The sequence below is a fragment of the Janthinobacterium sp. NKUCC06_STL genome (assembly GCF_019345455.1).
GTDB lineage: Bacteria > Pseudomonadota > Gammaproteobacteria > Burkholderiales > Burkholderiaceae_D > Janthinobacterium > Janthinobacterium rivuli.
The window spans coordinates 57,672-110,116 of sequence record NZ_JAHKQY010000015.1 but is presented as its reverse complement, the minus strand read 5'-3'; the positions used below and the strand labels follow the sequence as shown (position 1 = coordinate 110,116).

Below are 52,445 nucleotides of genomic sequence, written 5' to 3'. Positions count from 1 at the left end.
CCCCCCCCCCCCCCCCCCCCCCCCCCCCCCCCCCCCCCCCCCCCCCCCCCCCCCCCCCCCACGCCTGGCGGGTGTTTTTGTTATTACTCTCGAAGGATATTGCTATGCCGCTGGTTGTTTACATTTTGGGGTTGACGATCTTTTCGTTAACCACCTCCGAATTCATGGTGGCGGGCATGATGCCGTCGCTGGCCCTGGCCATGGACGAACCGGTGACACGCATCGGCTACCTGATCTCGCTCTACGCCATGGGCATGGTCATCGGCGGCCCGCTGAGCACCATCGTCCTGCTCAAGCTGCGCGTGCCGAACAAGCAGGGCCTGCTGTGGCTGCTGGGCTTTTATGTGCTGGCCCAATCCGTCGCCGCGTCCGCTACCAGCTATGACATCCTGGCCATCGCGCGGGTGGTCACGGGCGTGGCCGCCGCCACCTGCTTTGGCCTGTCCCTGGCGATCTGCGCCGACATCGTCGCGCCCGACGCGCGCGGACGCGCCGCCGCCGTCGTGATTGGCGGTCTCATGCTCGCTTCCGTGGTGGGCGTGCCGGTCGCCACGCTCATCGACCAGCACCTGGGATGGCGCGCCAGCTTCTGGCTGGTGGTGCTGCTGGCGCTGATGTGCCTGGCGCTCATCAGCGTACTGGTGCCGCCCTCCAAACCGTCCGAAGTCGTCAGCCTCGGCAAGGAACTGGGGGAATTCCGCAACCGCCACCTGTGGGCGGCGTACGCCAGCAGCGGCCTCATCATCGGAGCGATTTTCGCGGCCTTCAGCTACTTCGCGGCCATCCTGACGCAAATTACAGGATTTCAAGCTTCCGACATCCCCTGGCTGCTGGGCGTCTACGGCGTCGCCAACGTGGTGGGCAATGGCGTGGTCGGCCGCTATGCGGACCGCTACACCACCGTCATCATGGTCTGGGGCATGGTCATCCTGAGCATCAGCCTGGCGCTGTTCGCCGTCTTTGCGCACGACAAGACCATCAGCGTCACCTTGCTGGTCGTCACGGGCCTGGTCGGCATGTCGATGAATCCCGCCATCATCGCCCGCGTGATGAAAACGGCCCATCCGGGGCCGCTGGTCAACACGGTGCACACGTCCGTCATCAACATCGGCCTGGGCGCCGGTTCCTGGCTCGGCGGCCTCGGCATCGCCGCCGGCTACGGCCTGCGCTCCCCGCTGTGGGTCGGCGTCGCGCTGGCCGTGCTTGGCCTCATCAGTTTGCTGCCTTACCTCGGGCACAAGTCGCGCGATTCGGTGCTGTCGCACTAGCGGCTGGCGGCGCGGTGTTAGGTGCTGACTGGCTTGATGCGTCGTGCGCGCGTCGCCAGCCAGCACAGGATGGCGCCGCCGCACACCATCGCCGAACCTTGCCAGAAGGCCAGCGACAGCGGCGTGCGCAGCAGCAGCGACGACAGCGCGGCGGACAGCACGGGGATGAAATACGAGGCGCCGGCCAGGATCGTGACGTTGCCGTGCAAAATGCCCACGTTCCAGGCGCTGTAGCCAAAGCCCATGGCGCCGGCCGCCAGCAGCAGGTACATGACGGCCTCGACAGTAAACACCATGGGGCCGCCGCCTTGCAGCAGGTATTTGATCCACAAGCTGACGGAAACGAGGATGAAGAACAGGGTCACGCCATTCTTGCCCTGCGCGATGCGCGCCGTCACGGTGCAATACGCGGCCCAGATCAGCGCGCCGGCAAAGGCCAGGCCATAGCTGAGCGGGTTGCCGCGCACGTTGGCCACGCTGCCGGTCAGATCAAAACCCTGTTCGCCGCCCAGCACCCAGCTGATGCCGGCGACGGACAGCAGGAAACCCGGCACGATGAGGAAATTGCTCTTCTGCCCATTGAACACGATGGCCGCGACGATGGTGAAGGTTGGCCACAGATAGTTCACCATGCCCACCTCAATGGCCTGGCGCGCCGTGCTGGCATAGCCTATCGACAGCGCCAGGTACAGCTCATAAGTGACGAACAGCAGGCTGCCCCAGAGCAGATAGCGGCGTGGAAATTCGCTCGGCCTCGTGCAACCCACGGACAGCAGCAGGAACACCGACGCCACGCTGTACATCATCGCCGCCCCGCCCGTGGGTCCCAGCAGGTCGGTGACATTGCGGATCAGTCCGATAATCGAGCTCCACAGCAGAATGGCGCCCAGCCCGGTCAGGGTGGCCTTGTTGGTATTTTTCATGTTTATGTCATTCAGGTGATGCAGTTACACGCCCGGTGTCGTTCTCCAGAGCAATCAGCGGCGAAAATTATTAAAATTACATCAATTATTTGCGGATACTATATTCCAGTAGCCAAACTTACACCCTTCTGTGTCAGGATCCTTGTCGCGTCACCTGATTTACCGTGGCATCGGCGAATTTCTCCTTCCCGCCCATACATAAAAATTATAAAAGGAAGTATCCTCAAGGCCAGCCTACCCGAATTACGCGCAGCATACTGATAGCGCGTGATCGCGATTGCTTACCAGCCGAGCAGGACATCCTGCTTCCCAATACACCGCGACTGAAATCGCCAGCCAGAACACAATTTATGCGAAAAATAATGCAAAAACCTCGTTCCATGATTATTTTTACCATGCTGGCCAGCTTGGCCATGCCTGTCTTGTCAGCGGATAAGCCGCTATCGTTGCCAGACCGCCTGGCCACCCTACGCACGACTATCACAATCGATCATGGAAAGATGGCTGGTTCCGGCGCTACGACATTGCTAAACGCGGGCCTGGAAAGCCAATTCGTACTCATCGGCGAAGACCATGGCATTGCAGAAATTGCGAATTTTTCGGCGGCGTATTTTGAAGAATTGGCAAAGCAAGGATTTACGACGCTGATTATCGAAAATGGGCCGGCGGTCGCTGATGCTTTGGAAAAAACGTTGAAATCCGATACCGGCGTCGCTGGCATAGCGGCATTTAATAAGGCATATCCGGTCGCGACTGCGTTTTACAAATGGCAAGCTGAGGCCCAATTCCTGGCGCGTATCGCGAAAGCTGCCGGACCATCGTTCCATTTAGTGGGAATGGATCAGGAACTCATGGGCGCTTCGAAATATTTGCTCGATCAAATGGCCGAGCAACCGCTTGGTCCTTTGGCGAAATCAAAAATCGAGGCCTTCCGCAAGCTTGAAAGCGACGATTATCGCCGAGCGTCGGAGAGCGGAGATCCGCGAGAGCTTTTCATGGTAAAAATCAAGGAAGAAGAATTAGTCGCGTTACAGAAGCTGCTCACGACACCCAAGGAAATGCCCGCCCTGGCGATGTTGAATTCCTTGATTGATAGCCGCAGCATTTATGCCAAAAACATGACGCCGGGACAAGGGTATTCGTCCAATACACAGCGTGCCAGGCTAATGAAGCAGTATGTGGCCAGCCATTTGACGCTTGCGCCGGCACAGCGCATGTTGCTGAAAGCCGGTGCAGTGCATGTATTCCGGGGCTATAACCCGCTTGGCGCCGGTAGCCGGGAGATCGGCAATTATTTGGCTGAATATGCGGAAGGCCGCGGACAAAAATCGCTGCATGTGCTGGTGCTGGCGTCCAAAGGCCAGCAGTCGCAATTTGCCGGCATTGGGCGCGCGTCTGCCACGACAGAAATCGAAAAAGTCGATACCAAGTCAGCCATGGCTGGCGTATTGCCCTTCTTTGCCGCGGCGAGTGAACATAAGGAATGGTCATTGTTCGACGTGCGCCCCTTGCTGGGATCGGCCAAATCCCTGGCGAATGGAGACAGCAGTGTCCAGGGCATGATTCAGGGCTACGATTTTGTACTGGTCATTCCCAATGGCAACGCAACGTCGGACCTGTGACAATATCGCCATCATGGTTCGGCCTGAACCAGGCCGGTCTCACCAAGGGCGATCCAGGTAACTTGTGCCAGTGTGAAAGACAAGAGGGCCTGGCCTGTTTTTGGGCAGGTCCGAGCGCCTGTATTTGGGCGCACCTGGACTATCTGCCTTCGGCATACGGGCGCACGGCTGACGCAATGGCCCCTCAACGTCGGCGCGCCAATCCCTAGCATGCCCAGTGCTATCGCAGTTATAACGGACGTGAGCTACACTACGGCATGCTGCTGACCGGCCTCGGCCTACTGGGCTTCATGACACGCCGGCATAATAAGCAAGCTTGGAAATGGAAGGTCACCTATGAGGTGGCTTAAGGCGCATCAACTTGCGTATGAGACTGGGAGGCATTCCCGATGCGGTTTGAAATGCCCTGGTCATGTGGGCCAAATCAGAAAAACCTTCGTCAAAGGCAATCATCGTAAGGCTGTCGAAGGATGAGAGGCGATGCGATACGCGAATCAAGCGCGACGCTTGTCTAAGGGCTTCGGCCGTTATATTTGACTCCCGCAACCGGCGCTCCAACGTGCGCAGGTGGCAGCCCAGCTTGCGGGCGACACTGGCGATGGGAAGGTGTCCCTCGCTTTCAAACACCAGAGCCACTTCTCCGGCAGCGGACGCCTCCACACCCAGGATATTGGCAATGGTGGTCAAGCTGCGCTTTTCTGCTCCGTTCGGCAACTGCGCATTGCGCCGCGTGGTCGCCATCATGGTTTCCACAATCGCCAGGGTGCCTTGGCGGCAGCTATCAGGATCGTCGCCATCGGCCGCAAGCGTTCCATCTGCGCCATTGCGGGAGGCGCTGCTGGGCCGGCGCGCGTAACCACTGGCGCCAAGGCTAGTCTGCACGCCGAGTTTGGCTGACTGGTTATAGACGTTGAACGCGATCAACACATCGGCTTCGCGCTGGAATGACGATAGAAGCAGATAGCCAGGGTTGATGTCGGTGGCGAGGAAGTCGTTGACCATGCGCTCGACCACACCGGCCCCAGCTCCCTCAGCCATTCTGGCGCGGCCAGCGGCATGGTAGCGCTGATATGGCAAGTGGCCACTGATGGCGTGCGACACCGCTGAGACGAACCTGCTCATCGGCGTCCAGCCAGCCTTGCCCTCGAGCGCATTTACGACAACATGATAGGCAAGCGAGTTCGGCATTCCTGATCCCCAGTTTGATATTTTGACGATGCCTCGGCAAGCGCCCGATCGATGCAAAGCAAGCCAGGATTGCCCGCATACGAAAATGGCCGCAAAGGTCCCAGCCATGGAATCATGCTTACAAAAGGGACATCCCCTGAGTGCCTCAATCGCCAAACCCCAGTCACTAATTGCCATACTACAACACCGCTGGCAAAAAAATGGCGTTTATATAACATTATTATGTTCTATATCTTAAGAAAATCAGTAGCCGAGGCTGTACAGCGTCAATCGCCGTCTGGCTCACTGCCGCCGGGGCCGGGTGGGACGGTGCAGGTATTGCAAGCCATGTTTTTGCCGGCCTCCGGACTCGACACCGGATTGCGTACGCGAGACCAGGAGTGGCAGATTTTGAACCCCAGAGCCCAGACCCAAGTCGGCGGCGTGATCAGCTTCAGTTCGCGCATCGGCGCCCCCTCGGGATCGTCACCTTCGATGCACGCGTTGATGCTGCCGTCAGTCAGTACCTTGGCCGAAGACGATCCGTACATCCTGAGCCGGAATCGGGACGATCGCACGGCAGCCGGATCGATGATTTTTCCGCTCAAGGAAAGGATCAAGAGCGCTATCGCATCAGCAGATAACATCCCCCGATAGCTGGAAAGCGTACTTCTGCTCAGTTGGAACGGGACACCACTGATACATATCAACGATATTTTCAAAAAATTAATATTATTACATTTGAATAGTTTTTCTTTAGTCGAAACATGTAGGATTTGTATTGCTTACATCCTGGAGCTAGTCGCCAGACCTCAATTTGAGATAGCAGACTCAACCATTCAACCAAGTCGAAAGGAACAAGATGAAACCCCAGATGCGTCATGCCGCAATGATCGTTTCGCTGTTGTCCGCCTCCTCCTGTGCTTTGGCGCAGATTCCAAATCGATGCCCATCGCTGGCGTTTTATGGCAATGCCGCCACCAGCGGCCTCTGCAAAAGCCTCAGCCCTGCTACACAAAACCTGCAAGTGTGTGAATTGACGGCCGCACAACCCGACGTTCACTTGACCTTCGGCCTCCAGCCAAATGGCGTGAACCCGCCCGTCCCTCTCCACCTGACAGTGCGCACTCAGGCCAACAACTGCGAACAAGCGACCAATATCGTCCAGAACGCTGCCGGAGCGTTTGTCGCGCAAAGCAACGCCCTGCTCTGTGGCGTCGACCCCGTCACCTATGTTCAACGCATGAACGCTCAAACGATTGTCCCGGGGAGCAACGGTCAAAGCGCTTGTCGCACAGCATTCATCAACGCACAGACGGGCGGTAAATTGACGCCAGCAGTGGCTCAAGGCTACCTCAATGCTTGCAACACCGGAGGCCTGGCGAATGCCGCATGTCCGTGATGTGAAGCGGCAAGCACCAAAGGCGACAATAAATGAACTGCATTCCGAGTGCGAGCGAAGGAATTTTGAAAGGCTAGCGAGTGTCCAGCAGACTCCTGGCGATTCACAGTGATCCGGAAAGGAGATAAAAATGAGCAAAGGTAGCGGTAATAACGGAGGCCGTAGTGCTGGCTCCCAGGGCGGTGGCAATAAAGGTGGCGCAGCAGTTGGCGGTGGCCGTGGCCAAGGAAATGGGGGAGGATGGCCAAGTGCAACGGGCAAGCCATCCGGCGGAGGGCGCAGCAACGCACCCGCTGGCGCTGGCAACAAATAGGTCTGGCGCTGGTTAGCTTAATAATTCCGTCGAGAGGAACCGCCCGCAAGCTAAACTTGTGGACTCCCTTGACGTGAAAACGGCCGCAGGAAGCGGCCGTATCGTTTGGGGCTGGACAGCGGGTTAACAACCTATTGCCCCAGATTTGCCCCAAGTTCCTATTTGTAGACAAAATCAATATCGGAGTTGTGGCATGCTATCGCGATGTGGGAGGAGCATGCCACGGCAACGAAATATCCACTCAACGGCACGGAGCCGTCAAGCAGAGCCGGCGGCAGACCACCTGCGTTGAAGCCTGAGCATATCGCAGTTTTACACGATATCGTAATGGAGCGCGCGCAGGCCAGCTTGCAGGAAATCGCCGACGAACTTCATCACCGCTGTGCTTTACGCGTGTGCGCAGCAACGATTCGCCGCGCGCTAGGTGCCGTACGGCTCAAGCCGGTACAATCTGACATCCGCAAAGATGGTCTTGAGGACAATTTTTCACTCCTCTTTCTAGGTAATTTTGTTATCTAAGTGATATTTGGTGATAATTTTTTCAATTTTCGCCATTAGTATGACAAGACACTAGGGAGAAAAATCATGCGTATACATGCTTTTACTATGTTCGTCATAGTTGGGATCAGCTTGCTCAGTGGTTGTGCAGCCCAGATGTCCAAATCGATTGGTCAACGGGTTGACGTATCGGAACAATGCCGACAAGTGCAAGAAGATCCCCTGCCGAACGCTGCTCCCAGCAATATACTCACCGCGCATCTTGGCAACTTCGGCGACTGTGATGTATGGCTAAATCAAAGCAAGAAACACTACGAATTCCTGCCCTTGTGCGCATTTGCACAAATCCAGACCAAGTATGACTACGAGTTCTCAACCGGCGAGGCCGAGATGCTCAGGAAAGCGGAGCTAGACAAGTTTGAGAAGGTCGTCACGCAACTGAATGAGTTGAGAGACCTTGTCAATCAGAAAAAAGATGCACTCGAAAACAGCCTGCAAAGCCCAGAGCAAAACCGGCTGGTTGCCGTAGCAAATGCAGTGAATCAAATCGATCCGGCAGCGATACGCCAAAAGCTCGCTGATCTGCGCACCAGCATCAACGTACTACGGCAGACGCTGTATAATGACCGTCAGCTGTTCAGCCAGCAAATGGCCATCGAGTTGGCCGCCTGGGATACCAACTTCCGAGCCACCCTTGACCAGTTTGAACGACTTCTGTCCGGCGACTACCGGCTTGTCATCAGCGACACGCTGCGCAACCAAGTTATCGTCCATGTCGCTCGGCGCAGTCTCGACATGCTGCACAGCGCGTTGCGGCCAGCCGACGCCATCATCAACAAACTGGACCAGCAAGGCTACGGCGTCATCAGCGTCAGCTACATGGCTTTCGGTCCCGATATCCAGAAAAGCGTCAACAAGGCCAAGCTAAAGATCGAAGGCATTTACCAGGAACGGCTGAAAAAAACCGGATCGGATAACCCGAAATACCTGCAGCAATTCATGCGGGAGATGCGGCGCGCTGCCTGCAGCAATCTGCAGCAGGGCACGCAATTTTCCATGCTGACCGAGATCGTCGACACGCTGTTCATCACGGACATCAAGGACGATGCAGCGAACAAAACCATCATCGAAGACAAGCTGGTAGAGTACGATGCGACAGGATCGGCTCACGGTGCCCATGAATTGTTCGGCAGCATTAGCGCATCTTATGCAGCGATGGTGGACGGGCAAAAAGCGCCGCCAGCACCGCCCGTCGCACTGCACGTTTCCCTTGCTAACGAGTGGGCCGCACGCCAGATGCTGCTGGTCGAAAAGATGGAAACAAGGGTCAAGGCCGGCGCGCGCGTGCCCGAAAAAGACAAGTATGGGAAAATCCCGCCGCCAGAAATTATCTTCCCAACACTGGAACAAGTCGATGAGGCCTCCGTAACGCGGATTGCGGACGCCGCCAGTGCCAAGGTCATCGACGACGCCGCACGCAGCGCACCGGCCTTGCTTGTCAGCCAGACCGGTGTGGCAGGCAGCGACCTGCAGGTGGCGATAGCCAACAACATCAACGTATCCGCCGCCGCGTATGCCGTCAGCCAGGCTTCGGCGACGCTGAACGCCAACTTCAACATCAATAACAGCAATACCTTCAACCCCACCAATACCGTCGCGCCGGTGATCAATGTGGCCCCGTATCCCGCTGGCGGCGGCAGCGGCGGCGGCACTGCCGCCACGCCGGACGCTGGCGCGTCGTTCTGTGCCAGCGGCTATTTTGCCGCCCACAACACAGCATGCGTGCGCGACGGGCGCGACTACGTGGTGACTTTCGCCCCCAGCAAATCCTTCGCCAGCAATGCCTGCAGCAGCCAGACGATCGACATTGAACTGAAACTGTTGGCCGCTGCTGCGGTCCACCATGCTGAAAGCACCGGCGGCCGCTTCAACGCGTCGATTACCGGCCTTGCCTCACCGCCCGCTGCCTCAGCGTCAAACTGCGGCGCCAGGGTCGCGCCCCGCTGCACCTACGTCAATCAGATTCGGGATGCGGTCAAGATCGATGGCTGTCCGGCAGCCGGCACCAAAGACAGCGGCAATCGCATGCTGTCTGCCGCACGGGCAGCCGCTGCCGCCAAAACGCTGGAGGACGCCGCGCCCGGCCTGATCCTGGTGAATGGGCTGTCGGCACAGGGCGCCGACAGCGCCTACGGGGTCGCAAACGAAAATCTCGATATCGATCGGACCGTCGTCGTTCGTCTGCAAACCGTCCGTTAAGCAAGCGGTTTGCACGTAGGTTTTTTCCACAATCCGTATAGAAAATTTGCGTCGACCTATAAGATGTCGGCATACGGCAAAGCAGCACTGTGTCACGCTTCCTTGGTCACTAAACTAAATACGCGGGCTTCACGTATTTTGCCCTCACGTATTAGCAAACAGTCCGTTGATATTCTTTCCGGTAATCACATCCGGTCCAAAATAGCAGCTATAGCTACCTGAATCGCCACCTATAGCTTAGGCTCTCCTGATCCATGGCTCTTGAAAGATGAAGAGCCAATGATCGTGTTGAGACCTGGGTGTCCTGCCAGACTCCTGGTGCGCGATCTCACAGCTGCCGGATCTAACGACGAGATCGGGGCCGACCTGCCTATCCCCTGCCCTGCAGAGACTCCTACTGCGCGCTAGCAAATGCCGCTTGAGCTTCGGCAGGCTCAGACAGGATATCTTCCATGGCTAAACACCCTGCGACTTTATAGCTCAGGTTTTTGCAGGGCTCCGACTTTGGCTTGACGTGTAGGCGGTGCCCGCGGTTTGGGGCTGGCTGCCGCAGCCGGTGCTGACGTTTGAATGTCGATCGGTACTGCAACGCATCGTGCTGGTCGCGATGCATTAGAGCGTACGCTCACGCTGCCCGCCTCAGCTGATTGGTACACATCGATATGGATCGGGTTATATTGACCACAGAGACAATTACGCTTCGCCCAGGCTTCGCCGCGGAAGCCTAGCTGAGTTTATAGCATCTACATCTCAAGCATCTTGCTTCGAAGCTTTTTCTGCATGCCAAAACCTCAGAGTGCCGTCAACGCCTCTAAGGCCCACAAGGACAAGTTTGACCCCGTTTGAGGTATCGTAGTCTTGTGACGATCGGTATTTCTGGAGCCTGATTGTATACACCAGTTGCTGATTCAGCGCGGACATGTTGCGGTAAGCCAATCAAGTGTCGCCCACAATACCTCACCATCATTATGACGGCGATATCGGTGACTGTCTGGATCCGCCTGCCAATTACCCCAAACCTGACTTCTAAGCGCGGCATGCCCGGCAGTGGTAAGCCAGTCGCCGCTATTCGGCGCATTTTCCAATTGCAGGCTCTGGGTGAGCTCGATTCCTAAACGCGGTCTCGCAGCCGCCCCCTGAGCAGCGATCTCGTCGCCCTCGTCTATACCTATTCCATAAATCTCCGGCTGCCACACTAGTGGGAATGCGCACGCCAGTTGATCAAGCTCGCCGATTAGCCGGTGCTGCCTTCCTTGAAGAAGCCCTTGGCGGCGCTGGCCATGTCTCCATAAGACTTGATCTGCGCTTGCGCGCCCTGCTGGGCTGCTGTGGCTTGAGCCTTGGCGATCTTAGTCGGATCACCGCCGGCGTCCTTCATTGAGGCCGCCAGTTGCGCTGCGACACCAGCCTGCGTGCGTTCGTAGCCAGTCAGCGCTGTGGTCAGGCCGCCGATCGCTTTCCCCACAGCACCGAACGATTCGGCCATGCCGGTGGCATCAGCCTGCGCCACCGTGTCGACGGCCGTCAAAATATCCAGCAGTTCCTTGGCCTTGGCGACGTCGGTGCCAGCCTCCTGGGCCTGGGCGACACCTTGCGCGGCGCGCAAGCGGCTCAAGCTGTCGATCTTACGATTATTCAGTTCGATGGTCTTCTCGCTATTCGCGAAGCCAGCCAAGGCCGCGTTCTGCTCCTCCAGGTCGGCAATGGCCAGTGCCGTCTTGGCTGCTGGCAGCAAGCCGTAAGTGCGGATCTGTGTGGGTGATGCGGGTTACAGGTTGCAGAACCAGCGAATCTTGACAGGGACCATCCAGCGGTCGCCGTCCTCGCGGCCGTCTGCGATTTCAGGCGTGCGCTCGATCTGCACGGTCACATCGCCCTTCGTGAAGCTTGCGCCGCGCCGAAACAGCTCCCTGATCATTTCAGCGCGCGCGCCGGCAACGGCAGTGCCCTGCCCTGACGGATACATCAGGCTGACCTGGAAGATGCCGCGCTCCTGGCGCGAGCCGTCGCCCATGGAGTGATTGGCAGGTTCCGCCGGCAGCAGGTAGGCGGCCTGATACGGCCGGCCAGTAACCGGCGTGTAGGGCACGTTCTGCCATGCGGTGTCGATGGATGGCGCGAGTCTGGTCAGTGCCGTCTCCAGTGCCGCGCGTATTGTTGCTTGGCTCATAATTTATAGCTCGAATAGCCTTGAGCGAACTCGCTTGCGGTGGTGCCGTCGCGCACGCCGTTCACAGCATTGTCCACAATGGTGCGGAATTCCACGACCGTCAGCATCACCACGCCGACGGGCGCCTGGCGGGACCAGCCCTCTTCGATGCGTTTCGCATAAGGCAGGTTGTTCACGAGATAGATCACGTCGCCCGCCTTCGCCGCACTGATCGTGCTGCCGTGGGCGGCAATCGTGGCACTGCCGTCCTTGTCGATCAGGTCGCGCACGCCAGCAGACGGTGAGCCGATGGAGAGCTGCCAGTTGGCGCGGAAGCGGCCATCGGTATAACCAGGTGGCGGCTTGTGCTTCCAGAACTTGGCATCACCTACCGGCGAGCGATGCATCACCTTGTTGTCGATCTTCATGGTGATGGCGCGCACCACCAAGTCCTGATTGGCCTTGGTCTTGGCGATGAATTCGGCGATCTGCATGGAAAACGACATACTGGCCATCAAATCCCCCTGAGTTGCAGCGTGTGCAGCACTGCCACGTCGACCGGCGCGGTGGTTTCGACGGCCTTGACCGTGTAGTTGGCGCCGCCGAACAGCACCAGGTCGGCGGCGGTAGGCTGCGGCATCGGCCCGCCATTGCGCTGCAGTGGTGACAGCAGCAGCTTCTGGTCGCCTGCCTGGATCAGCGTGCCGTCGATGTTCTCGGCCTCGTAGGCGATTTTCACGCCCGTGCCTTCGTAGTCTGTGGTGATGGTGGGCGCGGTGCCCAGGCCCGGATCGTAATCACCGGTCACTACCTGGCGCAGCACCACGATGCCGCCCTTGCGGCGCAGGGACTGGTCGGCGCGCGCGGCGGTTTTGCTGTAATCGGTCATAGCCTATGGCGCTTTCAAGTAGTCATACGGCGGCGTCTCCACGAAGCGCACCGCCTTGATCGTGGTCTTGCCGTCGATCAGGGCACGCAGCACCCGGTGCCAGCCGTCCATGATGAAGCCCTGCTGGCACAGAATGATCGGATACTCGGTGTTGACGTCCAGCGCGCGGCGCACGTGGTGCGCGATGCCGTAGGCCGAACCGACAGGGGTCCAGACCTCGCTGCCGGAGTAAATCGCCGCCAGCGGCAGGTCGAACGGCACCAAGTCCTTAGCGCGTGCGATCAGGCTGGTGACGATCCATACCTTGCCGTCGTCGCAGTAGGTGTTATCGGCGACGAAACAGCCGTCGATCTTCACTGCCGGGTAGGTGCTCATGCCCGTGTCACCTTCATCGAATTGCCGCCGCCGGCCGCACCGAAGTACGGCGCCAGGAGCGCGTCCACGGCCACGAAGCGCTCGCGCGCGTCCGTGGTGTTCTGGAAGTACTCCGTTTCCAGCGGGCCGGTCTTGTCCTTCTTGATGGCGTTCGAGCCGGTGTCGAGGTCGGGAAGCAGGTCTTCGCCGTTGCCAGCGCGCACGGCCAGGTCAATGCAAGCATTCACCACGTCCACCGGCACGATGATGCTGGGCACAATAAAGCTGTCGACCACGACATTGTAGCGTGGCCAATCCAACGCCTGATGCTGATACACCCGGCGGCCGGCCCAGCGCGTGCGGTAGGAGGCCATGAACTGAACCGCCTTGCGCAAGGCGATCTCCTTGGATGCCTCGGCCAGCGCCGCCCAAACGGTCAGGCCCAGGCTGGCACAACGCGCATCAGCCGCGGCGACGCTGGCATATGAGTCTGCGTCTGCCAGGCCGGCACCTGTTTCGATGATGATCATAATTTATTCCTGTTACTTTGATAATAAAAATATATCCAGCAAATATCGCATAAAATTGTCGTATAATTAATTTCAGTACTTTTTTAACATCAAAACACAGGGATGAAATGAACTCAAAAACTGTTGCCAAAATTACGCTCAGCGCTCTCATTTTCTGCGCCTGCATCCACGCACAAGCCATAACCTTTTCCAACGTCGCGTTACTTGGCAGTGGAATCTCTTCTCTGGGTGCTCCTGACACGACCAGCTACGGCGAAACCTTAACGACATCATTCGAAGGAGTACTTCAGGATTTCAGCTTTTATGCGACTGCAGGTAACAATGGCAACGTGGGGTTGATAATTGCGACTTGGGATGGCAGCAAAGCCATCGGGCCGGCCTTGTACACAAGTTCACCAATCGCGTATAGCGGTGGCGTCCAGACACTCGTAGCGAATGAAATCAATTTGACATTGCTAGTCGGTGTAAAGTACATCGCATTTTTAACAACTGCAGGCATCGACAATCCAATTTCAAGCGTGACGATGCAAGGTTCGACCGCCGACGCTGGCTTGGGAGGCAAATTTGCGTATCTGAATTCCGATGGCGCCAATCCCCTTGATTTGAATGGCGCATGGAACCACCATTCTGTAAGTAACATGGCCTATACAGCGAATATCACCCCAGTAGTACCAGAGCCGGAAACCTACGGCATGATGTTGGCAGGCCTGGGCCTCATCGGCTTCATGGCTCGTCGCAAAGCCAAGTCGTCTTAATTGAAATTGGCGCCTTGCACGATGGCGCCGTTTTTTTGCCAGCAACCACTACCTCATTCAAGCACCCAGCAGCGCTTGAAGTTCAGCCTTGTTTGCCGCCGCAGGGTATTTGATGCCCTTACTATCTAGCGCACCCTGCAGTTGCTCCTTACTCATCCCGGTGGCTTGCGTACTGGCGACCGCACCACTAGCCAAGGATCCGGCCTCGCCACGCAGGCGCTGAGCTTCGGCTTCATTCGCGGCGGTCTGGTCCGCGATGCGAATGGCAGCAATCCCGTTTTCACGCGCCTGCTCGGCAACGCGATCCTTCTCAGCCGCCAGTTCGCGCTCGCGCTCGCGCTGCTGCAAATCGTCGTGCGCGGCCAGCAGATCAGTGCGAGCAGCTGTCAACTCGGCCACGGTCGGCATGCGCTCGCCGGCGCCCAGGTCAATGTATTCGGACTTGATCGTGACTTCCGGCACCTCTGCAGCGGCATGGGAGCGGTCGACCGGCACATTTGCATCGATGATTTTGAGGCCAGCCTGGCGTGCAAGCGCCTTGACATCCTCGTTGTATTGGAACATCGGCACTGGCAGATATCAGATGTTTGCCGGTACATTTTCCATTTGGAACTCCGTTTTTTGTGCTTGATGAAGAAGCCGCGCCCCGTTGAGATGCGCGGCGCGGGCTTACTTGGTCGCGTCACCGAGGGGGATCACGCCAGCCGTGTGCTTGTCGCTGGTGGCCACCTTGTCCCAGTTGGAGCCGGTGCCCAGCGCAGCATCGGATGGCGATTTGCCGCCTGAAGCTTCGTCCCAGGTGTAGCCCTTCAAGCCAAGGCCGAAGGTGTAGTCGACCTGCATCGTCGTTTCGATGCGATCTTTGCCGTTGGTCGTGTCGATGTTGCTGATGATGTCGGAACCATCGGTAACCGTCGCGGCACCTTCGGCCAAGGACAGTACGCGCAGCTTGGCTGGTGCGGCTGGTCCAGGTGCCGGACCGACGGCTGCCGAATACAGTGCTGGCGCATCGGTAACTACCACCGGCTTGCCCAGCACATCCACCACTCGCACGTTTTGGGCCTGGAACAGCTGGGTTGCATTGGCCAGGTTAGCGCCGATCAGCTTGTGGAAGGTCGTGCCGTTCATGATTTGCGCCACCAGATTCCCGCTGTGGTCACTGAACTTGCCGTGGGCTTCGTTCATGGCGATATAGTCCACACCACGCGTCGCGCTCACATCGTTGACCGTGTTGGCGTTGTTGCTGATGGCCGCTACCAGAGCCAGGATGGCCGTGTTCAGCTGATCCGCCAGCATCGCTTCAGCGAAATTGCGCGAGGCAACTTCGATGCCTTCTGCCGTCGGCTTGTGCAACCAGGTCATCTGCGATGGCTCGAAGCGGATCGGACCGAAGCCGCCCGCGATCTTCACCGAGTTGTGCTTCAGTTGGGTCAGGTCAGTCGACGCCGCCACGCCGTTGGCGCCGTAGCGATTTGCACGGCGCTGGGCGGAATGGATAGCCGCAAAAAAGGATTCCTGCAGGAAGTCGCCTTCGAAGCCTTCGGTGGTGAGGCGGATGGCACCATTGCTGGCGGCGTTGAACTTGTCCACCATCTGCGCCAGCGTTTCGATGGTCGCCGGCATGATGTACTTGTTGAAGACTTGCATTTGGGAGAGAGACATTTTTACCCTTTCGCTAATTCGGGATATTGAGCAGCAAAAGCAGCGGCACGCTCTTCGCGCGTACCACCGAGATTGCCCGTTTGTTTTTGGCCGCCACCGCCGCCATTTGGTTGTTGCGTACCACCGCCAGAGGCACCCGAGCCTTTGAGGATCTGATCCTTGTAGGGATACTGATCCACGAGCGTTTCAAGCGCCTCGTCGAAGTCGGCCAGATCGCCCGGGCGCGTGCGCGAGAAAATCTTGTTGCCCGCGCCGTCGTAGGCCACGATCTTGCCGGCCTCGACCTTGAACGCTTGACCGAAGCGCGCCTGAACCAGGTCCACCGGAATGGCAAACTTGTCGGTGATGAGTTTCGAACGATTAAAGCTTCCGCCGATCATTTCCGAATACAGGTTGCCGGTGATGGCGTCCAGTTCGGTCTTGGTGCGGGCCAGTTCGTCGGCGTGGGCCTTGTTGGCAGCGGCGACCTGCTCTTCCGCTGCCTTCTTCGCTGCTAGCTTGATTTCTTCAACCTTGCCGGCCGCGACCAATTTGCCTTCGTCGACGTTCTTCATCAGTTCGATCGCCTTCGCTGCAGCGGCAGGGTCGTCAATGCCAGCGAACGCTTGCAGCTTTGCCTCGGCAGCTTCCTTTGCTTCACGGTGAGACTTTGCCTCACCATTCAGCCCTTGGATCTTCTGCACGGCGGCAGCCGCATCAAACGGGACTTCCTTCCCGTCGTCATGTACGTAGACTGGCTTACCATCCTGGACATTGCCATTTGCATCGAGTTTGAGTTTCATGTGGTGGCTTTCTGGGCATCCGCCCTTGTGAATGGCCTTCTGGCCGTGCGCCGCGTTGCGTCCGCTTGCGGCATAAAAAAAGCCGCCTACTTACGTGGCGGCCATCTAATATTTAAGTAAGAAATTCTAAATATTATTAAATATTTACATATCGAAAAATAAATGATATTACCAAGAAAATAAATCCAATTGCAAAAATGCTTCCTTTGTGACAAAACGAAACAAATGAAGCCAAGCTCCAGACTGTCCCGCCTAACACTACGGGAGTAAATAGCCTCAGCGCGCTTGAAAGTATGGTAGAGAAACTTCCGACAAGAGCAATCATCAAAATAATAACGCCGACAAGAATGAACCATTGGTTAAGCTCGTCTTTTAAATAATGAAGCGCAGAACTTCCAACGAGTAAAACAAAAAGAAAAATCATTGAGGTAAGAACACGCGAGAAATTCTCAACAAATACCTCATCTGTCGCCTCTTTGATTGACTTTTCTGTTCTCTTCTTCAAGGCTTCAGCGTACTCCTTTACATATTTATTTACCACTTCACGCTGGCCGGAACTTAAAAAATAGTCTGCCGCCATAAATGTTGAGGCGATACATTGCATAAGGAGAATTGTCGAATCGGATATTGTAGACATGGCATTATTTTTTAGTTAAGGAGGCGAAACTATACCAAAATAATTTCCACAATGGAATATTTCTCCTCGCTTTGACATTCCGTGTTTCTAAGTACTCGATTTCTTTCGAAGTTCCTCCAGCGTCAGCTTCCGACCCTTGAGGTTCATCAGATCGTTAAGCGTAATCTTGCCTGCCTCGTACATCTCGGCGCGGCCCGGGCCCAAGTACTCAGCCCGCCAGGCCTTGTCCTTGCTTGCCAGGAAGTCCTTGAAGTTCATCTTGCTGCTGACCGCGCCGCCGTCGCTGGGGCGCGTGCTTTCGCCCGGCTCGTCCAGCTCGATACCCAGGTCTTTGAACGACTTGGTGCGCGTGCTGAGCACACAGCGGCAACTAAAATGAATGGCGCCAGGGCCGCCTACCCATTCGTGGGTATGGTTAATCGGCTCTTGACCGTCCAGCGTGTACTCCTGCAGGTCGCGCATGGCGCACAGCAAGCAGGTATGCGAATCGAGCGTCGACAGCCATACCAGGCACTCGATCAGGTCCGCATTCTGCTGGAACGAGGCCAGGCACGCGGCATTGGCCACGGCTTGCACTGAGCTGTGCACCAGCGCGCGCGCGTTTGCGGCTGACGTTTTCAAGATGCCCTGCTCGCCCGGCGCAACAGGATCCGGTGCGGCCCCGGGAGGCTTGGCGGCCGGATCAGCTGGCGGCACACCTGGCTTCGTTGCCGGCCCGGCGGGCGGCGCCTTCGCATCGGGCATTGGAGGCGTGGCAGGCAATGCCGGCTTGTTGGCCAGCGAATCGGCCACCTTCGAGCTCTTGCCCAGCACGCGCGACACGATCTGCGACGTCGTTTCGCCCTGCGCTGCGCCGAGCCGCACCTGGCTGCCGAAGCGGAATTGCGTATCGAGCGCTTGGCGCTTCCACCAATCAGCGGACGACGCGCCTTTGATCAGTGTGTCGCCGACGAGCTTTTCAAGGTAGGTGGCCGGAGGCAGCTTGGCGCCCAGCTCAATCTTGAGGCCCTGCGTCAGCACCTTGGCCGTGTAATCGGCCTCGATGCGCACCATGCCGGTCAAGTTGCGGGTCATTTCCCCCTGCATGCCGGTGTAATGCGAAGAAATCAACGCATTCGACTCACGCAACAGCGCGCCCAGGCGCTGCTTGCCGTAGGTCGAAATCTCGCCCTCGTGCAACTTGGCAGTCAACTCCTTCGACATGGTGGCCATCAGAACCAGGATTTTGTCTTGCGTGCCAGCCGAAAAGCGCAGCAGGTTCAGGGAGTGCGTAAGGAACATCTCGGCGATCCACTCTTCGAGCGCGCCCATTTATTCCCCCGCCAGGTCAGGTGGCGCGGACTGGATGCGCTCCTGCTCATCCTCCCACTTCAAATCTGGCGATACGATGCCGCGGCGTTGCAGCTCATTGAAGTAGGTTTCGCCGGAAATCCGGTTATTGGCCACGCTCTTGAACAGCAATTCCGCACTGGCCTCGGCCAGCGACGCTGCGCCGAAGTCCTTGAAAATGGTGATGTGGCCGCCTTCCGGCTCATTCACCCACTCGGGCATCAGTTGCAGTGCCTGATCGCCTGCGTCTTCGACGTTGCCCGCAATCTTCTGCAGCGCGCACGCGCCCTGCTCGTTATCGGCCAGTGTCTGCGATTCGGTCACGTTGCCCGGCTTGATCACCAGCAGCTCGGCGCCAGCCTGGCGCATGCGGTCTTCCAGGTCGAGGATGGACAGACGGCCGGCCTCGATGGCCTTGCCACCGTGCTCCACGAATTTCAGATCGCCCTCTGGCGAGTCCGACTTCACTGCGGTCCCGGCGCCGACCGTGATGCCGCCCTCGCCCAACATCTTGGCAAACAGGATCGGCACGCGTGCGACGTGCAAAATATTCTGCTGGTCACTCTTGCTTTGCCAGTGCTCGATGTTGCTGTGCGCCAGCTCAAGCAGTGGCGGCGTGGCCTGCATGTAGCCCAGGCGCTTGCCGTAGACGGGCACGAACGCGATGCGCTTCAGTGTGGTGACGCCCTCCTCATGCAGCACCCAATCCTTTTTGCCAGCCGTTTCGCGCTGGCGCCAGGTCTGCCAGCTGCCGCGCCCGAGGACGCGCACCTGCTCGACTTCCTTGGTATCGAAGTCGCCATCCGGCTCGGACACGCTTTCCAGCAGCCGCAGCTGGGTCAAGCCTTCCAGGCTGGTGGCATTCTTCGGCAGCCAGCCCAGGATGTTTTGCACGTGCACCTGAACGAAGTACGGGCGCACGCCAGCGGCTTGTTCGTCGGCCTTCGTGACCAGATTGCCAGCCTTGGGGAAGTCGACCAGGATCCCCGAGAAGCCGTAGCCCATGGCCTCCTGGGTGATCTCAGACAGGAAGCTATGCAAGTCGCGGCCCGACAGATCGACGTTTTGCAGCCAAGGCTTGAGCCGTTCCGGCACGTCCTCGCCCAGCGTCACCGGCTTGCTGAACGGCTTGGCCGACAGCACGTCGATAGTGCGCGCATAGGCCGGGAACAGCGTGGCGACGGCCAGGCGCAGATCGTAGCTTTCGCTGTCCTCGCCCGGCCACTGCGGCAAATACTTCTTGCCAGCCGCCCGCATGGTCTTCGTGCCGCCCAGCAGCGCGGCGATCAGCGCGCAATCCTCGTTCAGCTTGGCGGCTTCGGCTGATTGTTTGCGTACGGCGTCGGTCATGGAAATCCTTGTTGTTACATGCGCAGCGGCGCCGTGGTCGTCGTACTCTTTACGATTGGATAGCGTTTCACGAGGAAGTAGCCGTTCGCATCGTTCGGGTGGTCATGGCCGGACTTCTTGTCCGGCTGGCCGTCGGTGCCCCACACCTGCTGCTCCAGCGCCTCGGTGGTCGTCGGGCACTGGTCGGTGTTGATTTTCCAGCGCCGCTCGCCCTGGGCGTTCAGGATCATGCCGTTGTAGGCGTTGACCCGGTCCTTAACCGCAGGGTTTGAGTGGTTCACCTCGAGCAGGAAGCCCGCCTGGCGCAAAATGGACAGGTCGGACTCGCTGGCATTCTTGCTGCTGGTGTTCTGGCCGGACGCATCCGGGAAAATCTTCACTTGGTGGCCTTTGTCCTTGAAGTCTTCCTTCAGGATCCAGGCCATGGCCGGGGTGTCACGCACTTGCACGCGCTCGGCCAGCGTGCGCGGGAGGCCTTCGCGCACCACGTTGACGCAAGCGGTCATGTTCTGGACGTTGAAGTCCAAGCCCACCATCAGCGGCTCGCCGGGCAAGATGATCTCGTTCGTGTGGTTCAGCGCGCGGTCGAAGTCGGCGTACACGCTGCCACTTGTCAGGTTGGTGAACTTGCCACGCAGGTAGGCATCGATCAGTGCCGGCGGGTAACTAGCCATCAGCGACGGGATATAGTCGTCTGGCAGGTTCAGCTCGTTGTCGAACGTGCTCGCCTGGATCAGGCCGTACAGGCTGGCCAGCTCTGGCTTGTCCCGGATAGCCTTCACGAACTGCTGATAAACGAACTTGAAGCCCTCGGGCGTCGTCGTCACGTCGATACCGTTCATCAGGCCCGGCACGTTGTAGCGCATACGGGCAATGATCTTGCGCCAGGCCATCTGCGCCTTCTTCAGCGGCATCACGTCCAGCTCATCGATCAGCGCATGGCCGATCTTGAAGCCGACGATGGTTTCCGGCTTCTCCATCGAGCGGCAGATGACAGTGCCCCGGTAGCGCCGCCCCTCGTACACCTCGACTTCGTGGTCGCCCTGCTTCACCTTGATGCGCAGGCCCATCGCATAGGCCACCTCCTCCATCGTGGGATAGAAGATGTCGCGGATTTGCGGATAGGTCGGCGCGAAGTAGCCCTGGTTGATGCCTGGCCATTGCCAGAAGTGGGCGCAGATGCCCGCGCAGCCCACAAACGTCTTGCCCGAGCCGAACCCGGCCACGTAGGCCTTGAACTTGTGCGGCAGCTGCAGGAAGCTCGATTGCGGGACGTTCAGGTCAAACTGGATTGTCGTCATGGCGCTTGGCATCTTTCACGCCGAAGGTAATGGCGACCGGTGTTGGAGCGTCGTCGTCCGGCTTCACGTCCTTACTAGCTTTCAGCAGGTTCATGCCGATCTCGGCGGCGCCGTTCGCCATCCTCGTCAGCACTGCGATATCGCCCAAGGCCAGGCGGCTCTGGTCGTCCAGCGGCTCGGCGTCATCGATCTCGCCAGCCTTGTTGTGCGCGATGCCAGACAGCCGGTGCGCGGTGGAAGCGCCATATCGTGCGGCGCCAGCCAGGTGCATCGAGATTTCTTTCAGCTCGTCGGCCAAAGTACGCGCACTTATCTGCGCACCAATCGGAAGCGCACTAAATGCTGACTCTGCCGCAACCAATTGATTTGCAACATCTTTTATTTGTTTCGTCTGCGCACCAAAGCGTTTTCTGATCGCGGCTTCGGACACGCCGAATGCCCGTGCAAGCGCTCGGGCTGCCTCACCTTTTAAAAGGCGCCTACCAATCTCCGACCATTATTTTTCTGTCAGCGATGATTTACGCCCCATACGTTTCTCTCTGATAATATTGGCGTAGTGAAATTTCAGCCTTTATGAGACCCAAACATGCCCTACTACGTTCAGATGCAGCAGACAGACTTTTTCTCCTTTGCCCACAGTTTTAGTGATGCTGAAGCAAGAGCAATCCGCGATGCAGTGATTGACGAAGAATTTGAGTTATCGAATGGTTTTGGCCGCCTCGATAAGGATGGCGATGTGACTCTAACTTTCATCAAGAGCGACGGGTCGCGCATGTACGATCTAAACCATATCGAGATTTGCCGTCAGTTTGCGCAAGGGGATCGTGATGGTCTTGAAGAAGAGATTGAAGATTAATCTGAACACCGCCCGCTTCCAGCAGGCGCCGCAGTGCATCGCGGCTGGAGTCCTCTGGATCATTGCTACGTCGGTGAGCTGCGCCCGTTTTTCAAAGCCCTGCCACTGGAGCGCGCTGGCAGGTCGCAGTTATCAGGTCGAGCCGGCTATTGCGAGCCACGCTGCTGGCGTGCAATAGCGCTCAATACTTGGTGATTGGTGGCGACGCCTCCCGCGAAATACTGCCGCGAAAGTTGCGACGGGCAACCAAGACGGTCGTCGCGCACCACATGTTCTGTCATGGCCCGCAAATAGATTCGCCGGCCGCGCCCCTTGGCGGATGAATAAAGTGATTGCAGGGTCTCGATCATGGGCGTTCGTAGCCCTTACCGCCGTGACGGACGTGCTTCATCATGGCCTGGTGTGCGGCCTCGGTGCGCTCGCGCATCCAGGCATCGAAGCCGTCATCGGGGCGGCATTGAGCGACGAATACCGACACGCTTCCGTGCGCGGTCTCAGCCAACGCATCGCCGGTTGCCTCGTTTATGAGAATGCGCCCGGCACGGTCAGTCGCGTAGACGATGACCTCACCTCGCTCCTCGTCAGCCATGGTGCACATACTCAGGGAAGCGCCGTTGAAAAATACTTTTGCCCGGAATGCGTCCGGGTCGCCTACCGTGATTCGCATATCGATTCTTTCAAGCGGTAAAGGCGTGAAGCGCCGGCTTGGCCATCGCCGCAACCGGGGCTAGGCCAGCAGCACGTGCGCAACGACGGCGCCACCAATCACCGCGCCCAGCAATATGAGGGTGATCATCAACTGGCGGAAGTCGATATCAAGCATGCGGCGCCTCAATACGGGCAATGCTTCGTGGTATTGTTGCAATCCCCACAACTGCAAGAATGGAACTAAATATGGCGCATTTCATTGTTAGCTTTCGCATTAAAAGCGATTCCGGTTACCAGAGCAGATACGATTCTTTTAGAAAAAGGGTCGAGGAAATTGCTGGAGGCATTGGGAAGGTTTGGGAAGAAACATCGTCTTTTTATGCATTCGAGACAACAAATACCGCTCAAGGCCTGTGCAGCGACCTTTACCTGAGTACTGAATTTGATTCATCGAAAGACATGATGCTTGTCGTCGATATAAAAAATCAGCAAAAGGCAACAAAAGGCGAGATAAAGTATCCCAATACCCTAGATTCAGCCCTTGGGTTCTGAGCCAAAAATTGAAGCTTCAATCTCGCGAAGCCTATGTTCGCTCACTTCGAGGCTGGCAGTATTGAATTCCACATAACCGATTGCCTGCATCAAGGCTTGCTCAGCGTCGCGCTTCATTGCGACTGCCGTAGCAAGCTTTTTCTTCTTCTCGATGATTGATTCGACGAGTTCACGGTATTGCTGCTTCATGGTCAACCTCAAATAAAAAAGCCGCCAGCGCAGTGATGCGGCCGGCGGCGAAACCCGGAGTGCCGGGCAAGGAGAACTGGAGCGGGTGAAGGAATCGAACCCTCGTGGAAAGCTTGGAAGGCTTCCGCTCTACCATTGAGCTACACCCGCGAAATCTGGTGCCGGGTTACAGCGTCCCGGCGTCGGTTTGGCGCGCAGCCTCGCGGCGGCGCCCGACTGATTGACTTGCTTGGTTGCTGGATCGCTACTTCACGGCGCACCTCCTTTTCAGGCCTGCGGCGGCATGAGCGCGCGCACATCCGGCCGTTCAAATTCTTGGGATTGCTTATTCAGCCTCGACGTCGAGCATGCGTTGGAACTGGCGCACCACGGCGATATCCAGCTGGTCGAGCACTTCTTGCTGCGTCGGTGGCTCGACCGGCGCCGGGTCGGTGATGATGGCGATCATTTCATGCGGCGTGTGGCGCCATCGGATACGGCGGAACAACTCGGCTACTGCCATCATCGCCTCTCAACATGGCCAAAAAACAAAAAAGCCCGAATCGCGTAAGCGTCGGGCTTGGGGTGTTGCTCCTACGGCTATAGTGCGTGATGAGCGGTACGTACGAGCGAAAGCATCAATTGAATGGGTGCTAGCCTCGAATCCCGACTATCGTTGAGGCTCGAAGCCTGCATTACGAGTGCCGAGAGTATGTGGAATTGGAAGTTAACGTACTTCACCCAGGATGTCAACTAATCCTATTGTGATTCCATATGGAAATTATGATAAGATCAAAGCAACCACGACTTACTGGAGAAGTTATGATTAAAGGCTATGCAATCGCACTGTGTTTAGACGACGTTTTTGATGTATTTGGCGGACGGAAGCCCACTATCGCGGATGATCCTGAAGTTTTGGAGCAAGCCTCATATTACGTGAATGGCGGAACGCAATCTCTTTTTATAGCGGTTCTAAAAACAATCTGTACCGACGAGAATGAGTTCCTAGCTTATGAGGGCGGTCTGGCATTCTACGGCAGTCCCCTACACGGCACGAAGTTCACATATTCTTCACACCGTCACATTGCTGAAGAGAATGCTATTTTAAAAGAGCTGCTCCCCAAGTACGAGGATAGGATCATCGCAAAACGTGCCGATATTCGGAAAAAAGCTATCGAGTACTACCAGGCAAATAGCAAATACAGCTCTTCGAAAGAAGAGCTCTCGAAGAGTTACGAACTGTTCGATCCAAACAGCTAACACCATCTAAAACTGGCCTAGACGTCCTGCTGCACGCCCATGATGGGCCTGCAGCAGGCCTTCCAAATCGCTAACCATGTCTAGCGTGCGCTCGCGCTCAAACCCGCCCCCATTGATCTCGGCCCGACCAATTCCTTTGCACGGAGCACAGATTTGGCGGCTGGAGGAAATACCGGTGCCACTGCAGTTAGTGCATTTCCCGTCGAGCCAGTAGGCCAGCGATCGCTCAGCGACGCGACGGTACAACGCTTGGGCCGCATGGGCATCCCATGCAGCACCCTCTTCCACCCATTTGCGCTCGCGCCCTTTCTGAATTACGCGCGCAGTCCAGATTCGCAGCAACTGCGTCAAATTCCCCGAGTTGCCCTCGAAGAGCTTGTTGATTGTGCCATCCGCATATTTGACCCGGCACAGCAACGAGCCTAGATCGCCGGCCAGCGCCGCTGCCGCGATCGCATCCAGGTCGTGATGAAACGCATCATCCCGAAGATTTGAAGATTGCAACGATGCTACAAATTTTTCTGCGAAGCCCATGAATTCCCTTTCATTCCGTACGTCAACGTTAACACCTTTTTTGTCCTGTGCTAGTCAAGCCAATCTCTGGCGCTGATCAGGCCCAAAGCTGCGCGAAAGCCTTGGCCTGCGCCGACGTCAGCACGCCCAGCTCCAGCATAGGTAAAGCCCGCACGTAGTAGCTGACGGCCCTACGAATCGCTGCATACTCTCCGGTCGTCAGGTCGAGCAGCGCCGTCGGCCGCGCGCATGCTTTGCGAAGCGCATCCCATGCCTTGACGCTGACCAGGTACTGCTGCCTATTCCCCAGTTGCGACCAGATCGCCACACTGGTCAGCAGATGCTCGGTCAGCGTGTTGGCCATTCCGGCAGGCGCTGCGCCGCGCTTTGCCGCATCCAGGGTGATCAGCGCGGCCATGGCCAGTTGATCGACTATTTCCGGCTCGATCCGCTGTTTGACGGCGATCAGGTCGAACATGTCGGTGATGCCGGTGTATCGCGCGCCCATCAGAATTCCTCCACTTTCCAGCCGCCCGCCTTCTTCGACAGCACCTGCACGGCGACGAAGCGCAGCGGATACATGTCGGCGGCGATCTTGATCTTCACATTTGCATCCTCCATCATGTAGCCTTTCACTTCGTGCGCCTCCAGCGCACCGTCGGCCAGCTGCACGGCGAAGTCGGGCGTGTAAAACGTGTTGTCGGCCAGGCGGAATTTCAGGCCTTCGAACTTGTACCAGGCCACCTCGCCGGCGGCCTTGCGCAACTCCAGCGTCCTGGCGTAGGCCGCCTCCGTCTGGTTCATGGCACCGACCTTGAGGCGGCCCAGCGCCTGCAAGCCACGGGCCATCATTGCGCACTCGCCAGCTTGTGCATCACGGCCATGGCAATGGCAAAAGTGATGGCTGCGTTTTTTGAGGCGTGCAGGTAGTGGTGGACCATGTACCCACCGGCGCTTGATGCTCTAATGCCAGGTTTGATCGCGATATCGTAAGCGACTGCCAGCGGCCCGGCCGCCGCCCAGTCGCCGGCCCAGTTCGGCACCATCTCCTGGCCACGGCTGTCTGCCGCACCATCCGGCGGCGTGCCGACCAGGGCGCCACCCACCTCGATGATGCTGGACCAGCCCAGCAGCTCGGCCAGGCGTTTGTTTGCTGCGATTTTGTTTTCTTGATTTTTCATTTGAAGCCTTTTAAGCCGTTTTTTCTGATGGGTACGTCACTTCGTAGCGGCCATGGCCCTTGCGCAGTGCGGCGGTGCCTCTGGCAAATCCTGAGTGGCATTCGCAGCCTGGACACTCGGGCGTTTCCCCCTGTGCGACTCCCAATCGAAGACCACCAGCCTGCCGCCGCCCTCGCGCAATCGGTCAAACGCCCGCGCACCCAGGAACTGCTCCAGGCCGGCCGCGTCCAGGTTGCTGATGACGATGGTCGGGCGCGCCGCCTCATAGCGGCCGTTGATAATCTCGAACAGGATCAGCTTCTCGGTGTCGCTGCCGTGCTGCACGCCCACCTCGTCCAGAATCAGCAGATCCGGCTCGACCAGGTCGCGGATGGCCTGCGCCTCGGTGCGGCCAGCGCCCTTAGCGTAGGTTTCCTTGACGGAGCGCACCGCGCGCATCACCGACGTGAACACAGCCTGGCGCCCTTGCGCCATGATGTGGTGGGCAATGCCCGCGGCCAAGTGCGTCTTGCCGGTACCGACATCCCCAGCGAAGATCAGGCAGGCGCCAGTGGCCCGTGCATCTTCGAAGTTCTCGGCGTACCGGGTGGCCACGGCCAGCGCGCGCTCGGCGCCAGGGCAATCCGGCCGGTACGATTCGAGGCTGCGATCAGCGAAGCGCTCGGGAATGGCGGCACGGCCGAGCTTTGCGCTCCATTCGCGCGCCTTGAGCTCCTGGCGCCAGGCGGCGCGCTGCTCGGCCTCGCGCACCTGGTCCTCGACGTTCATGCAGTCTGGGCAGCCAGACCAGACGCCGCGAATCAGCATTGCCGTGTACTCGCCGTGCATAGGGCAGCGTTCGATCTGCGCGCTGGCGTAGCGCTTCTTGCCTTCAAAAGGTGCCATCTGCCCCAACGCCCTTGTGGTAATCCTGCTTGCCAAAGTTTCCATGAATGACGCCTTTTTGTGTTTGCGTTGCGCCGACTGCCCAGTCGGCCTTGTAGTGCTCGCCTGGCCCGAAGAACGTGGCCGGCTGCTTCGTGAATTGCGGCTCGGTGCGCGAGAACAGCACGTAGTTCGCGTAGCGCTGGACGCCAGCAAGAAGCGCTTCGGCCGGTACACCCTCCCTCCTGCGCGCAGCCCAGGCCTTGTGCGAGTCCTTTTTGCTTGCACCAGGGCGTGGTGGGTATGCATCCCATGCCGTTTCGAATTCCTCGGGGTATCCCCCCGGAGGCGAAGCCGACGTAGGTTTTAGGTTTACTGGTTTATGGTTATTGGTTATTGGTTCTTGGTTAGTTGCCGAGCCGTTGAGCGTCTGTTCAACGGTCGTTGCAACGGTCGTTGAACTCCCGTTCATCGCCTGTTGCAATTTCAATGCTCTTTTGGCAGCAGATGCCTTCCCAGCTGCCGATTTCTGGCTATTCGACGCGCGGTATGCCTCCAGCTCTTCCTCGCACCGCTGGTGATACCAGCCGGTCGGCGTTTCGATGAAAAACTCGTTCAACGTCTGTTCAACGGCCGTTGCCTCTTCGTTGGAACGTGCAAGGATTTTTCGGCACAGTGCGGCCCGGTCCAGCGTCAGCGGTTGTTCAGTGTCATAGTAGGTGTCGAGCAAATCGCGGTACACGCTGCGCTCGATACGCGTCAGGTGCCGGGTCGCGCGGTCAAAGTCGCCGATGTGATGGCTGTAGTAATTCAAAGCCGGCCCTCCTGCGCGAGCGCCGCGCCAAACAGCGCAGCCACCAGCGGATCACGTACCGTTTTCAGCTTGCGCGCACGATTGCGGGCCTTGTGTAGTTCGTACCGGTCTTCGTCGCGCCTGACGCGCGCCATGTGCCTGATCTGGCGCTGAGCCGACGTAAGCACCTCCGGTCGCGGCGCATCACGGCCGGCGCCTGCCCTGTACGAAGGCAGTCGAGTTTCGCGCCCGGTAGCCTGTACGCCCCAGCGCGCAATGCACACGGCGCCGTCGAGGTGCATCTGCACCAGGTAGCGGCGCGTCTGCTCGACGCTGAGGAAGACGAGCGGCGCCAGGTCGCGCGCGGTGAGCGCCTGACTGGCCAGCGCCGCAGTGATCGCCGCGACGCGGCGTGCTGACATTGGATGATCGATCTTCACTTTGCATTCTCCTCGTCCATCAGCTCCATATCGAACAGCGTGGGCATGCTGACTTCGCGCTCCATGGCTTGGCAGTAGTGCACCTGGTCAGTGAAATATGCCGGGTTCAGCTCGCTGCCGCGACCCTGGCGGCCCAGCTTCATCGCGCGCACCGGCACGGTGCCCAGGCCACAGAACGGGTCGTAGATCACCTCGCCCGGGTTGCTGTAGCGGCCAATCAGGCGGTCCACGATATCGATCTGGAAGGGGCAAACGTGCTTTTCTACCGCGCGCGCCGACTGCTCGCCGTTCAGGGTGCGCATGCGCACGATGTCGTGCCACACGGCCGGGTCGGCGCTGCCCGGCGCCAGGCTGAGATAATCCGCAGGCAAGGCCTTGCCGGCCAGCAGCGCCTCGCCCACCTCGACGTGGTATTCGTAGTTGTAGACGTTGTCCAGCGACATGCTGGTGAACAGCTTCGCGAGCTTGCCCGGGCCGAAGCTGGCCAGTTCGGCCGCGCCCAGCAGTCGGTCGCCGCTGGAGCGCCAGAAAGCATGCGCGTCGACCTGCCAGCGCGCCACGCTGTAGCCGGTACCAGGAATCGGAGCGGCCTTGCGGTCGAACGGGATCCGTTCGCCTGCATCGTCCAGGCACATCGGCTTGGCCTTGGCGACGGGCGTGTCGGCGTAGCCGCGCGAGCGGTCCGTCTGCGGCTTGTGGAACAGCAGGATGTATTCCGGCGATCCGACGCCCATCTTCGTGCTGTCCTTGCACACCTCGGAATAGCCCAGGCGGTAGGTCTGGTTGTTTTCGCGCACCACGTCGGTCACGACGGTCACGACGGTGATCATGCCCATGTAGTCGAAACCGTGCTTGATGCCGTGGAACAGCGCCTCGGCGTGAAACGGGCTGACCGTCGGAATGCCGGCGCCGGTCACGTTGCCGAAGTTGATACGGTCCTTGACGTGGCAGGCGTAGATGCGGCCCGGTTGCAGGATGCGCAGCAGCTCGGGCGTCAGGAAGTCCATCTGCGCCCAGAAGTGATCATTGTCCTGGGTGTGGCCGAAATCGTTGTAGCTGGGCGTATATTCGTAATGGTTGGCGAATGGAACGCTGGTGATGATCATGCCCATCGAGTTGTCCGGCTGCTGCATGGCTTCCAGCACGCAGTCATTATTGGCCACCGAGAACCGCTCGCCGGCCACCACGGCGCGCTCGACGCCAATGGTGCGCGCCAACGAGTCCTGCATGGACAGCTGGTCCAGGCCATAGGCGCGGATGATCTGCCCCATCTTGGCCTGCATTTCGTCGTGGCGGTGCCATTTCTCCATCAAGTCGGCCAGCACCTTGCGCTCGACTTCGGTGTGGATGATGTCGATGCGCACAGCATGCTGCTGCTGGAAGCGCTGGACGCGGTGGACGGCCTGGATAAAATCGTTGAACTTGAAGCCGATGCCCGCGAAAATCTCGCGATGGCAATGCACCTGGAAGTTGCAGCCGCTGCCGGCGATGATCGGCTTGGTTGACAGATCCTTGATCTTGCCGTCGCTGAAGTCAGCGATGCGCTGCTCACGCTGGTCCAGGTCCTGCGTGCCCCAAACGCTGACCAAGCCTGGCACCGCTGTCTGGATAGCGTGGCGCTCGTCCTCCAGGTCGTGCCAGATCAGGAAATGATCGTCAGGATCCGCCGCCATGATCTCTGCCACCTTGGCGACGCGCGCGGCCATGCTGTCGCGCTTCTCCCCGGCGGCGGCCGACAGTCCCATGGCCACGTTCGGGATCAGCAGGCCCTGGCCGTTCTTCTCGGCGCCGGCCGTGCTGTAATTGCTCGGAACCTCATGAAAACGCACGTCAAGCGCAGGCAGGTCGTAGCCCTCGTCCGAATGGCCCAGGTCGCTCGGCCGCTGGATGAAGACCGCCCAGCTGGCCACCCACAGCCAGAATTCCTGTTCCTTATGCGGGTACAGCGTCAGGTTGCCGGCCTTTTCGCTGTCGCGCTGGAAGAAGCGAGTTAAAGCCTGGCCGGTGTCCATCACGCCCAGGAAACCGGCATAGTGGATCAGCTCTTTGAAGCGGTTCGGGCTGGGCGTGGCCGTATAGACGAATTTGAACTCGACCTGCTCGAACAGCGGCAGGAACTCTTGATAGGTCTTGCTGCCATAGCTGCGCAGCACGCTGGCCTCGTCCAGGCCGACGGCGCGGAACTTGCGCACATCGATCTTGCCTTCGCGCACCGATTCGTAATTCGTCAGGTAGACGACGTCCTGGCCATCGATCTCGGCGTCCGTGCGGATGAAGCGCACTTGCACCTCATATTCGTCGGTGAAGCGCTTCGCAGCCTCGCGGATGAACTCCTGGCGCACGCCCAGCGGCAGCACGATCAGGCGCAGGCCTGGCCGGTGGATGCCGATCTGGCGCATGACCTCGAGGTTGGTGCTGGTCTTGTGCAGGCCGAACGAGGCGAAGATGGCGCGTTAGCCGCCGGCCAGGGCCCAGCGCACGATGTCGCGGGTGTGCGGCTTGAGGCCGGGGTGGATATCGGCCAGCGGGACGTCGAAGCCCTTGCGCTGGGCCAGCTTGATCTTGGCGCGCAGGAATTCGCTGTACGCGGCTTCTTTCAGGTGTTTTTGCTCTTGCGGGCTAAAGGCGCTCATGGGTATTCCAATGTAGGTTTGATGACGACGGGCGCTGCATCGAGCAGACCCATCGATCGTAAAATTTCGTGTGTGGTGCTGACGGCCGCGCGAAAGGCAACCTCCAGGCCGGCCATCGACAGATCAGTCGGGCGCGGGCGCCGGCCGTCGAGCACGTCGTGGCAGGCGCTGCAGCCGAACGCTGCGGCGGTGTCGGGCGCCTTCAGGCCCATGCCCTTGCCGTCGCTTAAAAAATTCGAATGGCAGAGCACTGTGGTATCAGGGTCGAAGTTGCAGACGGCCAGGCGCAGCGTGCAGTCCTGGCCGCGCGCGGCGCGCCGGATCGGTGTCGAGACCGGGCCTTTCGATTTCAAGCCGGCCTTGCGCTTCGGCGCCGTGCGCTGGTGCGACTGCACGGAGAGCATGCCGGTGCTGGGCATGGGTGAGGTGCGCTTGAATGGCGTGCGCACCAGGGGCTTGCCGGGCTTCATGGGTGAGCGACGCATCATGATAAAATTTCCACATGACAATCACCTTCAATCACTTTAAAACCCGCGTGGTGCGATACCCGCTGATCGCCATCGGAATTACGTCTGCGCTTTTGTTCACTGGTATGAATGAAGGCCTTAAACAGTCCGAATGGGCTGTATGGGTGCAATCTATCGGTGCCACGGTAGGCCTCGGAATTGCTATTTATATACCATATCGCCAACGAAAAGATGCAATTCAGTTGGAAGAAACTCGTCAAGCAAATGAAGCTCAACGAGTGCAAATGTCCATTAAGGATGAGTTGCAGGCATTGCAAAAAACCTTTAATGGGCCAAATATCTCGCATCTGCTCAAAATTGAAGATCCCGGAATTTTTGACCGGCATATCACGATCCCAATTCAGCGATTCCCAATATATGCGTCTCTCATTGACCGACTCACGCTCATCGAAGACGATGCACTTCGATCCGATATCATTCATGCCTTTGCCGTGGCAAAAGGCTTGATTTCCTACGCTCAACAGAATAATCAGCTGCTTACGGTATTGTCGGACATTGAAACAGAGCTTCACTATCGGCCGGATGCGTTCCAGTATGAGAGAAAAAGAATGCATGGAGTCGAGATGATAGAAATGTGCAGGCAGATGCAAGGTATCTGCCGGGAAACAATTAGATTGGTGGATGCACTGGTGGCGAAGTTGTGAGACGCCATGCATATTATTTATTCGCATAACGTCCTCGCAATCTCGCATTTTGCGACCGCGACTGAGATTCCGGTGATCTGCTCCAGCGTCATCCTGCCTTTGGATTTGCTCGGCATCATCATGACTTGCCCGGTCAAGCGCTCCAGCTCGACATACCGTCGATAAAGATCAGGGTTCAGCCGGGCAGCCGTCGTCAAGTCGGCCTTGTTGCTCATGATGCAAAAGCAGCACGAGAATCGCGACATCCCGGCGGCGTACACCCAATGTGGCGCCTGGCCGGCGGCCGCGATGCGCGCGAACACCTCGACAGTGGTCAGGTCGTGGATCGGCAGCCAGTCGTACCACTCGCGCCCAGCCTTGCTGTTGCCCTCGTGGCGCTTGAATGGCGTCAACTTCGAGCGGCCCGGCGATTCCTCGGCGCGCATGCCCATGCAGTTGACGACCAAGCCCCACGCTTCGATGCCGGCCGCCTTGCGCTCGCGCGTGACGGCGCGGACGGTGCGCTCGATTGGCCCGCGCTTGAGGTCGCTAGTGCACTGGCGCTGGGATGGCGACGGGAACATGCCGCGCTCGGCGATCATCTGCAGCAGGCCGCGCCGCGATCGACAGACGTGCAGCGGCTCGCCGGCGGTCGTCGCTTTGATCTGGTCGACCGCACCCGGCCATTCGACCTCGCCCAGGTCGGCGTGCACAATGACGCGCTGCACCGCCGGCACCAGGCCGCGCAGCAGCAGGTACATGGCCTGGCTGTCCTTGCCGCCACTGTGATTGATGACGAACATGGCGCCGCGCGCGATCAGGTCAATGATTTGCTCGGGTACCTGCGCGATGCCGGCCGCGAATAATTCGGAGTGGTCCATCGTCAATCCTCCATTGCGCGCTTAATGCCAGCGCCATCAAGGCCAGCAGCCTTGCAACCCAGGCGGGTAGCGTAAAAATAGGTCATGTCGCCGCATGCGCGGCCGGCCGAGGCCAGGCCAGCAGCGACCAGGCGCTGCATGGCCTCGTGCTGCTGGCCGCTGCCGGCGGCAAAGTAGTTGCGCCATCCCCACTTGGACTTCGGATACTGCTGCACGGCGCCGAGCATGTGCTGCAGCTTGGCGAAGTCGCCGGGCATGATTGCGTCGCGGACGGCGGCCAGCGCGCAGGCGGCGCATTTGCCGTGCTGGGCTAGCTGCTTGGCGGTGCTGGCTTTACCGCAGGTGCAGCGTTTCACGACCAACGATACAGGCGCTGATTCGGTGTTGATGGCGCGGTGCCAGCGGTCAACTTGGTTCATCGTGTAGTGCATGGTAAGATTCCTTTATGGCAATCAATCTCAACTATTTCAAAACTCACGTCGTGCGATACACGGCGCTCGCTGTGGTCGGTCTGGCCTCGTTGGTCACGCTCGGCGTTTGGTGCGGCTTGAACAAAACAGACTGGGGAACGTGGGTAGGTTCCGTGGGAACTGTGGGAACCCTCATAGGCACGATGCTGCTTGCGACGTCCGAGCGTCGGAATCGCAGCCGTCAGGAATTTGCATTGGCTCAAGTTACTGCTGCGAGCTTCGCCGAACGGATTCGAGTTCTTCGACACCTGCTTGAGCAAAGCATAGAAGCACTGAAAGTTTGTGAAAATGATATTTTCAAGGCGGATTTTGCCGGTCTTTACCGAACCATAGATGACATAAGAATTTGGAGCCCGGCCGAAACAATTCCACTCATAACGCTCCCGGGGAAAGTTGCGATGAAGCTTAGTGCGCTCGCGGCGGAATTTGTTACCGCACAAAAGAATCTTGCGGCTATGCATAAAAGCCGTAGAGATGTAGAGCCCGACACGATGAAAGCCCGCTGCCGAGCACAAATCGACACATATAGCCGAATGATCGCCACATTGGACAAGGTAACGGGCATCTGCAGGTATGCTTGCCTTGAGAGTTCTGAGGCCGATTAGTCTCATTCCTCCACCATCCTTACCTCACGCTCATGCGCTAAGTTGGCGCCGTTGCGCGCGCGGGCAGCTTCTAGCTCGCCGCAGTGCTCGTCCGCATGCTCCGTGCGCGTCAACGCCTGCAGATTGGCCGGCGCACCGTTCAATCTGTCACGGTCGCGGTGGTGGATAACCAAGCCGGGCGCCACTGGGCCATGCTCAGCCTCCCATACCAGTACCGCCCACTTGCGCCATACGTTTGGTTCGGCCGTTTTTCCCCAGGCGCGATCGAGCCCGGTATGAGTTTCGCGGCGCACGCGCATGGCGCCGACGGGTAGCCGGTTGTGCGCATCCATGCCGGGCTCGAACTCCGTGGCCGGCGAGAGCCGCTGGCCAAGCTGGATTTCTGTTGCCGGCGCGGCGTGCATGCCCGCCTTGAACTGCATGGCCGGTGAGTAACTTCTGCCAGCCATGAAGCGGCAAGCTTCGGTTCGAGTGTTCGCGATCACAATTCACCTCCTGCGCCAGCCTGCGACGCCGCAATAGCGATCACCACGGGCTGCACCCATATCGGCATGGCGCTGAGTACGAACGTCTCGCCGGCGGCGGCCAGCAGCAATGTGGTGCCCATCACCTCGCCTATGGCCTGCGCGGCCAGCTTCGGGACGGCATTGCCGATGCGCTCACGATGCGCGCTATCGTTGGTGCCGTCGAGCAACGGGAAGGCGTTGGCGCCGGTCCTGCGCTTGTGCTCGTCAATCTCACGTTGGGTTTTCGGATCGGTCGACCAATGCTCCTCCGGATCGATAAGCGATTGCAGTGCCCCAAGTTCCAGTGTGGTGAATGGGCGATGCCAGGTGCCGTCGATCGCACGAATTAGCGCGACCGTCTTCTGGTTCAGGGCCGGCAGCTGCGGCGCTTCGTCGATGCGCGGGTCTGCAACGCTCCAGCAGTCATTGTCATAGCCGGCCGAAGCGCTGACGGCGCCGCACTGTCCATCCCACGGCAGCACGCCATAGTGGCCACCCGTCAGGAATGCATCCCCCTTTTGGCGATTGATCGCACGCGGGTCGGCAACGCAGAATGCACCCTGGCCGGTCGTGCTGCCAGCAATTACGGTACCGGCCGCCTCACCGAAAGGCGTGACCAGGTACTTGCCCGCTCCTTCGAAGCCAGTGCTCGAGCGCGGGTCGGCCACGGCATAGGCGCCCTGGTCGTCGCCGCCGATCACGGTGCCGGTGCGCTTATCCCAGCGGGTGACCGCGTACTTGCTGAATATCGGACCGGTTGGCGGGCGTGGATCGGCGACGGAATATTTGCCACCGCCGGGCGCTGACTGCGCGCTGATCACCCCGCTGGTGGCATCCCAGGGCATTACCCCGTATTGGCTGTATTCGCCGGTGCCATTCATTCGCGGATCTGCAACGCACTGACCAGTGCTGTGCGCGCTGGAGACGACCTTGGCAGGCTGAGCCCAAGGTCCGACGCGGCACTCGTTGCTATGCTTATCCGGGCCGAAGTGGCGCGGATCAACACCCACTACGGGACCATCCCTGGAACGCCGAAGCCGACGCTGTACAAGCCGGGCGCCGAAGTGCTGTGTGTGACTTTCCGCATCGCCCCGATCTATCGCATTCTCGATCTCAGCACCGACTTGGTTGCACGCTTCCGCGTTACTTGCGTCGGCCAGCACCAGGTATCGGACATCATGTTGGGCGAAGGCGTCGGTGAATGCTCGTCCGCCGAAGAAAAATATAAGTGGCGCGCATCCGTGTGCGCCGAGGAATTCGATTTGACGCCAGAAACGATGCGCCGTCTGAAATTTGCGAAGTACAACGGCAGTGTCCAGAAGAAAGTTCAAGTACGTACCGAGGCAGCCGATCTGTCAAATACGGTCCTGAAAATGGCATGCAAGCGCGCCATGATCGCCATGACCTTAAACGTCACGGCAGCATCCGACATTTTCACGCAGGACATCGAAGACTTGCCGGAAGAATTGCGCGTCCAGGATGCCGGCGACCCAGCAATGTCACCTTTGGCGCTTGAGTGGGTGGCCAAGGCCAACGCTGCGCCAACCGCGGATGACCTGGCAGCTGTATGGAAGGCTGGCGTCAAGGCGATCAACGAGGCCAAGGATGCGGTTGCATCGAACGCCTTCAAGGCGGCTGTAACGGAACGCGGAACGGCACTGACTGCCGCGCAGCCTGCGCCCAAAGCAGAGAAGCCAGAACCACAACCGCTGTCCACTGCTGCGGCCGAAATACTCGCCGACATGGAAGTGCTCGCCGACGACGGTGCCGAGGTCTTCGCTGCAAGCTGGGCCAGCCTGTCGAAATCCACGCAGAACATGCTCGCCGGTCACTACGACGGCCTGATGATGCGCGCTCAGAAAACAGGAGGGGCAACATGAGATTCATTGCCTGCGCCCAAGGCACGCCGGATTGGCACCAAGCCCGCGCTGGCGTGATCACGGCGTCCTGCTACGCCGACGCTGTGTCCAAGCTGTCTCGTACATCCGGCAAACGCAAGGCCGGCGATCCGTCCATCGCGTCGGATAAATATGCCGCAGACCTGGCCATCGAGCGCATCAGCGGCAAGCCGTACGGTGCACCAGTCAAGGCCTGGGTGCTGGATCGCGGCCACGAAATGGAGCGCCTGGCACGCATGGCGTACGAGGCACGTACCGAGTCCATGGTCACAGAGGCGGGCCTCGTGCTGACGGATGACGGCTTGTTCGGCTATTCGACGGACGGTTTTGTGGGCAATGACGGCCTGATCGAGATCAAGGCGCCAATCGACAGCGTGAAGATCGTCGAGATCCTGGAGACAGGCGACCTGACCGAATACATGCACCAAATGCAGGGCGGCATGTGGATCACGGCTCGCAAGTGGTGCGATTTCATCATGTACGTGCCCGACTTGGCCAACGCCGGTAGCGACCTGTACATCAAGCGCGTGATGCGCGACGACAACTTTATTGACGCAATGGTGCTGGATCTGGCCGCTTTCGCGCGCCGCGTATCGGACCGCGAAATTCTTTTCAAACTCAAGGAGGCAGCATGATCACCGAAACCACCCAGGCCACGCCGGCCACCACCGCCCTCACCTTGCCGCAGCGCGCTGCCGTCGCGCTGGGCGCCGTGGACTATGAGGCAAAAATCAAGGAACAGGTTGCCGCCTCGACCGATATCACCGCCGTCATCGATCCCGCCGGCCGCGAGCAGGCGCACCGCATCGGCATGAACCTGCTGAAACTGCGCACCGGCATCAAGGCCGTCGGCGAGGCTGCACGCAAAGACGCGACAGACTTTAGCAAGGCAGTGATTGCCAAGGAAAAAGACCTGATTGCGCTGATTACGCCAGAAGAGAATCGCGTGTTCGAGCTGCGCGACGCCTACGACACCAAGGTGGAGGCCGAAAAGCAAGCTGCGATTGCAAAGGAGCGCGAGCGCATTGCTGCGATCCAGGCTGATATTGCGGCGATCCATGATGCGCCGCTGGAACTGGTGGGCAAGTCCGCTGCCGATATTCAGGCGGCCGCAGCAACTGTGGCTGCCATCGTCGTGGACAAGGCGCGCTTTGCCGAATTCGAGAAGGACGCTGCCAAGGTCGTTGCCGAAGTGAGCGCCAAGCTGGCCAGCCTGCACGCCGCAGCATTGGCCAACGAAGAAGAAGCCGCCCGCATTGCCGCCGAGCGCGCCGAGTTGGCTCAACTGCGCGAAGCGGCTGCCGATGCCCGGCGCATCGCTCAGGTGGAAGCGGACCGCATCGCTACCGAACGCAAGGCCGAAGATGACCGCCGTGCGGCGCTGGCCGCCGAGCAGGAAGCGGAAGCGCTGCGCCAACGCGAGGCCCAGGCTGCTGCATTGAAAAAGCAGGCAGACGCACAAGCCGAGCAGAACCGGCTGGAGCAAGCGGAAATCGCACGCCAGCGCCAGGAACTGCTGGGCATGCAAACCGCTGCAGCAGAAGGCGCACGGCTGGCCCAGGTCGACGCCGACCGCTTGGCCAATGAAGCTGTGCAAGCCAAGCAAGCCGCACAGCTCGCCGTGGCGCGCGCCGCCGAGCAAGCCGCCCAGGTTGCCGCGCCTGCGCCCTCCGCTCCTATCGGCATCCGCCGCGCGCCCGCCGCCATCGCGCCGGCCGCGAGCCGCCCAGCGCCAGCACCTGACCTGCTCGACGCCGCTGCCGATGACCTCTACCCATCCGACAGCGACATCCTCGATGTGATGTTCGAGCAGTTCGGCCTGACGGCAGCCGAGGCCATCGAACGCCTGGCCAAGTTCGACTTTGCCGCTGAGTACGCTGCCCTGATCACCAAAGCAGCATAAACACCAACTCGCCCACCACCAGGATAAACCAATGAATACAGTAGCCGCAGCACCTCAAATTACCCTGCAACCCGTGCAGTCCTCGCAGATCGCCGCCATCGGTCACTGCCCAGCCACCGAGACCCTGGCCGTGCAGTTCTTCCGCAAGGGCGCGCCGGCGGATGTGTACCACTACGCCAGCGTGACGGCCACCGAATACGCAGCCTTCGCCGGCGCCGAATCGGTCGGCAAGCACTTCTACGCGCACATCAAGCCTCATGCCGACAAGCACCCGTACACGAACATGGGCACACCGGCCGCCGTCGTGGCGCCGGTCAAGTTGAGCAAAGAATTGTTGGTCGGCCTGCTGACGGGCCGCGAGTACGGCAAGGAAATGCTGAAGGAAGAAGAGCAGCAGGCCAAGGCGGCCGGCCTGATCGTCATCTTCGGCGCCAGCGATGACCTGATGGAATTCCGTGGCTTCGTGGACGACGAGCGCGGCGCGCCGACCGTGGCACTGATCGATGCCAAGGGCCTGCTGCCGTTCCGCGAGGATATCCAGCACGACGACGATGCACTCAAGGACTATTTCGCCCGGGCGCCCCAGATGCGCGCCGTGGATGCGCTGCGGGGTAAGGAAGACGGCTACAGCTGGACTTACCGCACCGACGTGCCGCATGCCACGTTCGAAATCGTGGAAGGCGGCGAGCCGTATTGCCGCGGCATCGTGATCGACGTGTCCGACTTGGCGCCTGCAGCGTGACGGCCTGGCGCTGCGCGGGAGCACCGCCTTGACAGAAATCGTGCTCATGAAAACGGCAAACGTCCTCGTCCCGCACGACGAGGCGGCGGCTGAGTTCATCCAGAAGATGAAGGTTGGCGCGCTGATGCACGCCGACTTCAAGAAGGTGCGGAACTACCAGTTTCACAAAAAATACTTCGCCCTGGTGTCTTTCGCCTTTGATCAGTGGGAGCCGCGCGGCGGCCTGACCTACCAGGGCCAGCCAGTAGCGAAGAACAAGGAGCGCTTCCGGAAAGACATAGCGATCCTGGCCGGCTTCTTCGAATCGACGGTGAACCTCAAGGGCGAGGTGCGCCTGGAGGCGAAAAGCATTTCGTTTGCGCAAATGGACGAGATCCAGTTCGAGGCGCTCTACAGCGCGACCATCGACGTGATCTTGCCCCGGATTTTGACCAAATACACCAGGCAGGACCTGGACAACGTAATTAACCAGCTGCTGGCATTCACATGAAAGCCAGCAGCAGCAACGGAGAAGATCATGGATCAGTTGAAAGAGGCGGTAGCGGCAGCGTTTGACAAGGTGGTCGCATCCGGCGCCATCGAGGAAGCAATTCATAAGCAGATCGGCGCGGCCGTCACCGCCGGCATCAACGAGCACCTGCGTGATTACAGCGACTTCGGCAAAGCGCTCAAGGCCAAGATTGGCACCCTGATCGAAATCGACCTGGACACAATCGACCTGCCGTCATATCGCCAACTGGTAGGCGACATTATTAAGAAACGCGTCGGCGCTGTCATGTCCACGGAATTCACCGAGAAACTGGACAAGGATATTGCCGAACTGCTGGAGCCGGTGCCGGACTCCATCACGCTGCAAGCGCTGCTGGATGAGTTCATCGAAAGCAAGAAAGACGCGTGGAACGCGCATGAGCTGCGCGGCGAGAAATTCACACTGAACATCAACCGCAGCGAAAACTGTGATGACTACCTGGATGTTTCAATCGATGAAGACCCAAACCAAAGGCGGCACTCGTCCTGCGCCATCCACCTGCGCATCCGGGGAGACGGTGAGGTGTGGGCGCTCAGCCTCGGTGGCACCGACATCAAGAACAAGATTTTCGTCGGACCGCTCTTCAATTTCGAAAAGCGCCTGTTCCAGATGTACACGGCCAAGACGCGCTTGATCATCGACGCGGATGCGGATGCCGACGACTTCGATACCACCTTCCCGTATAACGACAACGATTAAGCGAGCAGCCGCCATGTTTTTCAAAAACCTCCAGATTTACCGCCTGCCTGCCCCTTGGGCCATGACGGCCGCCGTGCTCGAGCAGGCGGTCGCGCCGCAGCAGTTCACGCCCGCCACCAGTATGGATCTGGTACGCCAAGGCTGGGCCTCTCCGCGCGGCGCCGGCCAGCCGCTCGTGCACGCTGTCGGCGGCCAGTTCCTGCTGCAGCTGAAAACCGAGAAGAAGCTGCTGCCGTCGACCGTGGTCAACCAGGTGGCCGCCGCCCGCGCGCTGGAAATGGAAGAAGCCCAGGGCTTCGCGCCCGGCAAGAAGGCCATGAAGGAATTGAAGGAGCGCGTCACCGACGAGCTGCTGCCGCGCGCGTTCGCCATCCTCAGCACCACGGCCGTGTGGATCGATCCGGTGAATGGCTGGCTGGTGGTGGACGCGGCCAGCCCGAGCAAGGCGGACGAGGTGATCAAGTTGCTGCTGAAATCCGTCGACAAGTTGCCGCTGGAAAGCCTGCGCGTGCAGCGCTCCCCAGTGGGCGCGATGACGGAATGGCTGCAAGCGGACGAATCCCCTGCCGGCTTCACGGTCGACCAGGACGCGATCATGCGCGCCACGGGCGAGAGCAAGGCCCAGGTGGCGTACAAGCGCCACGCGCTGGAAGCGGACGATATCCGCCGCCACATCGCCGCCGGCAAGCAGTGCACGCGCTTGGCCATGACCTGGAACGACAAGGTTTCCTTCGTACTGGACGAGAGCCTGGCCATTAAGAGCGTCAAGGCGCTGGACATTCTGCGGGAATGCGCGATTGGCGAGGCGGCCGACGAGCGCTTCGACATCGACTTCACCTTGATGACCGGCGAACTGGCCAAGCTGCTGGCCGACTTGGTGGGGGCGCTGGGTGGCGAGGCCGATGTGGAGCGGCAGGCGCCGGGCCCGGCTGCTGCCGGCCAGCAGAAGATCGAGCGTGCTGTGAACTTAACTGCCGATCTGTACAAGCTGCGCGCCCGTTACCGCGATGTGCTCAACGAACTGTATGACAGCACCGTGCAGCCGGCCGTTGCACGTGTGCGCGAGCACATGGCGCAAACCGCCGAGGGCGCGATTAAATCAGCACTGACGCTGGCCAAGGAGCTGCCTGGCGGCTCGCAATCCGCCGACCTGCTGCTGGTAGCCGCCGTTGAGATCATGGAACCAAGCCCACGGCCAGCCAAGGGTCACGAGCCCGTGCGCGAACAGCGCCCGGTGCTGTCGCTGAACGGCGAAGCGGCAGGCGCCGTGCCGCCCGGCGACGGCAGTGCGAGCGATCCGCTGTACGAGCAGGCCGTCGAGGTCGTACGCACGCACCAGCGCGCATCGATATCGCTGGTGCAGCGCCATTTGCGTATCGGCTACAACCGGGCGAGTAACTTGCTGGAAGCCATGAAGGCGCTGGGCGTGGTGAGCGGCATTGCATCGAATGGCAATCGCACGGCGCTGGCTGCACCAGGAGCGGCAGCATGAGAGCTCGCCCCCCTAGCATGCGGATGGTCGAAGAAACGCCCCTCGATAACGATGGCGTGCCCGAAACCCATATCCGCGGTACCGGCCAATTTGAAAATCACGCGATAGCAGTGGCCGTTGAATTCAAGAACGAGCCCGGCATGCGCGAGGCTAACGCCCGGCGCCTCTTCGCCTGCTGGAATGCGCTCAACGGCATGCATGCCGATACTCTTGGCCACAATTGGACTTTACCCGCGCGCAACAAGTCAATCTCGGCTCGCAGTCCTACGGCCGCGCCTGAACGACTCATTAAGGCGACAACTATTCCAGAAAAGGAAACAATCGTCCTTAACGTCGCCAGTTTGATCAATCACAGGTACGAGACGATTTGTTGCCATCGTGTTGAAAAGCCTTCGTCCGAGATCATTCCGGATATACCGTTGCTCGCGCACCTCTTGAGCGATAAATTGTTTTATCGAAACAACTGTCTCACCGCAAAATGCGAGGCGTGCAGCAACGTGGTTCTCTATGGAAACAAGTGCAGTCAATTCCGTTGGAGTCCACAAAGGCAAAAGTTCAAATTTCATAAGTATTTCGTGATAGTCATTAAATACTTCTCCTCGCAGCCCCGAATCCAACTCACATTTAATCCCGCCCAGCCCAGTTTCTACCGCTTGAATACGCCACATAAGTCCAGCGACGGTTATCAACGCCAAATCACGCTCCGCGCGCTTGCGAAGGCGCTGCTCACTGGTCGCAAGCCAGATTGTACCGGCCAGAGTTGCAACAGTGCCAATTGCACCAATCCATGTCCCCCAATCGGACGGTGTAAGGCCAGACCAAGGAATCCAGTTGTAGACGGCGATCCCCGACATTCCCAGTGATATCAGAATGCATAGCCGCATCATCGGAGACTCAAAAAATTCAATTATTGTTTTCATAAGGAAATTTTAGCATGAGCAAAGAGAGTCCTATACTCTTTAATACCCCGATGGTGCGCGCTCTACTCGACGGCAGCAAGACGCAGACGCGGCGGATCATGAAGCCGCAGCCAGAACCAGTACCGCATCACTCAGGTGATTGCCAGTGGCGTTGTAACGCGTCCCAGTCGATGGTGAGCGTTTCGGATACGCGTGCGCCAGACACCGACGGCATGGCCGGCGACGCGTGCCCGCACGGCGGGCACGGTGATCACCTACGTGTGCGCGAAACATACTTTGCCTACGGCCGCTGGGTGACGCGCTACAGCCAGAAGAAGGGCCGCGACGAATGGCACTTCATCGACATGACGGCCGAATGCGCCCGCGCGTACCAGTACGATGCCGATTCCCCGGAAGTGCTGCTGGCTGCCGGGCGCGGCGGCGCGCTGCCCGGCTGGTACATGCGCCCCTCTATTTTCATGCCTCGCGCGGCCTGCCGGATCCTGCTGGAGATCGTGTCCGTGCGCGTCGAGCGCCTGCAGGATATCAGCGACGCCGACATTGTCGCCGAGGGCATCGATATGGAAGCGCTGACGGAATCGCAGGATCGCTACGACATCGTATGCAAAGGGACTGGCGCCAGCGGTCGCGCAACCGAGCGCTCGGCCTGGCGCGACCTGTGGGAATCGACCGGCGGCGACTGGGATAGCAATCCTTGGCTGTGGGTGATCGAGTTCAAGCGGGTGACACCATGAACCCGCGCATCTACAAGAAGCAGGCAAAGCGCGCGGTCCAGCTGCTGCGCAGCCATGGCGACACGACGAAGTACACGCCATCGAGCGAGCAAGGCCTGGCTGACGAGCCATTCTCCTTTACGCGCGCGAAATGGTTACGCCTGCACCGGCCAGCTGAATATGCCCTGTGGCAGCGCATCAGTAGCATCCCGGAATTTGGCCGCCAGGACTTTGATGGCGAGTGGTACGGCCATGATTCGCGCGTCGGCTGGAGCCAGTATTACGATCACGCCCGTTTGCCAGCGGATTACTGGGAAGGCCCGGAATGGGAGTGCAGCGGCAAGTCGTGGCCGCGCATGACCACCAGCCAGCGCATGGGCATGTGGCGCTACAGCCAGATTGCACCAGGCTGGCAGTGGCGCGGCGGCCGTGCTGTGCAGGTGGTGTCATGACCGACAACGACGAAGTGCCGAACAGCGAGCGCAGCCCCGGCGCCGCACGCGTGGCGGCGGCCCTGATCCTTATTTACGTGGCGGCGACCCTGGCGGGCGTCTTGGCCGCGATAACCTGAAAGGTGAATATGACAAAACTTATTGAATGGGCGCCGGTCGTGCGCGATGCCGAAGGCTGGTATAGACATCCAGATATGCCAGAGTTCGATGAAGATCAAGAGGCGGAATATCGCGCGTGGCTCGCTGCCCAAGGCCTGGACACTACCTACGCCAGCCTGGAATCCGAGGATGATACGCATCCAGCCCATATTGCCTACTTCGACCAGGCTGGAATGGACGTCTCCGACTGGAACCCGGCGCCACCTGCCGGTGAAGGCTGGTTCACGCTGTCCATTCACGACTCCGAAGATGGCCCGTACTGGGTATGGGGCCGTCGCGAGCAGGCGGCGCAATGAGCAGCCGCAACCTAGCGCCAGCGCCGGAAACCCCGGCCGAGGCGGCATACAAGCTGGACCGGGCCGTGCTGCGCGCGATCCATACCTGCCAGCCCGTGCTGTTCGACGGCAAGCAGCACCACTTGCGCGGCATGAGTACCCAGGTGCTGGGCGGCGGCGTGTCTTCCGTGATTTACCTGATGGGCGACGCGACGCCGCGACAGCCCAGCGAGATAACCTTTTTGGAGCATGCAGAATGATCAACAACGATAGTAATGACGCGCCGGCGCAAGCTGCGCCCTCTTCGGTCGCCGCAGCGCTGCAACACCTGGCCGTGCCGGATGGCTGGAAGCTGGTACCGGTTGAGCCGACCCCTGAGATCATCGCTGGCGCCGCAATCGCATCCTGGCCAACCGCAACGCTTGCGGACATCGACCTGGCACGCCAAGCGGCGCCGCTCGTCTTGATGCGGATGGACATGGCGCCGGGAACGACCGTCGATGCGTTGGCTGGCATGTTGGCCACGATGGCGCCGGCATATCGCGCCATGCTGGCGGCAGCACCGGCTGCTCCAGCACAAGAGCCGCAGGCAGCGGCGTCCACCGATTCATTCCAAGGCCGCGTGCAGCCTTGGATGATGGCGTGCTTCGGCGCCGAAATCGCAGCCGATGGCGCTGAGCGCAATCACCGCTTCCTGGAAGAATCGCTGGAACTGGTCCAGGCTTGCGGCTGCACGGCCAGCGAGGCGCACCAGCTGGTCGACTATGTGTACGGCCGCCCGGTCGGCGAGCGCGCGCAGGAAGTCGGCGGCGTCATGGTCACCTTGGCGGCGCTGTGCTTGGCCCAGGGCCTGGATATGCACGCCGCCGGCGAGACGGAGCTGGCCAGGATCTGGACGAAGGTCGAGGCCATCCGGGCCAAGCAGGCGGCGAAGCCGAAGCACTCGCCGCTGCCTGCCTCACCGGCGCTGCCCGCGGCGGTACCGGATTCGCCGACGCTCACAGCTCCGAGCGACGAGCAGATCTATGCCCATTATCAAAAACTGCACCTGCCCCATTCTCCGGTCGTCTGGACAGCTGCACTTGGCACAGTTCGCGCGGTATTGGACGCGCAAGCCAATGCCGCCGCCTTCGCGCCGCCGGCTGCCGCCAGGGACGTGTGCGAGGAAATGCGCGCCTTGTGCAGTGCCTGCGGCGGAACTGGCGACGTGCATAGGCTGGACGGCGAGTGGCGTGGCCAATGCACTTGCGTCCATGCATGGCAGCAGCGCGCCGAGAAAGCAGAAGCCGATTTGAAGCAGGTCAACGAATGGCGGGCAGCGGCCCTGACCGAAAGCCAGACATTGGGCGAACTGTGGGCCAGCAAGGTGGAGCAAGCCGAAGCCCGCGTGAAGGAGCTGCAGGCCGAGCTCGATATCGAGCTGGAGCGCGCATACGACCGCCTTCTTGCAGCCCGCACCAACAAGCAGGCCGACCGCCAGGTACTTCAAGCCGACGGGAGGCACCTGGCGCCGTGCGCGCGCAGTTGTGAAGCGCCGGCATTCCAGATCCAGCTGCGGGAGCGCGATGCTCGCATTACCGAGCTGGAGGCCCTGCTCGAACGCCGCCGCGCCTCACTCTCCGCTGAGACGCAGCAGGCCATCACGGTCGCGCGCGCCGCTGGCCAGACGGTCGCCTCGACGTCCGGCGTCCTGGTCTTCATGAACGACGGTGCCGAGCCGGGGAATGGCGAACTGGATTGTCCGGCGTGCGGCGGTAGCGGGCATGCCGGCGACGTGGCGGCCGGGAGCGCGCCATGAACATGAACGAAGTCGAGATGCGCCACATCGCCGAAATGCTGGCGGCGCTGGGCAAAGCTGGCGGCAAGCGCACTGCCAACACGGCCGGCGAACTGAACAGGCAACAGATCTGCGCTGCGCTCGGCGTCAGCGAATCTACGATCCTCCGCCTCGAGCAGGCAGGATTGCCATATACACCGGTCGGCGCGCGATCCAAGCGCTACGACCTTGAAGAATGCAAGAACTGGTTAAAGGAAAACAACCAATGTCCATCTGGGATGACAAAGAAGGTAGGAAGCACGTCGGCATCATGGTCGATGGCAAAAGAATTCACCGAAAGTTGCCGAAAGGTGCAACTGCGCGTGATGCCAAGCTCGTAGAGGCGGAGCTGCTCAGGGCAGCAGAACGGACACCATCGCAAAAGCAAGTAGTGATCCCAGGCGACCCGCCAATGACTGCAATACTGGCGATATACCTGGAGCACTCAAAAAGCCTGAAAAGCGCTGACACGTCAAAGTTCCATGTGGTGCGCCTTGGTCCATGGGCAGCGCTTTACAAGGCAAGCCAGGCGCAAGAATTTGCAGACCACTTTATTCGTGACGCCAGTAAAAAGGTAGAGAATGCGAAAACGAAGGAATTGGAATCGATTTACGCGCCGGCTACGATAAATCGATCGCTTGCGTGCGCAAAGAAAGGTTTGTCTTTGGCCTGGCGCCAACGCCTGATACCCGAGAATTTCGGGCTTCGCATAGAAAATGTCGTTGTGAATAATGAAAGAGAAGTATTTCTTACTGTTAAGCAGGTCCAACGGATAGCGGAGTTTTGTTCGGCGCGCGTGCAAGCGGCTATATGGATCGCGTTACTTACTGGTGCGCGTCGGGGAGAAATTTTCAAGATTCGTCGTCAAGATATTGGCCGTGACACCATTACTCTGCCGTCCAGTCATACTAAATCATTGAAGACGCGGATTATTCCGATCATTCCAGCACTGAGGCCCTGGCTTCCATATCTGCCGCTAACTATTACACCGAGCGGCGTCAAGTCATCTTGGCAACGTGCACGTGTCAGGGCGGGAATGCACCACGTCAATTTTCATGACTTACGACACTCGTGTGCGAGCATCATGCTGGGTCTCGGCGTTGACCTCTATACCATCAGTAAAATTCTCGGGCATACCAATATTCGCACCACGCAGCGATACGCTCATCTTCAGGTAGATGCCCAGCGCACGGCGCTCGACAAACTGTCCAACCTCGTGCAAGTTGGATAAATTACACCCGAAAATTACACCCATAAAAAAAGCCGCCTATCTTAGATTGGCGGCCTTATTTAAGTGCTTGATATTAAAGCGAATTCTGGTGGGAAGTGCAAGTTTCGAACTTGCGACCCCTGCAGTGTGAATGCAGTGCTCTACCCCTGAGCTAACCTCCCGAAGCGAGGCGAATTATCGCATAGGTGTTGCGGCATCTGCAAGGGCTGGCAAGAGGAAATTTACCATACCCACGCTTTTTCTCAGGCGGCCGCTGGCGGCGCCGTGACGGCGGTCCAGATGCACTGGCCTTTGGCTGCCTTGTCGAGGCCGGCGATGGTGGCTTCGTGGGCGGCGAGCTCGTCGGCCGTGGCGCTCTGGAAGATGACTTCGGCCAGAGGCACGATTTCCAGGGCGGCGCCGTCGGCGGCCACTTCCACTTCCTCTTCCATGCTAAGGCTGTTTTGCCCACGTGTCATGGCCAGATAGACATCGGCCAGCAACTCGGAGTCGAGCAGCGCGCCGTGCAGCTTGCGGTGGGCGTTCGAGACGCCGTAGCGGTCGCACAGGGCATCGAGCGAATTGCGCTTGCCCGGATGCATTTCCTTCGCCTGCACCAGGGTGTCGATCACGCCAACCACTTGCTCATGCACGGGCGGCAGGTTCAGGCGCTTGAATTCCGCGTTCAGGAAGCCGATATCGAACGGGGCGTTGTGGATGATGAGTTCGGCGCCGGCGATGTAGGCACGGAACTCATCGGCGATTTCCGCGAACTTTGGCTTGTCGCTAAGGAATTCCGTCGTCAATCCGTGGACGGCCAACGCGCCCTCTTCCGAATCGCGCTCGGGATTGATGTAATGGTGGAAATTATTCCCCGTCAACATGCGGTTGTTCAGTTCGACCGCCCCGATCTCCAGGATGCGGTCGCCCGTACGCGGGTTCAGGCCGGTGGTTTCAGTATCGAGAACAATTTGACGCATGGAGGATTCATTCGTAAAAGCAAAAAGCGAAGGGCACAGTATAGCAAACCTGTGCCCTGCGATTACAACTCCCGAGCTTGGATATGCTTACGCGCGCACGGTTTCCACGCCCAGGTTGGCCAACTGATCAGCCCGCTCATTGCCCGGATGGCCATTGTGGCCGCGCACCCAGCGCCATTCCACTTCATGGACGGCCTGGGCCGTATCGAGCGCTTGCCACAGGTCGACGTTCTTCACGGGCGCCTTGGCCGCCGTTTTCCAGCCGCGCGCCTTCCAGCCGTGGATCCATTCGCTGATACCTTTTTGCACGTACTGGCTATCGGTATACAGCACCACCTGGCAAGGACGTTTGAGCGCCGTCAAGGCTTCGATCACGGCCTTCAATTCCATCCGGTTATTCGTCGTATTCAGTTCCCCGCCATAAATTTCTTTCTTGGCGCCATCGGCCACCATCAGCGCACCCCAGCCGCCTGTGCCGGGGTTGCCCTTGCATGCGCCATCGGCGTAAATCTCTACCTTGCCTTCAAACTTAGCCATCTTGCTGTTCCCGCCTTTTATTCGTGACCGGTGCGCCTGCGGGCGCCGTCGCCGGTTTTTTGGTCCACGCCGGACCGATCAAACGCATCCCTTTGACGCGCTTGATCGCCTGCACTATATACACTGCGCCCAAATATGGCCACCAGCGCGCACCGGCCCTGTCCATGAAAGCGTTGCGGCGCAGCCATTTTTCTGTCCTGCAGGCAGGTGCGTAGCAGCCGAAGTAGCTTTGGCTGACGCCCATGTTCAGCAATTTTAACCAGTCTTTCATGCGCGGCATAGAGATCAGCTCGCCTGCTTGCGGCAGGTAGTGGCGGCCCGTGATCCGCCCAACCCCCTGGCGCATGCCCCACAGGCTGGCCGGATTGAAGCCGCAGACGATCACGCGTCCCTCCGGGATCAGCACGCGCTCGACTTCGCGCAAGACCTGGTGCGGCTCGGCGGCAAATTCGAGCACGTGCGGCAAGACCACCAGGTCCAGGCTTTGCGAATCGAACGGCAACTCGTCGAAGGCCGACACCAGGGTCGGGCGGCGCTCCTGCGGCGAGCGCGACGGCAGGCGCGCATCGAGCAGCCATTTGTTCGGCATGCGGTTGGCCGCCAGCGCATCGAGCTGGGGCAAGCCGATCTGCACGGCATTAAAACCGAAGATATCGACGGTCAGGCTGTCGAGGCATTGCTGCTCCCAGGCGCGCACGTACAGACCGGCCGGCGTCTGCAGCCAGCCGTCAAGCGCTATAATGGATTTTTCGGATGCCACACTGTCCATTCAGTTTTCTCTTTTGCTCATGACACACTCCCCTGAACACGCTTTATCGGTACTTGCCGTGCCCGCCTTTGCCGACAATTACCTGTGGCTGATCCATGACGGCCGCCACGCCGCCGTGGTCGACCCCGGCGATGCGACACCCATCCTCGATGCGCTGCAAGCCCATCAATTGACCTTGTGCGCCATTTTACTCACGCATCACCACGCCGACCACACGGGTGGCGTGCCTGAATTGTTGCAGCATTTCGCCGTCCCCGTCTTCGGCCCGCGCAATGAGGCTATCACAGCCATCACGGAACCGCTTGCCGAAGGCGATGTCGCCCATGTGCCCGAGCTGGGTTTGCAGATGAGCGTCATCGACGTGCCCGGCCATACCAAGGGACATATCGCCTACGTGCGCCAGCGCGACGAACGCAGCGGCGCACCGTGGCTGTTTTCCGGCGACACCCTGTTTGCGGGCGGCTGCGGCCGCCTGTTCGAAGGTACGCCGGGCCAGATGGCCGATTCCTTGGGCAAGCTGGCCGCCCTGCCCGACGATACCGAGGTATTTTGCGCGCATGAGTACACCTTGTCCAATTTACGCTTTGCCAACGCCGTCGAACCGGGCAATGTGGCCTTGCAGGAACGCATCGCCATCGATACGGAAAAGCGCCAGCAGGGTTTGTCGACCGTGCCGTCGACCATCGCCCTTGAAAAAGCCACGAATCCTTTCCTGCGCTATCGCGAACCGGCGATCCTGACCAGCCTGAAGGTGGAAGGCAAGCTGACGGCAGATGCCTCACCCGTGGAAGCGTTCGCTGCGCTACGAATGTGGAAGAATAATTTTTAAGCGAACTCTTCCACAATAAAAAATCCCGGCAGATGCTTAAGGCATCGCCGGGATTTTTTATGCTGCTATTTGATCAGGATCAGATTTCCTCGTACAGCGGCAAGGTCAGGAATTCGGCGAACGATTCCGACGTCGACATTTCCTCGAATATCTGGCCGGCGCGCACATAGGTCGGGCCATTGCCGCCTGGCGCATCGCGCTGTACCTTGGCCAGCTCTTCGGGAATCATGGCGCGCACCATCTCGGCCGTCACCTTGCGGCCATCTTCCAGCACGCCCTTGCTGGATCGAATCCACTGCCACACTTGTGAGCGGCTGATCTCGGCTGTGGCCGCGTCTTCCATCAGGTTGTGAATAGGCACGCAACCATTGCCGGCCAACCAGCTGCCCAGGTAATGGATGCCCACGTTGATGTTGTAGCGCAAGCCCGCTTCCGTGATCGGCGCTTCCGGCTGAAAGTTCAGCAGATCCGACGCTTTCACGTCGATGTCGGGACGCTGTTTCTCGATCTGGTTCGGCTTGTCGCCCAGCACTTTGGTGAATTCGCCCATGGCCAGCTCCACCAGGCCCGGATGAGCAACCCAGCCGCCGTCGTAGCCATCGGTGGCGTCGCGCGCCTTGTCATTGCGTACGCCGCCCATGGCGATGTCGTTCTTTTCCGGATCGTTCTTGATCGGGATCAAGGCTGCCATGCCGCCAATCGCTGGCGCGCCCCGCTTGTGGCAGGTTTTCAGCAGCAGCAAGGCGTAGGCACGCATGAAGGGCGCCGTCATCGTGACTTTCGCGCGGTCGGCCAGGCAGAAATCTTTGTCCAGCTTGAATTTCTTGATGCACGAAAAGATGTAATCCCAGCGGCCCGCGTTCAGGCCCGAGCTGTGCTCTTTCAGTTCGTACAGGATTTCATCCATTTCGAAGGCCGCCAAAATGGTTTCGATCAGCACGGTCGCCTTGATCGTGCCTTGTGGCAAGCCCAATTCGTTTTGCGTCATGACGAAAATATCGTTCCACAATCGCGCTTCCAGGTGCGATTCCATCTTCGGCAGGTAAAAATACGGGCCGGCGCCGCGCGCCAGTTGTTCCTTGGCGTTATGGAACATGAACAGGGCGAAATCGAAGATGCCGCCGGAAATGCGCTTGCCATCGACCAGCACGTGCTTTTCATCAAGGTGCCAGCCGCGCGGGCGTACGACGAGGGTCGCGATCTTGTCGTTCAGCTTGTAGGACTTGCCATTTTGCTCCAGCGAAATCGTCTTGCGCACGGCATCGAACATATTGATCTGGCCCGTCAGCTGGTTATCCCAGTTCGGCGTGTTCGAATCCTCGAAGTCCGTCATGTAGCTGTCCGCGCCGGAATTGAAGGCGTTGATGACCATCTTGCGTTCGACGGGACCCGTGATTTCCACGCGGCGGCATTCCAGCGCCTTCGGGATCGGCGCGATCTTCCAGTCGCCGTCGCGGATGTGCGCGGTTTCTGGCAAGAAATCAGGACGCTCGCCCGCGTCGAGGCGTTTGGCCCGTTCCACGCGCACGGCCAGCAATTCCTGGCGGCGCGGCTCGAAAGCGCGCGTCAGCTTGGCAATCAGATCCAATGCGGCCGGCGTCAAAATCTGTGCATAGCCGGGCTGGATGTCACCCGTGATTTGCATGCCTTCTGGAAGTGCGATCGTGTTCTGCGTCATGAAGTTCTCCGGTTTTTAGTCAATATAAGAAAAGGTAATCTGGTGATCCAAGTATAAGCCGAACGCCTGCGCGGACAAGCTGGACAGAGGCGCAAAAACACTCTGCCGGGCGACGCGTTTGTTCTATAGTATTG

Annotated in this window: 67 protein-coding genes, 2 tRNA genes and 1 pseudogene; 29 read left to right on the top strand and 41 right to left on the bottom strand. The window is 59.3% G+C overall.

The genetic code is table 11. The features are described 5' to 3' along the window. The first annotated feature begins 104 nt into the window (after window positions 1-104). Complete coding sequence (locus KO539_RS28895) at window positions 105-1,268, top strand: MFS transporter (RefSeq protein WP_219313710.1); 1,164 nt, start codon at window positions 105-107, stop codon at window positions 1,266-1,268. A 17-nt stretch (window positions 1,269-1,285) separates the two neighbouring features. Here the strand turns inward: KO539_RS28895 and yddG are convergent, their stop codons facing one another. Beyond that, a complete protein-coding gene (gene yddG / locus KO539_RS28890) occupies window positions 1,286-2,191 on the bottom strand; it encodes an aromatic amino acid DMT transporter YddG (protein WP_219313709.1) in 906 nt (301 codons plus the stop codon). Window positions 2,192-2,553: 362 nt separating this feature from the next. On the opposite strand from yddG, the gene KO539_RS28885 reads away from it, so the two are divergent. Further along, entirely contained in the window at window positions 2,554-3,813 is a 1,260-nt protein-coding gene (locus tag KO539_RS28885; RefSeq protein ID WP_219313707.1) for a hypothetical protein, read from the top strand. Window positions 3,814-4,143: 330 nt separating this feature from the next. Here KO539_RS28885 and KO539_RS28880 read toward each other — a convergent pair whose 3' ends face one another. After that, window positions 4,144-5,001, bottom strand: coding sequence for a helix-turn-helix domain-containing protein (locus tag KO539_RS28880; protein ID WP_219313706.1), 858 nt, complete (start codon window positions 4,999-5,001; stop codon window positions 4,144-4,146). 51 nt (window positions 5,002-5,052) lie between these two features. On the opposite strand from KO539_RS28880, the gene KO539_RS28875 reads away from it, so the two are divergent. The 4 genes from KO539_RS28875 (at window position 5,053) to KO539_RS28860 (ending at window position 9,452) form a co-directional block, all read left to right on the top strand. Next, window positions 5,053-5,637, top strand: a complete 585-nt coding sequence (locus KO539_RS28875; RefSeq protein WP_219313705.1) for a hypothetical protein — start codon at window positions 5,053-5,055, stop codon at window positions 5,635-5,637. A gap of 205 nt (window positions 5,638-5,842) precedes the next feature. Beyond that, the gene (locus KO539_RS28870) at window positions 5,843-6,382 is read left to right on the top strand and encodes a hypothetical protein (protein ID WP_219313704.1); all 540 of its coding nucleotides are present in this window, start codon (window positions 5,843-5,845) and stop codon (window positions 6,380-6,382) included. Between the two features lie 640 nt (window positions 6,383-7,022). Next, the gene (locus tag KO539_RS28865; RefSeq protein WP_158300141.1) at window positions 7,023-7,214 is read left to right on the top strand and encodes a hypothetical protein; all 192 of its coding nucleotides are present in this window, start codon (window positions 7,023-7,025) and stop codon (window positions 7,212-7,214) included. 135 nt (window positions 7,215-7,349) lie between these two features. Further along, window positions 7,350-9,452 (top strand): hypothetical protein, encoded by a 2,103-nt coding sequence (locus KO539_RS28860; RefSeq protein WP_219313702.1) that lies wholly within the window; start codon window positions 7,350-7,352, stop codon window positions 9,450-9,452. Window positions 9,453-10,686: 1,234 nt separating this feature from the next. Here the strand turns inward: KO539_RS28860 and KO539_RS28855 are convergent. The 6 genes from KO539_RS28855 to KO539_RS28830 are packed head-to-tail and all read right to left on the bottom strand — an operon-like array spanning window position 10,687 to window position 13,374. Continuing rightward, window positions 10,687-11,187, bottom strand: coding sequence for a hypothetical protein (locus KO539_RS28855; RefSeq protein WP_219313700.1), 501 nt, complete (start codon window positions 11,185-11,187; stop codon window positions 10,687-10,689). A 33-nt stretch (window positions 11,188-11,220) separates the two neighbouring features. Then, window positions 11,221-11,622 carry a DUF4128 domain-containing protein gene (locus KO539_RS28850; RefSeq protein ID WP_219313699.1) on the bottom strand — a complete coding sequence of 134 codons (402 nt, stop codon included), beginning with the start codon at window positions 11,620-11,622 and terminating at the stop codon, window positions 11,221-11,223. Further along, the gene (locus tag KO539_RS28845; protein WP_219313697.1) at window positions 11,619-12,116 is read right to left on the bottom strand and encodes an HK97 gp10 family phage protein; all 498 of its coding nucleotides are present in this window, start codon (window positions 12,114-12,116) and stop codon (window positions 11,619-11,621) included. Before KO539_RS28845 ends, KO539_RS28850 begins: the two co-directional genes overlap by 4 nt. Further along, window positions 12,116-12,490: a hypothetical protein gene (locus tag KO539_RS28840; protein ID WP_219313695.1), complete on the bottom strand. Its 375-nt coding sequence runs from the start codon at window positions 12,488-12,490 to the stop codon at window positions 12,116-12,118. The genes KO539_RS28845 and KO539_RS28840 overlap by 1 nt, the downstream gene beginning before the upstream one ends. Before the next feature lie 3 nt (window positions 12,491-12,493). Further along, window positions 12,494-12,865 carry a hypothetical protein gene (locus KO539_RS28835; protein ID WP_219313693.1) on the bottom strand — a complete coding sequence of 124 codons (372 nt, stop codon included), beginning with the start codon at window positions 12,863-12,865 and terminating at the stop codon, window positions 12,494-12,496. After that, entirely contained in the window at window positions 12,862-13,374 is a 513-nt protein-coding gene (locus tag KO539_RS28830; RefSeq protein WP_219313692.1) for a DnaT-like ssDNA-binding protein, read from the bottom strand. Before KO539_RS28830 ends, KO539_RS28835 begins: the two co-directional genes overlap by 4 nt. A gap of 107 nt (window positions 13,375-13,481) precedes the next feature. Between KO539_RS28830 and KO539_RS30500 the strand changes: the two genes are divergently transcribed. Continuing rightward, complete coding sequence (locus KO539_RS30500) at window positions 13,482-14,129, top strand: FxDxF family PEP-CTERM protein (RefSeq protein ID WP_257626541.1); 648 nt, start codon at window positions 13,482-13,484, stop codon at window positions 14,127-14,129. Between the two features lie 57 nt (window positions 14,130-14,186). On the opposite strand, the gene KO539_RS28820 is transcribed toward KO539_RS30500, so the two are convergent. From KO539_RS28820 to KO539_RS28785, 8 genes are all read right to left on the bottom strand, one after another. Continuing rightward, window positions 14,187-14,693 (bottom strand): hypothetical protein, encoded by a 507-nt coding sequence (locus KO539_RS28820; RefSeq protein WP_219313690.1) that lies wholly within the window; start codon window positions 14,691-14,693, stop codon window positions 14,187-14,189. A 105-nt stretch (window positions 14,694-14,798) separates the two neighbouring features. Next, window positions 14,799-15,791 carry a major capsid protein gene (locus tag KO539_RS28815; protein ID WP_219313688.1) on the bottom strand — a complete coding sequence of 331 codons (993 nt, stop codon included), beginning with the start codon at window positions 15,789-15,791 and terminating at the stop codon, window positions 14,799-14,801. 2 nt (window positions 15,792-15,793) lie between these two features. Beyond that, complete coding sequence (locus KO539_RS28810; protein ID WP_219313686.1) at window positions 15,794-16,573, bottom strand: DUF6651 domain-containing protein; 780 nt, start codon at window positions 16,571-16,573, stop codon at window positions 15,794-15,796. Window positions 16,574-16,709: 136 nt separating this feature from the next. Continuing rightward, entirely contained in the window at window positions 16,710-17,210 is a 501-nt protein-coding gene (locus KO539_RS28805) for a hypothetical protein (protein WP_219313684.1), read from the bottom strand. 87 nt (window positions 17,211-17,297) lie between these two features. Next, on the bottom strand, window positions 17,298-18,521 hold the full coding sequence (locus KO539_RS28800; RefSeq protein WP_219313682.1) for a phage head morphogenesis protein: 1,224 nt from the start codon (window positions 18,519-18,521) through the stop codon (window positions 17,298-17,300). Then, window positions 18,522-19,889: a DUF4055 domain-containing protein gene (locus tag KO539_RS28795; protein WP_219313680.1), complete on the bottom strand. Its 1,368-nt coding sequence runs from the start codon at window positions 19,887-19,889 to the stop codon at window positions 18,522-18,524. Window positions 19,890-19,903: 14 nt separating this feature from the next. Next, on the bottom strand, window positions 19,904-21,190 hold the full coding sequence (locus KO539_RS28790; RefSeq protein WP_219313678.1) for a terminase large subunit domain-containing protein: 1,287 nt from the start codon (window positions 21,188-21,190) through the stop codon (window positions 19,904-19,906). Then, complete coding sequence (locus KO539_RS28785; protein ID WP_219313676.1) at window positions 21,171-21,620, bottom strand: hypothetical protein; 450 nt, start codon at window positions 21,618-21,620, stop codon at window positions 21,171-21,173. The genes KO539_RS28790 and KO539_RS28785 overlap by 20 nt, the downstream gene beginning before the upstream one ends. Window positions 21,621-21,776: 156 nt before the next feature. Here KO539_RS28785 and KO539_RS28780 point away from each other — a divergent pair, with 156 nt between their 5' ends. Beyond that, entirely contained in the window at window positions 21,777-22,046 is a 270-nt protein-coding gene (locus KO539_RS28780) for a hypothetical protein (RefSeq protein WP_219313674.1), read from the top strand. 146 nt (window positions 22,047-22,192) lie between these two features. Here KO539_RS28780 and KO539_RS28775 read toward each other — a convergent pair whose 3' ends face one another. After that, window positions 22,193-22,396, bottom strand: a complete 204-nt coding sequence (locus KO539_RS28775) for a hypothetical protein (protein ID WP_219313672.1) — start codon at window positions 22,394-22,396, stop codon at window positions 22,193-22,195. After that, window positions 22,393-22,713 (bottom strand): hypothetical protein, encoded by a 321-nt coding sequence (locus KO539_RS28770; protein ID WP_219313671.1) that lies wholly within the window; start codon window positions 22,711-22,713, stop codon window positions 22,393-22,395. Before KO539_RS28770 ends, KO539_RS28775 begins: the two co-directional genes overlap by 4 nt. A 227-nt stretch (window positions 22,714-22,940) precedes the next feature. On the opposite strand from KO539_RS28770, the gene KO539_RS28765 reads away from it, so the two are divergent. Continuing rightward, entirely contained in the window at window positions 22,941-23,246 is a 306-nt protein-coding gene (locus KO539_RS28765) for a hypothetical protein (RefSeq protein WP_219313669.1), read from the top strand. Here the strand turns inward: KO539_RS28765 and KO539_RS28760 are convergent. The 3 genes from KO539_RS28760 to KO539_RS28750 all read right to left on the bottom strand — a co-directional run bounded on the left by KO539_RS28760 (window position 23,229) and on the right by KO539_RS28750 (window position 23,940). Further along, on the bottom strand, window positions 23,229-23,435 hold the full coding sequence (locus KO539_RS28760; RefSeq protein ID WP_219313667.1) for a hypothetical protein: 207 nt from the start codon (window positions 23,433-23,435) through the stop codon (window positions 23,229-23,231). The two genes, KO539_RS28765 and KO539_RS28760, sit on opposite strands and share 18 nt — an antisense overlap. A gap of 77 nt (window positions 23,436-23,512) precedes the next feature. Continuing rightward, a tRNA-Gly gene (locus KO539_RS28755) sits at window positions 23,513-23,585 on the bottom strand. A gap of 175 nt (window positions 23,586-23,760) precedes the next feature. After that, entirely contained in the window at window positions 23,761-23,940 is a 180-nt protein-coding gene (locus KO539_RS28750) for a hypothetical protein (RefSeq protein ID WP_219313665.1), read from the bottom strand. Window positions 23,941-24,236: 296 nt separating this feature from the next. Between KO539_RS28750 and KO539_RS28745 the strand changes: the two genes are divergently transcribed. After that, window positions 24,237-24,674, top strand: a complete 438-nt coding sequence (locus tag KO539_RS28745; RefSeq protein WP_219313663.1) for a hypothetical protein — start codon at window positions 24,237-24,239, stop codon at window positions 24,672-24,674. 6 nt (window positions 24,675-24,680) lie between these two features. On the opposite strand, the gene KO539_RS28740 is transcribed toward KO539_RS28745, so the two are convergent. The 10 genes from KO539_RS28740 to KO539_RS28700 all read right to left on the bottom strand — a co-directional run bounded on the left by KO539_RS28740 (window position 24,681) and on the right by KO539_RS28700 (window position 31,586). Then, entirely contained in the window at window positions 24,681-25,208 is a 528-nt protein-coding gene (locus KO539_RS28740) for a hypothetical protein (protein ID WP_219313661.1), read from the bottom strand. A 76-nt stretch (window positions 25,209-25,284) separates the two neighbouring features. Continuing rightward, the gene (locus KO539_RS28735; RefSeq protein WP_219313659.1) at window positions 25,285-25,695 is read right to left on the bottom strand and encodes a hypothetical protein; all 411 of its coding nucleotides are present in this window, start codon (window positions 25,693-25,695) and stop codon (window positions 25,285-25,287) included. Further along, window positions 25,695-26,039: a DUF1064 domain-containing protein gene (locus KO539_RS28730; RefSeq protein WP_257626540.1), complete on the bottom strand. Its 345-nt coding sequence runs from the start codon at window positions 26,037-26,039 to the stop codon at window positions 25,695-25,697. Before KO539_RS28730 ends, KO539_RS28735 begins: the two co-directional genes overlap by 1 nt. Continuing rightward, entirely contained in the window at window positions 26,036-26,368 is a 333-nt protein-coding gene (locus KO539_RS28725; RefSeq protein WP_219313657.1) for a hypothetical protein, read from the bottom strand. Before KO539_RS28725 ends, KO539_RS28730 begins: the two co-directional genes overlap by 4 nt. A gap of 36 nt (window positions 26,369-26,404) precedes the next feature. Continuing rightward, window positions 26,405-27,298 carry an ATP-binding protein gene (locus tag KO539_RS28720; RefSeq protein ID WP_257626539.1) on the bottom strand — a complete coding sequence of 298 codons (894 nt, stop codon included), beginning with the start codon at window positions 27,296-27,298 and terminating at the stop codon, window positions 26,405-26,407. Next, window positions 27,240-28,046, bottom strand: coding sequence for a YdaU family protein (locus KO539_RS28715; RefSeq protein ID WP_219313655.1), 807 nt, complete (start codon window positions 28,044-28,046; stop codon window positions 27,240-27,242). Before KO539_RS28715 ends, KO539_RS28720 begins: the two co-directional genes overlap by 59 nt. Continuing rightward, complete coding sequence (locus KO539_RS28710) at window positions 28,043-28,465, bottom strand: hypothetical protein (protein WP_219313653.1); 423 nt, start codon at window positions 28,463-28,465, stop codon at window positions 28,043-28,045. Before KO539_RS28710 ends, KO539_RS28715 begins: the two co-directional genes overlap by 4 nt. Beyond that, window positions 28,462-30,864: a DNA methyltransferase gene (locus tag KO539_RS28705; RefSeq protein WP_257626538.1), complete on the bottom strand. Its 2,403-nt coding sequence runs from the start codon at window positions 30,862-30,864 to the stop codon at window positions 28,462-28,464. Before KO539_RS28705 ends, KO539_RS28710 begins: the two co-directional genes overlap by 4 nt. Before the next feature lie 54 nt (window positions 30,865-30,918). Then, window positions 30,919-31,098, bottom strand: coding sequence for a hypothetical protein (locus tag KO539_RS30495; protein ID WP_257626537.1), 180 nt, complete (start codon window positions 31,096-31,098; stop codon window positions 30,919-30,921). Beyond that, the gene (locus KO539_RS28700; RefSeq protein WP_219313651.1) at window positions 31,095-31,586 is read right to left on the bottom strand and encodes a nuclease domain-containing protein; all 492 of its coding nucleotides are present in this window, start codon (window positions 31,584-31,586) and stop codon (window positions 31,095-31,097) included. Before KO539_RS28700 ends, KO539_RS30495 begins: the two co-directional genes overlap by 4 nt. 14 nt (window positions 31,587-31,600) lie before the next feature. Between KO539_RS28700 and KO539_RS28695 the strand changes: the two genes are divergently transcribed. Next, complete coding sequence (locus KO539_RS28695; protein WP_219313649.1) at window positions 31,601-32,269, top strand: hypothetical protein; 669 nt, start codon at window positions 31,601-31,603, stop codon at window positions 32,267-32,269. 17 nt (window positions 32,270-32,286) lie between these two features. On the opposite strand, the gene KO539_RS28690 is transcribed toward KO539_RS28695, so the two are convergent. After that, window positions 32,287-33,129 carry a phosphoadenosine phosphosulfate reductase family protein gene (locus tag KO539_RS28690; RefSeq protein ID WP_257626536.1) on the bottom strand — a complete coding sequence of 281 codons (843 nt, stop codon included), beginning with the start codon at window positions 33,127-33,129 and terminating at the stop codon, window positions 32,287-32,289. Between the two features lie 2 nt (window positions 33,130-33,131). After that, complete coding sequence (locus KO539_RS28685; protein ID WP_219313647.1) at window positions 33,132-33,560, bottom strand: hypothetical protein; 429 nt, start codon at window positions 33,558-33,560, stop codon at window positions 33,132-33,134. A 14-nt stretch (window positions 33,561-33,574) separates the two neighbouring features. Here KO539_RS28685 and KO539_RS28680 point away from each other — a divergent pair, with 14 nt between their 5' ends. Further along, window positions 33,575-34,204 carry a hypothetical protein gene (locus KO539_RS28680; protein ID WP_219313645.1) on the top strand — a complete coding sequence of 210 codons (630 nt, stop codon included), beginning with the start codon at window positions 33,575-33,577 and terminating at the stop codon, window positions 34,202-34,204. A 2-nt stretch (window positions 34,205-34,206) separates the two neighbouring features. Here KO539_RS28680 and KO539_RS30780 read toward each other — a convergent pair whose 3' ends face one another. Continuing rightward, complete coding sequence (locus KO539_RS30780) at window positions 34,207-34,689, bottom strand: HNH endonuclease signature motif containing protein (protein ID WP_219313643.1); 483 nt, start codon at window positions 34,687-34,689, stop codon at window positions 34,207-34,209. Further along, on the bottom strand, window positions 34,686-35,591 hold the full coding sequence (locus KO539_RS28670) for a hypothetical protein (RefSeq protein WP_219313641.1): 906 nt from the start codon (window positions 35,589-35,591) through the stop codon (window positions 34,686-34,688). The genes KO539_RS30780 and KO539_RS28670 overlap by 4 nt, the downstream gene beginning before the upstream one ends. Between KO539_RS28670 and KO539_RS28665 the strand changes: the two genes are divergently transcribed. The 8 genes and pseudogenes from KO539_RS28665 to KO539_RS30480 all read left to right on the top strand — a co-directional run bounded on the left by KO539_RS28665 (window position 35,565) and on the right by KO539_RS30480 (window position 41,973). Next, window positions 35,565-36,590, top strand: a complete 1,026-nt coding sequence (locus KO539_RS28665) for a hypothetical protein (protein WP_219313639.1) — start codon at window positions 35,565-35,567, stop codon at window positions 36,588-36,590. The genes KO539_RS28670 and KO539_RS28665 overlap by 27 nt on opposite strands. Beyond that, window positions 36,587-37,243, top strand: coding sequence for a lambda exonuclease family protein (locus KO539_RS28660; RefSeq protein WP_219313637.1), 657 nt, complete (start codon window positions 36,587-36,589; stop codon window positions 37,241-37,243). Before KO539_RS28665 ends, KO539_RS28660 begins: the two co-directional genes overlap by 4 nt. Further along, entirely contained in the window at window positions 37,240-38,511 is a 1,272-nt protein-coding gene (locus KO539_RS28655) for a hypothetical protein (RefSeq protein WP_219313635.1), read from the top strand. The genes KO539_RS28660 and KO539_RS28655 overlap by 4 nt, the downstream gene beginning before the upstream one ends. A gap of 31 nt (window positions 38,512-38,542) precedes the next feature. Then, on the top strand, window positions 38,543-39,253 hold the full coding sequence (locus tag KO539_RS28650; RefSeq protein ID WP_219313633.1) for a KTSC domain-containing protein: 711 nt from the start codon (window positions 38,543-38,545) through the stop codon (window positions 39,251-39,253). Window positions 39,254-39,293: 40 nt separating this feature from the next. Then, entirely contained in the window at window positions 39,294-39,743 is a 450-nt protein-coding gene (locus KO539_RS28645) for a DUF1367 family protein (RefSeq protein ID WP_374106502.1), read from the top strand. Between the two features lie 27 nt (window positions 39,744-39,770). After that, complete coding sequence (locus KO539_RS28640; RefSeq protein WP_219313629.1) at window positions 39,771-40,481, top strand: hypothetical protein; 711 nt, start codon at window positions 39,771-39,773, stop codon at window positions 40,479-40,481. 13 nt (window positions 40,482-40,494) lie between these two features. Continuing rightward, a pseudogene (locus KO539_RS30485) lies at window positions 40,495-41,415 on the top strand (recombination-associated protein RdgC); the annotation flags it as partial. 135 nt (window positions 41,416-41,550) lie between these two features. Beyond that, entirely contained in the window at window positions 41,551-41,973 is a 423-nt protein-coding gene (locus KO539_RS30480) for a DNA translocase FtsK (protein ID WP_307789251.1), read from the top strand. Window positions 41,974-42,218: 245 nt separating this feature from the next. Here the strand turns inward: KO539_RS30480 and KO539_RS28630 are convergent, their stop codons facing one another. After that, complete coding sequence (locus tag KO539_RS28630; protein ID WP_219313625.1) at window positions 42,219-42,893, bottom strand: hypothetical protein; 675 nt, start codon at window positions 42,891-42,893, stop codon at window positions 42,219-42,221. 14 nt (window positions 42,894-42,907) lie between these two features. Between KO539_RS28630 and KO539_RS28625 the strand changes: the two genes are divergently transcribed. The 8 genes from KO539_RS28625 to KO539_RS28595 are packed head-to-tail and all read left to right on the top strand — an operon-like array spanning window position 42,908 to window position 47,539. After that, on the top strand, window positions 42,908-43,627 hold the full coding sequence (locus tag KO539_RS28625; protein ID WP_219313623.1) for a hypothetical protein: 720 nt from the start codon (window positions 42,908-42,910) through the stop codon (window positions 43,625-43,627). After that, on the top strand, window positions 43,624-44,058 hold the full coding sequence (locus tag KO539_RS28620; protein ID WP_219313621.1) for a hypothetical protein: 435 nt from the start codon (window positions 43,624-43,626) through the stop codon (window positions 44,056-44,058). Before KO539_RS28625 ends, KO539_RS28620 begins: the two co-directional genes overlap by 4 nt. Then, window positions 44,055-44,177, top strand: coding sequence for a hypothetical protein (locus KO539_RS30475; RefSeq protein WP_257626534.1), 123 nt, complete (start codon window positions 44,055-44,057; stop codon window positions 44,175-44,177). The genes KO539_RS28620 and KO539_RS30475 overlap by 4 nt, the downstream gene beginning before the upstream one ends. Before the next feature lie 9 nt (window positions 44,178-44,186). Continuing rightward, window positions 44,187-44,513 carry a hypothetical protein gene (locus KO539_RS28615; RefSeq protein WP_219313619.1) on the top strand — a complete coding sequence of 109 codons (327 nt, stop codon included), beginning with the start codon at window positions 44,187-44,189 and terminating at the stop codon, window positions 44,511-44,513. After that, window positions 44,510-44,752: a hypothetical protein gene (locus tag KO539_RS28610; protein ID WP_219313618.1), complete on the top strand. Its 243-nt coding sequence runs from the start codon at window positions 44,510-44,512 to the stop codon at window positions 44,750-44,752. The genes KO539_RS28615 and KO539_RS28610 overlap by 4 nt, the downstream gene beginning before the upstream one ends. After that, window positions 44,749-46,290 carry a hypothetical protein gene (locus tag KO539_RS30470; protein WP_257626533.1) on the top strand — a complete coding sequence of 514 codons (1,542 nt, stop codon included), beginning with the start codon at window positions 44,749-44,751 and terminating at the stop codon, window positions 46,288-46,290. Before KO539_RS28610 ends, KO539_RS30470 begins: the two co-directional genes overlap by 4 nt. Continuing rightward, on the top strand, window positions 46,287-46,649 hold the full coding sequence (locus KO539_RS28600; RefSeq protein WP_219313616.1) for an AlpA family transcriptional regulator: 363 nt from the start codon (window positions 46,287-46,289) through the stop codon (window positions 46,647-46,649). Before KO539_RS30470 ends, KO539_RS28600 begins: the two co-directional genes overlap by 4 nt. Next, window positions 46,535-47,539 carry a site-specific integrase gene (locus tag KO539_RS28595; protein WP_219313614.1) on the top strand — a complete coding sequence of 335 codons (1,005 nt, stop codon included), beginning with the start codon at window positions 46,535-46,537 and terminating at the stop codon, window positions 47,537-47,539. Before KO539_RS28600 ends, KO539_RS28595 begins: the two co-directional genes overlap by 115 nt. Window positions 47,540-47,625: 86 nt before the next feature. Here the strand turns inward: KO539_RS28595 and KO539_RS28590 are convergent. From KO539_RS28590 to KO539_RS28575, 4 genes are all read right to left on the bottom strand, one after another. Next, window positions 47,626-47,700: transfer RNA gene (locus tag KO539_RS28590), tRNA-Val, on the bottom strand. 81 nt (window positions 47,701-47,781) lie between these two features. Next, window positions 47,782-48,498 (bottom strand): DNA polymerase III subunit epsilon, encoded by a 717-nt coding sequence (dnaQ, locus tag KO539_RS28585; RefSeq protein WP_035819444.1) that lies wholly within the window; start codon window positions 48,496-48,498, stop codon window positions 47,782-47,784. An 87-nt stretch (window positions 48,499-48,585) separates the two neighbouring features. Continuing rightward, window positions 48,586-49,035 (bottom strand): ribonuclease HI, encoded by a 450-nt coding sequence (rnhA, locus tag KO539_RS28580; RefSeq protein ID WP_219313612.1) that lies wholly within the window; start codon window positions 49,033-49,035, stop codon window positions 48,586-48,588. Then, window positions 49,028-49,804, bottom strand: a complete 777-nt coding sequence (locus tag KO539_RS28575; RefSeq protein ID WP_219313610.1) for a class I SAM-dependent methyltransferase — start codon at window positions 49,802-49,804, stop codon at window positions 49,028-49,030. Before KO539_RS28575 ends, rnhA begins: the two co-directional genes overlap by 8 nt. A 19-nt stretch (window positions 49,805-49,823) precedes the next feature. On the opposite strand from KO539_RS28575, the gene gloB reads away from it, so the two are divergent. Next, window positions 49,824-50,633: a hydroxyacylglutathione hydrolase gene (gene gloB / locus KO539_RS28570; RefSeq protein ID WP_219313607.1), complete on the top strand. Its 810-nt coding sequence runs from the start codon at window positions 49,824-49,826 to the stop codon at window positions 50,631-50,633. Window positions 50,634-50,712: 79 nt separating this feature from the next. Here the strand turns inward: gloB and aceB are convergent, their stop codons facing one another. Continuing rightward, window positions 50,713-52,311 (bottom strand): malate synthase A, encoded by a 1,599-nt coding sequence (gene aceB, locus KO539_RS28565; RefSeq protein ID WP_219313606.1) that lies wholly within the window; start codon window positions 52,309-52,311, stop codon window positions 50,713-50,715. Between the last annotated feature and the right edge of the window lie 134 nt (window positions 52,312-52,445).

Coding starts and splice junctions, on each gene's coding strand:
- KO539_RS28840 (WP_219313695.1), bottom strand. CDS start 12,490: ATGACCGATTACAGCAAAACCGCCGCGCGCGCCGACCAGTCCCTGCGC.
- KO539_RS28660 (WP_219313637.1), top strand. CDS start 36,587: ATGAGATTCATTGCCTGCGCCCAAGGCACGCCGGATTGGCACCAAGCC.
- KO539_RS28740 (WP_219313661.1), bottom strand. CDS start 25,208: ATGGGCTTCGCAGAAAAATTTGTAGCATCGTTGCAATCTTCAAATCTT.
- KO539_RS28640 (WP_219313629.1), top strand. CDS start 39,771: ATGGATCAGTTGAAAGAGGCGGTAGCGGCAGCGTTTGACAAGGTGGTC.
- rnhA (WP_219313612.1), bottom strand. CDS start 49,035: ATGGCTAAGTTTGAAGGCAAGGTAGAGATTTACGCCGATGGCGCATGC.
- KO539_RS28745 (WP_219313663.1), top strand. CDS start 24,237: ATGATTAAAGGCTATGCAATCGCACTGTGTTTAGACGACGTTTTTGAT.
- KO539_RS28850 (WP_219313699.1), bottom strand. CDS start 11,622: ATGAGCCAAGCAACAATACGCGCGGCACTGGAGACGGCACTGACCAGA.
- KO539_RS28600 (WP_219313616.1), top strand. CDS start 46,287: ATGAACATGAACGAAGTCGAGATGCGCCACATCGCCGAAATGCTGGCG.
- KO539_RS28790 (WP_219313678.1), bottom strand. CDS start 21,190: ATGACGACAATCCAGTTTGACCTGAACGTCCCGCAATCGAGCTTCCTG.
- KO539_RS28775 (WP_219313672.1), bottom strand. CDS start 22,396: ATGATCGAGACCCTGCAATCACTTTATTCATCCGCCAAGGGGCGCGGC.
- KO539_RS28615 (WP_219313619.1), top strand. CDS start 44,187: ATGACAAAACTTATTGAATGGGCGCCGGTCGTGCGCGATGCCGAAGGC.
- KO539_RS28705 (WP_257626538.1), bottom strand. CDS start 30,864: ATGCGCCAGATCGGCATCCACCGGCCAGGCCTGCGCCTGATCGTGCTG.
- KO539_RS28750 (WP_219313665.1), bottom strand. CDS start 23,940: ATGATGGCAGTAGCCGAGTTGTTCCGCCGTATCCGATGGCGCCACACG.
- gloB (WP_219313607.1), top strand. CDS start 49,824: ATGACACACTCCCCTGAACACGCTTTATCGGTACTTGCCGTGCCCGCC.
- KO539_RS28685 (WP_219313647.1), bottom strand. CDS start 33,560: ATGCACTACACGATGAACCAAGTTGACCGCTGGCACCGCGCCATCAAC.
- KO539_RS28865 (WP_158300141.1), top strand. CDS start 7,023: ATGGAGCGCGCGCAGGCCAGCTTGCAGGAAATCGCCGACGAACTTCAT.
- KO539_RS28650 (WP_219313633.1), top strand. CDS start 38,543: ATGAATACAGTAGCCGCAGCACCTCAAATTACCCTGCAACCCGTGCAG.
- KO539_RS28620 (WP_219313621.1), top strand. CDS start 43,624: ATGAACCCGCGCATCTACAAGAAGCAGGCAAAGCGCGCGGTCCAGCTG.
- KO539_RS28895 (WP_219313710.1), top strand. CDS start 105: ATGCCGCTGGTTGTTTACATTTTGGGGTTGACGATCTTTTCGTTAACC.
- KO539_RS28730 (WP_257626540.1), bottom strand. CDS start 26,039: ATGATGGCCCGTGGCTTGCAGGCGCTGGGCCGCCTCAAGGTCGGTGCC.
- KO539_RS28575 (WP_219313610.1), bottom strand. CDS start 49,804: ATGGACAGTGTGGCATCCGAAAAATCCATTATAGCGCTTGACGGCTGG.
- KO539_RS28815 (WP_219313688.1), bottom strand. CDS start 15,791: ATGTCTCTCTCCCAAATGCAAGTCTTCAACAAGTACATCATGCCGGCG.
- yddG (WP_219313709.1), bottom strand. CDS start 2,191: ATGAAAAATACCAACAAGGCCACCCTGACCGGGCTGGGCGCCATTCTG.
- KO539_RS28735 (WP_219313659.1), bottom strand. CDS start 25,695: ATGGGCGCGCGATACACCGGCATCACCGACATGTTCGACCTGATCGCC.
- KO539_RS28720 (WP_257626539.1), bottom strand. CDS start 27,298: ATGGAAACTTTGGCAAGCAGGATTACCACAAGGGCGTTGGGGCAGATG.
- KO539_RS28845 (WP_219313697.1), bottom strand. CDS start 12,116: ATGGCCAGTATGTCGTTTTCCATGCAGATCGCCGAATTCATCGCCAAG.
- KO539_RS28765 (WP_219313669.1), top strand. CDS start 22,941: ATGGCGCATTTCATTGTTAGCTTTCGCATTAAAAGCGATTCCGGTTAC.
- KO539_RS28760 (WP_219313667.1), bottom strand. CDS start 23,435: ATGAAGCAGCAATACCGTGAACTCGTCGAATCAATCATCGAGAAGAAG.
- KO539_RS28610 (WP_219313618.1), top strand. CDS start 44,510: ATGAGCAGCCGCAACCTAGCGCCAGCGCCGGAAACCCCGGCCGAGGCG.
- KO539_RS28670 (WP_219313641.1), bottom strand. CDS start 35,591: ATGAATGGCACCGGCGAATACAGCCAATACGGGGTAATGCCCTGGGAT.
- KO539_RS28860 (WP_219313702.1), top strand. CDS start 7,350: ATGTCCAAATCGATTGGTCAACGGGTTGACGTATCGGAACAATGCCGA.
- KO539_RS28655 (WP_219313635.1), top strand. CDS start 37,240: ATGATCACCGAAACCACCCAGGCCACGCCGGCCACCACCGCCCTCACC.
- KO539_RS28630 (WP_219313625.1), bottom strand. CDS start 42,893: ATGAAAACAATAATTGAATTTTTTGAGTCTCCGATGATGCGGCTATGC.
- KO539_RS28690 (WP_257626536.1), bottom strand. CDS start 33,129: ATGGACCACTCCGAATTATTCGCGGCCGGCATCGCGCAGGTACCCGAG.
- KO539_RS28770 (WP_219313671.1), bottom strand. CDS start 22,713: ATGCGAATCACGGTAGGCGACCCGGACGCATTCCGGGCAAAAGTATTT.
- KO539_RS28810 (WP_219313686.1), bottom strand. CDS start 16,573: ATGAAACTCAAACTCGATGCAAATGGCAATGTCCAGGATGGTAAGCCA.
- KO539_RS28725 (WP_219313657.1), bottom strand. CDS start 26,368: ATGAAAAATCAAGAAAACAAAATCGCAGCAAACAAACGCCTGGCCGAG.
- aceB (WP_219313606.1), bottom strand. CDS start 52,311: ATGACGCAGAACACGATCGCACTTCCAGAAGGCATGCAAATCACGGGT.
- KO539_RS28695 (WP_219313649.1), top strand. CDS start 31,601: ATGACAATCACCTTCAATCACTTTAAAACCCGCGTGGTGCGATACCCG.
- KO539_RS28795 (WP_219313680.1), bottom strand. CDS start 19,889: ATGACCGACGCCGTACGCAAACAATCAGCCGAAGCCGCCAAGCTGAAC.
- KO539_RS28885 (WP_219313707.1), top strand. CDS start 2,554: ATGCAAAAACCTCGTTCCATGATTATTTTTACCATGCTGGCCAGCTTG.
- KO539_RS28680 (WP_219313645.1), top strand. CDS start 33,575: ATGGCAATCAATCTCAACTATTTCAAAACTCACGTCGTGCGATACACG.
- KO539_RS28800 (WP_219313682.1), bottom strand. CDS start 18,521: ATGGGCGCGCTCGAAGAGTGGATCGCCGAGATGTTCCTTACGCACTCC.
- KO539_RS28780 (WP_219313674.1), top strand. CDS start 21,777: ATGCCCTACTACGTTCAGATGCAGCAGACAGACTTTTTCTCCTTTGCC.
- KO539_RS30480 (WP_307789251.1), top strand. CDS start 41,551: ATGGCGCAAACCGCCGAGGGCGCGATTAAATCAGCACTGACGCTGGCC.
- KO539_RS28595 (WP_219313614.1), top strand. CDS start 46,535: ATGTCCATCTGGGATGACAAAGAAGGTAGGAAGCACGTCGGCATCATG.
- dnaQ (WP_035819444.1), bottom strand. CDS start 48,498: ATGCGTCAAATTGTTCTCGATACTGAAACCACCGGCCTGAACCCGCGT.
- KO539_RS28870 (WP_219313704.1), top strand. CDS start 5,843: ATGAAACCCCAGATGCGTCATGCCGCAATGATCGTTTCGCTGTTGTCC.
- KO539_RS28805 (WP_219313684.1), bottom strand. CDS start 17,210: ATGTCTACAATATCCGATTCGACAATTCTCCTTATGCAATGTATCGCC.
- KO539_RS28875 (WP_219313705.1), top strand. CDS start 5,053: ATGCAAAGCAAGCCAGGATTGCCCGCATACGAAAATGGCCGCAAAGGT.
- KO539_RS30470 (WP_257626533.1), top strand. CDS start 44,749: ATGATCAACAACGATAGTAATGACGCGCCGGCGCAAGCTGCGCCCTCT.
- KO539_RS28700 (WP_219313651.1), bottom strand. CDS start 31,586: ATGATGCGTCGCTCACCCATGAAGCCCGGCAAGCCCCTGGTGCGCACG.
- KO539_RS30500 (WP_257626541.1), top strand. CDS start 13,482: ATGAACTCAAAAACTGTTGCCAAAATTACGCTCAGCGCTCTCATTTTC.
- KO539_RS28880 (WP_219313706.1), bottom strand. CDS start 5,001: ATGCCGAACTCGCTTGCCTATCATGTTGTCGTAAATGCGCTCGAGGGC.
- KO539_RS28820 (WP_219313690.1), bottom strand. CDS start 14,693: ATGTTCCAATACAACGAGGATGTCAAGGCGCTTGCACGCCAGGCTGGC.
- KO539_RS28625 (WP_219313623.1), top strand. CDS start 42,908: ATGAGCAAAGAGAGTCCTATACTCTTTAATACCCCGATGGTGCGCGCT.
- KO539_RS30495 (WP_257626537.1), bottom strand. CDS start 31,098: ATGAGCGCCTTTAGCCCGCAAGAGCAAAAACACCTGAAAGAAGCCGCG.
- KO539_RS28830 (WP_219313692.1), bottom strand. CDS start 13,374: ATGATCATCATCGAAACAGGTGCCGGCCTGGCAGACGCAGACTCATAT.
- KO539_RS30475 (WP_257626534.1), top strand. CDS start 44,055: ATGACCGACAACGACGAAGTGCCGAACAGCGAGCGCAGCCCCGGCGCC.
- KO539_RS28835 (WP_219313693.1), bottom strand. CDS start 12,865: ATGAGCACCTACCCGGCAGTGAAGATCGACGGCTGTTTCGTCGCCGAT.